We start from the raw sequence: 45000 nt of genomic DNA on the forward strand, positions 1-45000 counted from the left end.
CCCCTGTCCCCTCCCCCTAAGAATGGGGAGGGAGACCCTCACACCAATATCGAGGCTAGCGTCTCCCTCCCCCTGTTTCAGGGGGAGGGGACAGGGGTGGGGGTCAGCCCGCACCGGCGTTTAGGATCGCTTCCGCTCCGTCAGCCCGTCGAGCCGTAGCAGCAGTTCGTCCAGCGCGCGCAGCACGTCGCCCATCAGCAATGGTTTCGGCGGCGGGGGAACCATCCAGGTGGCGCGCAGCCCGTTGAGCCGCTCCTTGCGCCGACGGCGCGCGGCCTTGGCTTCGGCGAGGGTGCGGCGGGTGGCCTGGTTGCCGGGGTCCAGCGTGAACAGCTTTTCGCAATGCGGACACCAGGCGCCGCCGTCCGGTCGTACCAGCTTGGCGTTTTCGAGGAACTGGCCACCGCAATGCGGGCAGGCAACGCTCACCAGGGCATAGGTCGTCATGGTCGAAGTGTGGTTCCGATCGTCGGGCTCCAGCGTTGTCATGAAAGCGTCATGCATTGGTTAATGCGGCGTGACAGAGCGGTGGAGTGGCGGGCCGCAGCTTCACCAAGTCTAGGCTCGGCGCTTGACTCAACCGGGTCGCATCGCCACTTTCCGGCCACTTTGGGGCGCGAGTTGACGCGCCACTTCTCTGCTGGGCCCTCACCGTTTCGTTGAAACGACAGAGTGCACCAGTTCGTTGATCCTTGGTCGCGCTCCCGAACTGTTCCGGAGAGCGCTCAGTTGGCGGGTTTGATGCAGTCCTATCTCGATTTCGAAACGCCGGTGCGTGACCTGGAAGGCAAGATTGCCGAGCTCAAGTCACTGGCAACCTCGGACCAGGCCGTATCGATCGATGACGAGGTGCGGCGCCTGTCGGTGCGCGCCGACGAGGCGCTGATCGATATCTACAAGAAGCTGACGCCCTGGCAGAAGACCCAGGTGGCGCGCCATCCGCAGCGCCCGCATTTCTCCGACTACATCAAGGCGCTGATATCAGAGTGGACGCCGCTGGCCGGTGATCGCAAGTTCGCCGAGGATCCGGCGCTGCAGGCCGGCTTCGGCCGCTTCAACGGGCAGCCGGTGGCGATCCTGGGGCAAGAGAAGGGCTCCAACACCGAGAGCCGCCTGAAGCACAATTTCGGCATGGCGCGGCCCGAGGGTTATCGCAAGGCCGTGCGCATCATGGATATGGCCGACCGCTTCGATATCCCGCTGGTGTCGTTCGTCGATACCGCCGGCGCCTATCCAGGCATCGGCGCCGAGGAGCGCGGCCAGGCCGAGGCGATCGCGCGCTCGACCGAGCGCTGCCTTGAGCTCGGTATTCCCAACCTCGCCATCATCATCGGCGAAGGCGGTTCGGGCGGCGCTATTGCCATCGCCACGGCGAACCGTGTGCTGATGCTCGAGAACGCCATTTACTCGGTGATCTCGCCCGAGCCGGGCGCTGCCATTCTGTTCCGCGACGCGGCGCGCGCTCCCGATATGGCGGCGGCGCAGAAGATCACCGCTCCCGACCTGCTCGGGCTCGGGGTGATCGACGGCATCATTCCGGAGCCGGCCGGCGGCGCGCATCGCCATCACGCAGAGGTGATGGCCTCGACTGCCAAAGCCATCACCCAGTTCCTGACCGATTTCCCGGGCACCAGGGGACGGTTGGAGGTCCGGGAACACAGGCGCGACAAATTCCTCGCCATCGGCACCAATTTGAGTTGAACGTCGCCGACGCACGAGGCATGAAGCCAATAGTAAACGGGCTGTTAACCATGCCGGCTTACCACATGGTAACCGTCCGCTCGTAACCCGATTGTTCGGGCAGACAAGCATTTCGGGTAGCTGACTTGGGCAGAACGCTCCGTTCCATCCTTCTCGTTGGCGCCGCCATCAGCGTGGCCGCGCTGCTGGCTGGCTGCGGCGGGTTGAAGCCGGGCAATGCCAAGGCAATGGCGCCGCTGAAGCAGGAAACCGTCAGCAAGCTGGCCAGCCTCGGCTCATCGCCCGCTGCCGCGATGATGGTCCGGATCTTCAAGGAAAGCTCGGAGCTCGAGGTCTGGAAGCAGACGGCCAACGGCAGCTACAAGCTGTTCAAGAGCTACGAGATCTGCGCCTGGTCGGGGGTGCTCGGTCCCAAGGTCAAGGAGGGCGACCGGCAGTCGCCGGAGGGCTTCTATACCGTCACCCCCGGCCTGATGAACCCGAACTCGAACTACTACCTGGCCTTCAACACCGGCTTTCCCAACAAGTTCGACCGCGCCTATGGCCGCACCGGCTCGGACCTGATGGTGCATGGCGATTGCTCGTCGCGCGGCTGCTACTCGATGACCGACGAGTCGATCGCCGAGATTTACGCGCTGGCGCGCGAAAGCTTTAAGGGCGGCAACGCCTCGTTCCAGCTGCAGATCTATCCGTTCCGCATGTCGGCGCAGAACCTCGCCAAGCATGCCGACAACCCGAACATGAGCTTCTGGAAGGACATCAAGGAAGGCTATGACCGCTTCGAGATCTCGAAGGCACCGGTCTCCTGGGATGTCTGCAACAAGGAATACGTGTTCGACGTGCCCGGCGGCACGGCGCTCGACGCGCTGGGCAGCTGCCCGGTGACGGTGGCGCAGAATGTGCCGGATACGGTGAAGGCCAAGGCCGCCGCCGACGAGGCCGCGATGGCCAAGGAAGTCGCCAACCTCGCCGACAAGGCCGCCAAGGCCGCGGCCGAAGCGCAGAAGCTGGCGGACGAGAAGGCTGCGGCGAAGGCGCGTGGCGAGGCGATCGGCAGCTTCTTCGGCGGCATGTTTGGCGGCGGCGCCGAGACCGGGGTGATCGACCCGAGCAAGGTAGCGCCGATCCCGCTGCCGCGATTGCACCGAGCCTAGACGGTCATCTTGCGGTGCGGGCCCCTCGCTCCCATGTTGGCATGGCCATCGCGATCGGGGTCCTGCTCCTCGCAGGCGTGCTGGTTGGGCGCTTCGTGCTCACCGAACGAACGGGAGATCGCGACATCGCCACCGAGCGCGTCTATGACCGTACGCAGTTCGTTGCCGAACTGACGGCCGCCGGGTTTGCGCTCGGCGACAGGGCGCATGTCCGCATCTTCAAGCGCGAGCACAAGCTGGAGTTGTGGCTGCAGCGGGCCGATGGACGCTATGCGCTGTTCCGCGACTACGACATCTGCAGGTTCTCGGGCGAGCTCGGCCCTAAGCTCAAGGAAGGCGACAGACAGTCGCCCGAGGGATTTTACCGGGTGGCAGAGAGCCAATTGAACCCCAATTCGCGCCATCACCTCAGCTTCAACCTCGGCTTCCCCAATGCCTTCGACCGGCAGCTGGGCCGCACCGGCTCGGCGCTGATGGTGCATGGCGGCTGCTCCTCGGTCGGCTGCTACGCCATCACCGATCCAAACGTCGACGAGGTCTATGCGGTGGTCGAAGCCGCGCTCAAACATGGCCAGGACGCCGTCGACGTGCACGTCTTTCCGTTCCGCATGACGGCAACGGCGCTGGCCGCCGAGGGCGGTAACACCTGGGCGCCGTTCTGGCGTAATCTCAAGGCCGGTTACGACCTGTTCGAGGCGGCCGGCACCCCGCCCAAGGTTGGCGCCTGCCGCGGCGAATACCGCTTCGGCGCAGATGCGGAGGGGCCAAAATGCGCCGTTATCGCCGCCTGGTCCTGATCGACCGGCTGATCCCGTTCCTCGCTGCCATCGTCGGGCTGGTGGCGCTGGCCGGGGCTGTCGCGGTGCAGCTCAATACCGATGCCAAGACCAAGGCGGTGACCGAGGCCGTGGCGGCGCTTCGCACCTCCGTCGATGAGCTCGGCAAGCGGGCCGAAGCTGCAGCTACGCCCATCGACGACGGCACCGCGGCGGGCCTGTTGGCGCTGCAGGACCGGATGGTGAAGCTTGAGGGTGAATGGACCGACCAACAGGCCGCCGCCGCAGCGGCTCCCGCCGCTCTGCCGGGTGCCCCGGATGCAAGCACCGCGACCGCCGAGATCGACCCGAACCTGCCGACCACCGACTGCATCCCGCTCGGCACGCGCTTCATGGTGACGCCCGGCGAGAGCTACCCGATCTGCCAGTCGAAGGCGGTGATAAAGACCGGGCTGATCACCGCCGACACGGTCACCATGGATGGGGTCGGGCAGGTGGTGGAGACCGGTTTCGGCACCATTGCCGGCACCAGCTGCACGGTGATGGTGTTCTCGGCCGACGAAGCCGGCTTTGCCGAGGTGCGGGTGACCTGCACCTGACGGCGGCAGTGGTTTTTGCTGGTGCACACGCTTTGTCGACCGGCTAGAGCTAGCGGCGGGCATTCGCCTCTCTGTGTTCTCCCGAGTTCATCGTGTCCTCACCTGCCGCTACGTCTGTGCATCAGTCCGCCTCGCTCAAGGGCATGGCGCTGGGGGTTTTCGCCTACACGCTGTTCTCGGTGCACGATGCGCTGGTGAAGGCGGTGATCCTTGCGCTGCCGGTGGTGCAGATCCTGTTCGTGCGCAGCCTGGTGATTGTCGTGATCTGCCTCGTCATCGGGCGGAAAAAGCTGGTGCTGGAGCTGATCCGATCGGGCAACAAACCGATGCTGCTGCTGCGCGCCATCCTGACGCTGGCGGCCTGGTGCATGTATTATTCGGCCGGGCGCGAGCTGCAGCTCGCCGAAATGACGACGCTCTACTATTTCGCCCCGGTGCTGACGATTATCCTGGCGGTGATCTTTTTGAAGGAGCAGCTGACGCTGGCGCGGGTCGGCGCCTCGGCCATCGGCTTTTTCGGCGTGCTGATCGCCTGCAATCCGGCCGGACTGACATTCGGCATCCCGGCGCTGATGGTGCTGGGCGCAGCGTTCTTCTGGTCGGTGGCGATGATCCTGATGCGCACCATCTCGAAATCCGAGAGCTCGATGGTGCTGATCTTCTCGCTCAACCTGTTCTACACGCTAGTGATGGGCCTCGCCTCGATCCCGTTCTGGACCGACATGGACCCGCTGCAGATCGCTATCGTGGTCGCCACCGGCATCGTCGGCGGCACGGCGCAATATGTGCTGGTGGAAGCGGCGCGGCTGGTGCCGGCAAGCGTGCTGGGCACCGTGGAGTATTTCGCGCTGATCTGGAGCTTTGTCTTCGGCTTCCTGTTCTGGGGCGAACAGCCGGCCGAACTGGTGTTCCTCGGCGCGGCCCTGGTGATCGCCGCGGGGCTGGTGCTCGCCTGGAGCGAGCGGCGTCCGCGGCGACAGGTGGTGGATGCGCCTTAGGCCTTGGCGGCCTCGGCGTTGCCGACTGCCGCGGTGACCGGACGGGGCCGCAGCCCCATCCAAATCAGAACCACCGCGAGCACCGTCACGCCGACATTAACGGCCAGCGCCAGGTGGATGCCGGCGATAATGCCAGCCTGGGTGGCGGCGATGGCGCCGAAGATCGGGATGCCGATGGTGATACCGACCTGCTGGGTCATCGAGACGAGGCCGGTGGCGAGTCCCTGCTCGCTGTCGGGCACAGCAGAGGTGGCGGTTACCATCGATGCGACGATCGCCGTAACGTGGCCGAAGAAGCCGATGAACAGCGCCGGGACCAGCACCCACAGCCAGATCGGATCCGGGCCGAGCAGCAGCAGCGGGGCGGTGAAGCCGGCCTGCACCAGCATCCCGACGGCAAGCACGTTCCGCACGCCACGGCGGGCAATGATGCGGCCGGCAATGATGCCGGCGACGATCGAGGAAAGGCCCGGGATACCGAAGATCAGGCCGGTGTCGAGCGGCGACAGATGCAGGGCATCCTGCAGGTAGAGCGTGACGAGGAAGATCAGGGCCGGCTCCATCGAGAAGACGACGAGCGTTGCGAGGTTTCCCCACTTTACCGTCGGCCGGGCAAGGATGCCGACGGCCACCAGCGGTACCGTGGTGCGCAATTCGATGATGAAGAACAGCGCCAGCAGCACGAGGGCGGTAGCCAACATGTAGGGATTGGCGCTGGTGACGCCGTAGACGAGCGCCAACAAGGCCAGCGTCACGCTGACGGCGCCCGGCAGGTCGAGCTTGACGCCAACCGGCGCGCTGCTGGCGCGGAGCACGAAGGGGGCAGTTGCCAGGATCAGCAGGGCGACCGGCACGTTGATGAAAAAGGCCCAGCGCCAGCTGAGGGCGCCGACCAGCGCGCCGCCGACCAGGGCACCGACGGTGAAGCCGCCGGAGAGCAAGGCGCCATTGAGGCCAAGCACGCGGGCCCGCTGCCGCTCGTCGCCGAACGAGGTGATGAGCAGCGCCAGCCCCGCGGGCGTGGCGATGGCGGTGGCCAGGCCCTGCAGGGCACGGGCCGTCAGCAGCACATCGGGGCTGGTGGCGAGACCGCCGATCACCGAAGCAATCGCCAACAGGCCGATGCCGATGAAAAACATGCGGCGGCGCCCGAACAGGTCGGCGATGCGGCCGAACAACAGGGTGAACCCAGCCGCCGGCAAAGCGTAAGCAGTGGCGATCCAGGCCAGCTGCGAGAACGGCAGGCCGACGGCTTCGCCGACCTCCGGCATGGCCACGTTGAGGATCGAGAAATCGACCGACAGCATGAAGCCGGTGCCAAGCAGCAGCAGGACAACCAGCCATTGCTGGCCTGTCATGGGGGGAGGAGCGGTGTTGCTCATCTTGTTTCTCCAGGTGTTGGGGGCGCGACGGCACGCTGCCGAAGTCGGCGCTCGCGGCGATTGTTGTGGGGTGAGCGGGGCGGCCTGGCCGGGGCTGATATCAGCGAGAGGCGCGGGCGAGGGGTTGGTCAGTGGCGGTCCACTGGCGCTCGCGCCAGTGGAGTAGTGCTGCAATCAAGTTTGCTGCGCGCCGGCGTGGCGTGCCTCACGCCGCAGGCGCGGCCAGCTCGATCAGTTCGGTCTTGCCGCTCTCGATCAGCTGCCTGAGGCTGCCCTGGATCAGCGAGGTCCAGGCGTCCGAGCAGGTGTCATAGCACTCGACGGCCGGCGCAATGCCCTGGTGGGTGAACACCACTTCGGTCCTGCCGCCCTTCATGCCGATGTCGAACATGATGGTGGTGCCGACCCACTCGGTCTTGTCCTCGACAAAGCTCAGTGTGCCTTCGACCACCTGCCAGGCCACCCGCTTATTGGGCACCAGTTCGGTCACGACTTGCTTGGAATAGTGGAACTCCTGGTAGCGGTAGCTGAACACGTCGCCGAGCTTTTTGGTGCCGCCCTCGAATTCACCGCTCCACCAGGCGCGCGGGTCGATGATGGCGGCAAAGGCGGCCTCGGGGCTCTGATCCACCGTGAACGCGGTGGTGAAGCTGGTATCGCTCATGGCGTGGTCTCCTGCGTCGGGACGTGTGGGTTCGTTGGCGGTGAGCGCGGCGCCGACATTGGGCTGGCCGCTGCCTGAGGTGATGAGGGCTTTGAGGCTGCCGCGGATGTAGGTACCCCACGCATCGTGGCAGACGTCGTAGCACTCGTCGTTGGGCGTGAGGCCGATATGGGTGAAGGTCAGCCGGGTGCCTTCGCCGACCGGCGCGATGTCGAAGGCGATGGTGGTGCCGATCCATTCGGTCTTGTCAGCGATGAAGCTGAAATGGTTGTCGAGCACCCGCCAGGCGACGCGCTGGTTGGGCAGCCACTCGACCACCTTGAGGGTGCACCGGTGCAAGTCCTTGGCGTGGTAGAACCAGACATCGCCGAGCATGGCGGTGTTGCCTTCGACATCCTCAGACCACCAGCCGCGTACATTATTGATGGCGGCAAAGACGGCTTCGGGGCTCTGTTTCACCGTGATGGTGGTGGTGTAGCTCTTGTCTTCCATTGCAGTTCTCCGTGGGTGAAGGGGGGTCAGCTGGCGTTGCGCTGGCGGATTTTGGTCCACAGCCGGCGGGCATCGCCGTCGAGGGCGTCCTCGACATCGGTGCGTTCGAGGCCGATATCGGCGAGCTGAACGGCATCGAGGCTGGCCAGCTTGAGGATGGTCCGACGGCGGGCCTGCCAGGTGGCGAGGCGCACCGTGAGCTGCAGCAGGCCGCCGATGATGTTGCTTTGGCGGGACTTGTCGGCGGCGATTTCATAGAGTTCGAGCGTGGTCATGGCTGATCTCCTGTTGCTTGGAGGGTTGCGTTCTCTGTCGATGAACGGAACCTAGGCGACGGGGAGTTCGGGGTGAGAGTGACAAGTGTGACGGGATTTGAATGGACTCGCTGATCACCGCCGCGGCGCGGGCGCTGGGGGCCGGTGATCCGCTCGGCGCGCTGAAGCGCGTGGCGTTGCGCGACGACGCGCCGGCGCTGGCGTTGCGCGGCATCGCCATGGCGCAGCTGGGCGATCTCGAGCGCGCCAAGGCGCTGCTCAAGGCGGCCGGCAGGGCGTTTCATGTGCGGGAAGCAGTGGCGCGGGCGCGCTGTGTCGTGGCCGAGGCTGAGATCGCGCTGGTGTCACGCGACCTCTCCTGGCAGCCCAAAGCCCTGGAGGCGGCGCAGCGTGTGCTGGAGGCACAGGGCGATCGGGTGAACGCGGCGCATGCCGCCAACCTTGCCGCGCGCCGGCTGTTGCTGATCGGGCAGGTGGATGAGGCGGAGCGGGTTCTCGCGCCACTCGACCTGCAGCAATTGCCAGCGGCGAGTGTTGCCGTGCACCAGCTGGTCAGCGCCGGCATCGCGGTGCGGCGGGTGCAGACCGGGCCGGGGCGGCTGGCGTTCGAACGGGCGCTCGCGGCGGCGCGGCAGGCCGGTATGCATTCGCTGGTCGCCGAGATCGAAGCCGATGCCCGGGTGCTGGAGACGCCGGCGGCGCGGCTGATCGGCGGCGGCAACGAGCGGTCGCTCACTCTGGCCGGCGTCGAGCAGGTGCTGGCATCCGAAGCGCTGGTGGTCGACGCGACGCGCAATGTGGTCCGGCAGGCGGGGAGTGTCGTGCATCTTGCGACGCGCCCGGTGCTCTTTGCGTTGCTGCGCGCGCTGGCCGAAACCTGGCCCAAGGACGTGTCACGGGCCCGGCTGGTTGCCGAGGCATTCCGCGGCAAGGAAGCCGACGAGTCGCATCGCGCCCGGCTGCGGGTGGAAATGGGGCGGCTGCGGTCCGAGCTGGCCGGGATTGCCGAGATCAACGCCACCATGGCCGGCTTTGCGCTGGTGCCCGTCGCGGCACGCGAGGTGGTGGTGCTGGCGCCGCCGGTGGAAGATCAGCATGCCGGGGTGCTGGCGTTGCTGGCCGATGGGGAGGCCTGGGCCAGCTCGGCGCTCGCCATTGCGCTCGGCACCAGCCCGCGCACCGTGCAGCGGGCCTTGGAGCAGCTGGCCGAGGCCGGCAAAGCGCAGTCGTTCGGCCGCGGCCGGGCGCTGCGCTGGATCACCCCGCCGGTGCCGGGTTTCCCGACGGCTTTGTTACTCCCCGGTCCGCTGCCGGGCGATTAGAGGTTCAGGCAGTGCATTTGAGCAAGAGGTCAGTCCGATGAAGCATGCGCATGCCGAGATTGTTCGCGAGTACGGCCCGTTCCCCGGAGTGGACTCGGTGGCCGGGGTCACCTTTGACGGCACCAATGTGTGGTTCGCCTCAGGCGATCGCATCAACGCCTTCGACCCCGAGAGCGGCGAGGCGGTGCGCAGCATCGATGTCGCGGCACATGCCGGCACCACGTTCGATGGTGAGCACCTCTACCAGCTGGCCGAAGACGTGATCCAGAAGATCGATCCGCAAAGCGGCAAGGTGGTCAAGACCATCCCGTCGCCGGGTGGCGGTTCGGGGCTCGCCTGGGCCGAGGGCTCGCTGTGGGTCGGGCAGTATCGCGGCAAGCAGATCCTCGAGGTCGACCCCGAGACCGGCAAGGTCCTCCGCACCATCAATTCCAACCGCTTCGTCACCGGGGTGACCTGGGTCGAGGGCGAACTCTGGCACGCCACCTGGGAAGACGATGCGAGCGAGCTTCGGCGTGTCGATCCGGTTTCGGGGGAGGTACTCGAACAGCTGGACATGCCGTCAGGCGCCAATGTTTCGGGGCTCGAGTCCAATGGTCGCGACCAGTTTTTCTGTGGCGGCGGCAGCACCGGCAAGGTCCGCGCGGTCAGGCGCCCGGTTGCCTGAGCGGCAACCCTGATCACAAATTGCGTCGCAACCCTGCGATCCTGCGGTCGTGATTTCTCAGCGTGGCCGGATTAAGGTAAGCTTCCGACGTTAATTGGAGGGGTGCCAAGCGCAAGCTGATCGCCGCGCCCTCCTTTCTCCTCGCCGTGCCTGTTAGGGGGGCAATGCGATGGAGGTGCCGATGCGTACTTTCCTCGGGAGGACGCTCCTCCCCGCCCTTGCTCGGTCGCGCGGGCGCTCTGCCCAGCGTGGCCTGCTCGCCCTGTTTGTTGGTCTGTTCTGCATCCTGTCGGCCGGTGCCGCCGTGGCCGATCAGTATCCGTGCGGGGAGCACACCTGCGCGGCCATTCGCGAGCAGGCCCTAAGCTCTGGTAGCTACAGGGCATTTGTGCGGATAGAGCTTAACCAACGCAGCCTGGACCTCGACATCGCCAAGGTCCGGTTGCCGGGCCACGGGGAGTTCGTGGTTGATCTGGGGCAAGAATTCTCCTTCGACGTGACGCAGCCGGGCATCTATTCGCTTGAGGCGACGCCGTGTGAAGAGGACATCATCGCCGACGACTGCGAACTTCCCTTCGAGGAGTTCCGCTTCCAGGTGGGCCCGGCCGCGCCCGAAGTTGTCGGGATGGGTCCGCCTGGAGAGATCACCTTTCAAACCGACCTGCTCGGCAACGACTACACTTCGCTGAACGTCCAGACGGTTTTTCAGTGCCGCGACGCCTGCGAAGCAGATGGCCAATGTCGCGCCTGGACCTTCGTCATCGCCGGGATAAAGGACGACGAGCCGGTCTGTTTCCTCAAGAACCCGGTGCCTGCTACCGCATTCGGCAACACGTGCTGCTCGTCAGGTATAGCACTGCCAAAGGTCGCGGCGGCGCCGGCTCCAGTCGAGCCACCACCTCCGGCTGAGGTAGCGCAAGTGGAGCCCACGTTCGACCTTCCCGCCCCCGCTCCGGGCAGGGGGATCGACTTTACCGGCGAGTGGGACACGGCAACCGCCCCGAGTTCAGCCGGGTCAGGCAGCCAGTATCGCCTGGTGCTTACGCAGACCAGGGAAGGCATCGTTACCGGGCGCTACACTCTGTCGGCGGGCGGTGCTCAGGCGGGGATCATCCATGGCGGGGTGGTCATCGGCAACGAGCTCCACGCCATCTGGGTCGAGGACCAGGCCCGCGGCCGGGTGACGTTCAAGATGGCACCGAACTCAAGCACGTTTTCGGGCTGGTACAGCAGCGGCGACCGTGCCGTGGATCCGGCGAGTGCGGACGGGTCGTGGAACGGGCAGCGCCTGGCTGCCGATCTTCCGCAGCAGCCGGTCGAGCAGGTGCCGGAGGTCCAGCAGCCTGAGTTCCCGGACGCGGCCATGGAGCCCGAGTTGGAGCCCGGGCGGGCAACCGAGATGGCCGTCCTCGTTCGCAGCGCCAATGTCCGCGCCGGTCCTTCGACCAAGGACAGGGTTCTCACAACACTGCCGGGCGGTACCGGGGTGGCGCTCCTCAGATGTGTGCGCAAGTGGTGCGAGATCGATCTGCCTCGCTTTGACAGGGCCTACGTCTTCGAGGACCTCATCAGGCGTGGCGGGCGGCCGCAGCGTGCTCGCGTCGAGGCAGCGCCCGCCATGCCCGGGCGCGAAGCAGCCGAGCCGGAGGAAGCCGCCATGCCTGAGGCCGAAGAGCTGGTGCGGAACGCCGGTGGGCGCGGTGTGATCCTCGCCGATGTCGACGTCTACGACAAACCCGGCGGTAAAGGACAGGTCCTTGGCTTCATCAACAAGGACAGCGTTGTCGCGGCATCGCAGGCGGACTGCCAGGGCAACTGGTGCCCGATTTCCGGTCCGGATGTTCCGGGCGGCGCCGGCTGGATCTGGGCCGACGGCTTTCTGGAGTTCCGCTGACGACAAACAGAAACGCCGGCTGGGACCGTTGTTCTGCCCACAGCTATGGTCAGTATGGCCAAGCCCGGATGGGATCTGCGGCAGCTCGATCGGGCCGGTCCTTCGACACGGGCGAAACGAAACCGGCCGGTCCCCAGAAGGAACCGGCCGGTTGGTTATTCCAGTTTTTATGACGTTCTCAGAACGCGCCGTGGCAGTGCTTGAATTTCTTGCCTGAGCCGCAGGGGCAGGGGGCGTTGCGGGAGACGCCGACCAGCAGTTTGGGGTCGATGGGCCTGAGTGCCGGGTCGGCCTCGATCACGCCGGCGCCGGCAGCAGCGCCTGCGGCGGCAAAGGCGGCCAGCGACGGCGCGGGCCCGAGGGCGCGCGGCATGGTGCCGGTGATATCGTCATCGGCGTCGTTCTCGCCGGTGGTCGGGTCGATGTGGATTTCGTCGAGCCCCTCGAGATCGGCGAGCAGCGGCGCCGGCTGGCGCATCTGGATCTCGACGTGGCTGAGCTGGGTGGTCACCAGCTCGCGCAGGCTCGCCAGCAGCTGCTCGAACAGCTCGAAGGCTTCGCGCTTATACTCGTTCAGCGGGTCGCGCTGAGCGAGGCCGCGCCAGCCGACCACCTTGCTGAGGTGATCGAGCGTGACGAGGTGCTCGCGCCACAGCCCGTCGATCGACTGCAGGAGGATCGACTTTTCGACCTGGCGCATGATGTCGGGCGAGTAGCGCGCCACCTTGGACGCGGCGAACTCGTCGGCGATCTTGGTGACGCGCTCGCGCACGGCCTCGACGTCGATGCCTTCCTCGTGCGTCCAGGTTTCGACCGGCAGGTCGACATTGAGGTAGGTCTTGCCGGCTGCAACCAGCTGTTCGACCTGCCATTGCTCGGGGTAGGAGCGCTCCGGAATGGCCTTCGAAATGATATCGTCCACCACCTGGTGGCGCATCTCGCTGACCGTCTCGGCGACGTCCTCGCTGTCCATCAGTTCGAGACGTTCGGTGAAGATCGCCTTGCGCTGATCGTTCATCACGTCGTCGTACTTGAGGATGTTCTTGCGGATGTCGAAGTTGCGGGCTTCGACGCGGGCCTGGGCGCGCTCGATCGCCTTGGTGACCCAGGGGTGGGTGATCGACTCGCCCTGCTCGAGACCGAGCTTACTCAGCATCGAATCCATCGATTCGACCGGGAAGATGCGCATCAGGTCGTCCTGCAGGCTCAGGAAGAACTTGGAGTGGCCCGGGTCGCCCTGGCGACCGGCGCGACCGCGCAGCTGGTTGTCGATACGGCGGCTTTCGTGCCGCTCGGTGCCGATGATGTAGAGACCACCGGCGGCCAGCACCTTGGCCTTGTCCTCGGCGATGGTGCGCTTGATGTCAGCGATCTTGGCGTCGCGCTCGGCACCCTCGAGCTCGTGCGCTTCCTTCTCGATACGCATCTCGAGGTTGCCGCCGAGCTGGATGTCGGTGCCGCGGCCGGCCATGTTGGTGGCGATGGTGACAGCGCCGGAAACGCCGGCGTCGGCGACGATCTGGGCTTCCTGCTCGTGGTGGCGGGCGTTCAGCACCGCGATATCCTTGATGCCCTTGCCGCGGAGGATCTCCGCCAGCATCTCGGATTTCTCGATCGAGGTGGTGCCCACGAGGATTGGCTGGCCGCGACCGCGCGCGTCGACGATCAGGTTGGCGATCTCGTCGAATTTCTCCGCCGCGGTGCGGAAGATGGCGTCGTCTTCGTCCTTGCGCTTCACCGCCACGTTGGTCGGGATCGAGGTGACGGTCAGGCCGTAGATATCGCCGAATTCCTCGGCCTCGGTCGCCGCCGTACCGGTCATGCCGGCCAGCTTCTTGTAGAGGCGGAAGTAGTTCTGGAAAGTGATCGAGGCGAGGGTCTGGTTCTCGGCCTGGATCTTGACGTGTTCCTTGGCTTCCAGCGCCTGGTGCAGGCCTTCCGAATAGCGGCGGCCCGGCATCATGCGGCCGGTGAACTCGTCGATGATCACCACTTCGTCATTGCGGACGATATAATCCTTCTCGCGCGCGAACATCTTATGGGCGCGCAAAGCCGAGTTGAGGTGGTGGACCAGCGCCACGTTCTCGATGTCGTAGAGGTTCTCGCCCTTGAGCTGGCCATTCTCGACCAAAGCCGCTTCGAGCTTTTCAATGCCCTGGTCGGTGAAGGTGGCGGAGCGCTGCTTCTCGTCGATCTCGAAATCGCCTTCGCCGAGCAGCGGGATCAGCGTGTCGGCCATCTCGTAGAGCGAAGAGCGGTCGGCCGAGGGACCGGAAATGATCAGCGGGGTACGCGCCTCGTCGATGAGGATCGAGTCCACTTCGTCGACGATGGCGTATTCGTGGCCACGCTGCACCATCTGGTCGCGGCTGTATTTCATGTTGTCGCGCAGGTAGTCGAAGCCAAACTCGTTATTGGTGCCGTAGGTGATGTCGGCAGCGTAGTTGGCCTTGCGCTCGGCGTCGTCGAGACCGTGGACGATGATGCCGGTGGTCATGCCGAGGAAGCGGTAGATCTGGCCCATCCAGTTCAAGTCGCGACGCACCAGGTAGTCGTTGACGGTGACGAGGTGCACGCCCTTGCCGGGTAGGGCGTTGAGGTAGACGGCGAGCGTTGCCACCAGGGTCTTGCCTTCGCCGGTCTTCATTTCGGCGATAGAGCGGTTGTTGAGCACCATGCCGCCGATCAGCTGCACATCGAAGTGGCGCATGCCGAGCACGCGCTTACTGGCTTCACGGACCGTGGCGAAGGCGGGCTCGAGAATATCGTCGAGGCTCTTGCCGGCCGCGAGCTGATCGCGGAATTCCTGGGTCTTCGCCTTCAACTGCTCGTCGGTGAGCTTTTCGAACTCGGGCTCCAGCGCGTTGATCGCAGCGACCCTCGGGAGGTACTTCTTCACCTGCCGATCGTTCGCCGAACCGAAGATCGCCTTGGCGATTGCAGCCAGTACCATTCGTGTCGTCCTTTGATTGTTCAGGGCCGGGTGGCGCTAAGGCGCTTCATCTCATCCGGCAGGCGGCGGGTCCTCACCCGTCAACACTCTTTGAAGTGGTGCGACATGTAAGAGCGGGTGTTTTGCTTGTCAACGGAACGCAAATGGGCGAAACCTCCGCGGCCGCGGGCCGGGGGCTCTGCGCCATCCGAGGAGAATTCCCAATGAACGTCCATGCCCCGCGGGGTTTCCACAAAGTTCTGAAGACCCTGGCCGGTGCGCTGTTGCTTGGCACGGCGCTTGGCTTCGCCCCCGTCGCCGCCTTCGCGCAGGATGCTGCTGCCCCCGCCGCAGCCGCTCCCATCGCGCCCGAGACAGTGGTCGCGACCATCGGCGACCAGACCATTACCGAGGCAGATCTGGCGTTTGCCGCCGAAGACCTGCAGCAGGAGCTGCAGCAGGTGCCGCCCGAGGAGCGCCGCGCCTTCCTCGTCACCGTGCTGATTGACATGAAAGTGATGGCCAAGGCGGCGAAAGCCGCCGGCATGGCCGATACCGACCTGTTCAAGCGGCGCCTGCAATATCTCGAAGAGCGCTCGCTGCGCCGCGACTACTTCACCCAGAAGGTCGCCACCTCGGTGACCGAGGAGTCGATCAAGGCGGCCTACGACCAGCTGGTCAAGGATTTCAAGCCGGTCGAGGAGGTGCACGCGCGCCATATCCTCGTCGCCACCGAAGAAGAAGCCAAAGCGGTGAAGGCCGAGCTCGATGGCGGCAAGCCGTTCGAAGTGCTGGCCATGGAAAAGACCACCGACCCCTCCGGCAAGCAGAACGGCGGCGACCTCGGCTTCTTTTCGAAGGGCATGATGGTGCCGGAGTTCGAGGCCGTGGCCTTCACGCTCGAGCCGGGCAAGATTTCCGATCCGGTGCAGAGCCAGTTCGGCTGGCACATCATCAAGGTCGAGGAAAAGCGTATGAGCGCGCCGCCGCCGATCGAGCAGGTGCAGCAGCAACTGGGCCAGCAGGTGATGTTCAAGGCGTTCGACGAGGCCGTCGCGGCGCTGAAGAAGGATGCCAAGCTCGATATCCCCGACGAAGCGCTCGCCGCAGCGGTCAAGAAGCAGGCCGAGCCGGCTGCCGAAGGCGCTGCCGGCACCGCGCCGTAAGGATTGCCGTCGGACGCAAACTTTCAGAACCCCGGCCTCGGCCGGGGTTCTGTCATTTGACGAGGCCGCGGACCAGGATCGAGGTAACCTTGTCGATGATATCGGCCTGGTCGGCGAGCCGGTCGGTCAGCAGCAGCTTCCAGGCATAGGCCGACATCAGGTCGGAGGCGGCGAGGCTGTCGGCGTCGGCGCGCATCTCGCCGCGCGCCTTGGCGCGCTCGAACATGCCGGCAGTGTGCTGGGTGCGTTCGATCGAATAGGCCTGCAACGCCTCGGCGGCCTTGTGGTCGGCCTGGGCCTCGGCGATCAGCGACTTATAGACCCCGCCAGTGTTGCCGGACCAGAAGCGCACCAGCTCGGTGAGAAAGCTGCGGATGTCGCCTTCGAGCGTGCCGGTATCCGGGTCGGGCATGCGCGAGCTTTTCAGCCGCGTATAGACGTCGAGCAGCAGATGCGCCTTGGATGGCCACCAGCGATAGATGGTGGGCTTGCCGGCACGGGCCCGCCGGGCCACGGCTTCGATCGAAAAGCCGGCATAACCGGACTCGCAGAAGATTTCCTCGGCCGCGGCGAGGATCGCCGCGTGGCTGTCCGGGTTGCGGGCGGCGCCGATGGATCTGCGGGGTTGGGTGTCGGTGGTGGACATGGTTCTCACTGAAGCCGTGTCAGGGGTGCATGGCTGGGATACACGAAAAAGCTGGGCCCATCCACTTGAACGTTACGTTCCGTTTCGTTATGTAACGAGCCGTACCGTTCATATAGGGTTTTGGAAATGTCCATTCAATCTTCCGCCGCCGCTGTCGCCGCACCCGCCAAGCCGGCCGGCCCGTCGCTGGCGGTGCGCACCCGCATGGCGCTGCTGGTGCTGGTTGCCGTCTACCCAGTCATCACCGGGATCATCTATCTGGTGGCGCCGTTCACCGAGGGCTGGCCGGTGTGGGAACGTAACTTTGTCGTCGCGCCGCTGATGGTGATTGCCATGGTCTACTTCATCATCCCGGGCATTCAGTCGCGTTTCGGCCGTTTCATCGCGACCGGTCGGGTAAGCAAATGAACGACTTGCTTCACAGCAAGGCTTGAGGCAAACGGATGGGCCTATTGTCGCCGCATAGGACGCAACATGGCCCATCCCGTTTCTCCCCTCGCGCCCAAGACTTACCCGGAACTGCCGGATGTCGCGGGAGTTCGGTTTGCGACGGCCGAGGCGGGGATCAAATACAAGAATCGCACTGACGTCCTGCTCGTCTCGATGGATGAGGGAACGGTCATTGCCGGTGTATTGACGCGCTCCAGGTGCCCGTCGGCGGCCGTCGACTGGTGCCGGCAGAACCTCGGTGGCGGCAAGGCCCGCGCCTTGCTGGTCAATTCGGGCAATGCCAACGCCTTTACGGGCCAGAAGGGCAAGGCCTCGGTGGCGCTGTCGGCCGAGATCGTTTCGAAAGCGCTGGGCGTTGCACCGAGCGAGATTTTCCTTGCCTCCACCGGTGTCATCGGCGAGCCGCTCGATGCGCAGAAATTCGCCGGGGTCACCGCCGAGATGGCGACCCGCCTGGCGCCTGGTCCGTGGATGGATGCCGCCAAGGCGATCATGACCACCGACACTTTCGCCAAGGTGGCGACTGCCAGCGTCGAGTTCGACGGCGTGCCGGTGGTGATCTCGGGTATCGCCAAGGGCTCGGGAATGATCGCGCCGGATATGGCGACGATGCTGAGCTTTGTGTTCACCGATGCGCCGATCGCGGCGGGCGTGTTGCAGGGGCTGCTGCAGCCGGCGATCGACACGAGCTTCAACGCCGTCACCGTCGACAGCGACACCTCGACCTCCGACACCTGCCTGGTGTTCGCCACCGGCAAGGCCGGCATCCCCGCCATCAATTCCGCCAGCGACCCGCGCGCCGAAGTGTTCGCCGAAGCGCTCGCCGACGTGCTGCATGAGCTCGCCATCCACGTGGTGCGCGACGGCGAAGGGGCGACCAAGATGGTGAGCGTCACCGTCGAGGGCGCCGAGAGCGACAAGAGCGCCTTCCGCATCGCCCAGTCGATCGCCAACTCACCGCTGGTCAAGACCGCCATCGCCGGCGAGGACGCCAACTGGGGCCGTATCGTCATGGCGGTCGGCAAGGCCGGCGAGCCGGCCGATCGCGACAAGCTGGAGATCAGCTTCGGCGATATCCGCGTCGCGACGCAGGGCGAGCGCGACCCCGCCTATGACGAGGCGGCAACCAGCGCCTACATGAAGAACGAGGAAATCGAGGTGCGTGTCGGGCTGGGCCTCGGCGCCGGCACGGCGACCGTCTATACCTGCGACCTGACGCACGGCTACATCACTATCAACGGCGATTACAGGTCCTGATGGTTCCACTCAGCGTCAGTCAGATCGAGGGCGCCACCCTTACGGCATGGCCGGCACTGCGGCAGGCGCAGGATGGGCTGTGGCTGTGGCGTTACGCGCAGGGCTATACCAAGCGCGCCAACTCGATCCATTGCCTTGATCCGAGCGATGGTGGCTATGCCGAGCTCAGGCTGATCCGGCTGGCCGAATTGTCGAAGCGCCACCACATCCCGCCGGTGTTCCGGGTTACTCCGCTCACCGCGCCAGAGATCGTCGAGGTGCTCGATGGGCTGTTGTGGGAGGAGTTCGAGCCGAGCCTGGTGATGGCGATGGAAATGCCCAACGAGGATTTTCCGCTCGACTTCCAGGCCCGCTATTTCGAGCCGACCGATCCACAATGGATCCGGGCGCAGGCGCAGATGTCGGGCTACGACCAGCCGACCATCGACGTGGCGAGCCAGATTCTCGGGCATATCGCCTGCGAGGCGCGCGGTGTGCTGGTCTACCACAAGGCGGGCCTGCCGGTGGCGGCGGCGGTGGCAAGCGGCATCGGCATCTATCTCAACGTCGTCACCCACCCCAATGCGCGCGGCATGGGCTATGGCCGGGCGGTGATGGGCGCGGCGCTCAACTGGGTGCGCTCGAAGGGTGCCACCCATTCGGCCATCCAGGTGCTGGCCAGCAATACCCCGGCGCTCAACCTCTATGGCTCGCTCGGCTTCGGCGAAGTCTATCCCTATAGCTACCGGCGCGCCCCGGATTGGGGCCGCGGGTGAAGATCCAGCTGGTCGTCGCCTGCGCGCTGATCGATGCCGACCGGCGGGTGCTGATCGCCCAGCGTCCGGAAGGCAAGCAACTGGCGGGACTATGGGAGTTTCCCGGTGGCAAGCTCGAGCCGGGTGAAAGTCCAGAGGCGGCCTTGATCCGGGAGCTCGAAGAAGAGCTCGGTATTTCCACCCAGACGGCGTGCCTTGCTCCATTAAGCTTTGCCTCTCACTCTTACGAAAGCTTTCATCTTCTGATGCCACTTTACGTCTGCCGTAAGTGGCAAGGAGTGCCGCAGGCTCGCGAACACGCCGCCCTGAAATGGGTGCGCCCGCAGCAGCTGCGCGATTACCCTATGCCCCCGGCCGACGAACCGCTGATCGCACCGTTGTGCGATCTGCTCTGAGGGTGGCGATGACGGGTCTTTGTTCTCAGATCAGGTGCTTTGTCGCCGATGAGGGCGGCGCGACGGCGATCGAGTATGGCCTGATTGCCGCGCTGATCGCAGTTGGGGCCATTCTCGCCATGACCCTGACCGGCAGCAGCGTCAGTTCGATGTTCGAGTACGTGTCGAGCCGCTCGGCCGAGAACCTCGATAACATCAACGACCTCTAGAACACTACTTCCCCAGCACGTCCCTGAGCCGCACCGTGGCGCTGCCCGGGCGTAGTGGCTTTTGCTGGTTTTCATGTGGGGCCCAGCCGCTGAGCCAGATGATCTCGAGCGTCGCCCGTACGCGCCCGTCCGGGTCGCCCGCCAGTTCCGCATAGGCGGCGCTCGCTGCGGCGAGCAGCGTCCTGGTCGCCAGGCGGCCGGGGCGGTCGGCCAGCGGGTTCTGCGCCCCCAACCCCTTGAGCTCGCGCATCAACCGCAACAGGTCGGCATAGCGGATCGGATAGGTCTCGAGGTCGGTGACCGGCAGGGCGTAGCCCGAGCGCTGCAGCAGGCCGCCGGCATCGGCCAGCGGGATGAATGGCGCCACCCGAGCGAAGGCGCCACCGGAGGTTTCGGCATCGGCGCGCAGGAACGCCTGGCGCAGCTCGGTCAGGCTGTCGCCGCCGAGCGCCGCGGCGATCATCAGCCCGTCGGGGCTCAGATGCGCGCGGATGCGAGCGAGAAAGCCCGGCACATCGTTGATCACCTGCAGGTCGAACAGCGAGACGATCAGGTCGTAACCGTCGCGCGGCAGCAGCAGCGCTTCGGGGTCGACCAGCGGCGCATCGGGCGAGCCGAGGACGGTCGATACGCGCTCAAAGGCGAAGGCGCCGCTGGCCGAGCGGCCCATCAGCGGCAGGCGCGCGCCATCCGGCGCCATGATCAGCGCCTGCTCGAAATCGCGCGACACGGTAATGAGCCGCGAGGCGAGGTCATCGAGCGCCAGCTGGGTGACGAAATCGTCCGGCTCGGCCGGCCGCCGGCCGAGATGCTCGGCGATCAGCATGCGGTCGAAAACCTTGGGGGGCAGAGCCATAGTCAATCCGCACGGCGTTCGAGTTCGGTTCGTCACGGGATCAGGAAAAGTCTCGCAACTTTCGCGGTTCCCGCTTTAGATGCGGCGTTATGGAATTGGGGCGGGGTAAAGTCAAAGCAGGATCGGCCGCCATGGCGCGGCTGGGCAGCGCTTTGCTCGATCTGGTCTATCCGCCGACCTGCCTCGATTGCGGCGCGCCGACCGCGGCGCACGCGGCGCTGTGCCCCCGCTGCTTTGCCGGCCTCAGGCCGATCACCCAGCCCTGGTGCCCGGTACTGGGTCTGCCGTTCGAGGTGTCGATCGGTCCCGATGCCCGTTCCGCCGAAGCCATAGCCGATCCCCCGCCATTCGATCGGGCGCGGTCCGCCGTGCTCTACAACGAGGTGGCTCGCGCCATCGTCAGCCGGCTCAAATATGGAGACCGGCCGGAGCTGGCCGAATTCTGCGCTCGGCTGATGCACCCTGCTGGAATGGAGTTCTGGGCCGAGCGCCCGGTGCTGGTCCCGGTGCCGCTCCATCGTTGGCGCCAGTTCGAGCGTCGCTACAATCAATCCACTGAACTGGCTCGGGCGCTCGCCCGCCGCACCGGACTTTCGGTCGATACCGGGCTCGTTGCTCGCAGTCGCCGCACCCGGCAGCAGGTCGGGCTTTCGCACGACGCACGCCACCGCAACGTCGCCGGCGCCTTCACGGCGCATCGCGAGGTGCTGCGGCGGCTCAACGGACGTGGCGTGGTGATCGTCGACGACGTCATCACCACTGGCTCGACCGTCAAGGCCATCACCCGAGAGCTGAAGCGGGCCGGGGTGATCAAAATCGACGTGATCTCGTTCGCGCGCGTTGTGACGGGCGCCGAACTCCCCATATAGACCTCAACAAACCCCAGCGTTTTTGTAGGCGAGATGAAAAAGGTAGAAATCTATACGACCCAGTGGTGCCCCTATTGCCACGCAGCCAAGTCGCTGCTGGACGAAAAGGGTGTAAACTACGATGAGGTCGATGCCGACGACCCCGACGTCCGGATGGCGATGGTGCAGCGCGCCAATGGCCGCCGCACCGTGCCGCAGATCTTCGTGGGCGAGACCCATGTCGGCGGCTACGACGATATGGCGGCGCTCGACCGCCGCGGCCAGCTCGATCCGCTGCTCGCCAACTAGGATATTTGGATGCGCGTCGCCGCCCTGCAGATGAACTCCGGCACTCAGCCCGGCCCCAATCTCGACCAGCTCGAGCGCTTGGCCGGCGAGGCGGCGGGGCAGGGCGCGACGTACCTGTTGTCGCCGGAAGTCACGGTGGTGTTCGCCGAGAACCGCGATGGGCTCAAAGCCGTCGCCGGACCCTGGGAGAACAACCCGGATGTTGCACGGGTCGGCGCCATCGCCAGAAAGCTGGGGGTCAGCCTCCATCTCGGCTCGCTCGCCGTGGCGCTGCCCGACGGGCGCTTCGCCAACCGTTCGGTGCTGTTCCGCCCGGATGGTTCGATCGCCGCCACCTACGACAAGATCCACCTGTTCGACGCGACGCTCCCCGGCCTCAGGAATTATCGCGAGAGCGAGACCTATGCCGGTGGCGATGCTGCGGTGGTGAGCGAGGCGCCGGGTTTCCCGCTCGGCATGACCATCTGCTACGATCTGCGCTTTCCGGCGCTGCACCGGGCGCTGGCGGAAGCCGGGGCCAAGGTGATTTCGGTGCCGGCCGCCTTCACCGTTCCGACCGGCGAAGCGCATTGGGAAGTGCTGCTCAGGGCCCGCGCCATCGAGACCGGCTCTTGGGTGATCGCCGCGGCGCAGGCCGGCACGCACGAGAACGGCCGCTCCACCTGGGGCCATTCGATGATCATCGACCCCTGGGGCCGGATCGTCAGCGAGCTCGGTGGCGACGGTCCGGGGATCGCCGTCGCCGATATCGACCTATCAGCGGTGGATGACGCCCGCGGCAAGGTTCCAGCGCTTGCCAACGCACGCCGGTTTTCGCTAACGCTCAGCGCTTCGGGCCCCACGGTATTCGCCCGAGAGGACGTGTCGGCGTGATCAGCTATTCCCTCATCTGTGACAGATCCCACAAGTTCGACGCCTGGTTCAAAAGCGCCGAGGCCTATGACGAGCAGGCGGCGCGCGGCATCGTCACCTGTCCGATCTGCAATTCGGTGAAGGTGGACAAGGCGCTGATGGCGCCGGCAGTGTCGCGGATGAACTCCGACAAGCTGTCGCTGTCGAGCGGCCACCCGCAGCAGGCCGAGATTCGCGAAATGCTGCGCGTGATGCGCAAGAAGGTCACCAGCGAGGCCGACTATGTCGGCGACAAGTTCGCCGAGGAAGCCCGCAAGATCCACTTCAAGGAAGCCGACCCGCGCGGCATCTACGGCGAAGCGACCCGTGACGAAGTGGCCGAACTGATCGACGACGGCGTCGATTTCCTGCCGCTGCCGCATGTGCCGGACGAAGCGAACTAGCGGGCGAGATACTCACGCGCCAGCGTGCGGGCTCGCCGCAACCGCGCCTTGACGGTTTCGCGGGTCGTCTCCAGCCGCGCGGCGATCTCGTCGATCGTCAGTTCCTCCAGATCCCTCAGGACCAGCGCCTCGCGGTAGTGTGCGGGCAGCGACTGGATGGCTGCCGCCAGGTCGAGCCGTAGCTCGTGATCGGGTCGAACGGCGATCTCGGCCTGTTCTCCTAACTCCTCCAGAGGCGCTGCCTGTCCGAAGCCCCGCCGGGCAAGGCGCAGGCATTCGCGCCGTACCACCGCGAACAGCCAGCCCGAGAAAGCCGAAATCGCGCGCAGGCTGCCGATGTGACGATGCAGCAGGCACAGGGCGTCCTGCACCGCATCGTCAACATCGGCCGTACGGCAGGTGGCCCGGGCGTAGCGGCGAATGTCTGGCTGAGCCACCGCGAGCAGCGAGGTGATCGCGGCGGCATCGCCATTCCGGGCCGAAGCAATGAGCTCTGTGGGCGGCATCAGGACCTGTCGACGGGTTTACGGCCAACCATGGCACAGGCCGGGCAATAGCCGAAGATGCCGGTCAGCATGACGTAGAGGCCGAGGGCGACTACCGCGTAGCCCGCCCAGCCGGACAGCAAAAGCAGCCCGGCAAGGATCAGCGCGACGCCGGCGACAAGGCGGACGATCTGCTCCCAGGCAAAGACATTCTTACGATAGAACATGCGCTGCTCCATTGCTTGCACCTCAAGGACAAGAGGTGTCGCGGCGGCAGAACGGTTCGCGACGGAGCGGATATTTTCGAGGGACATGCCGGTCGAATGAGCTGAACGCCAGCTAAACCGGCCGGTTCAGGCACGGTTCAACCCCGGCAACGCAGATTGGCCTCCACAAACGGCGCTTCCGGGCGCCAAGGAGGATAGAATGCACCATTCCACCCTGACCCCTGCGGTCACCGCCACCGGCGGCGCTATCCGCGCCGTGATGAGCGAGGCCGCGTCGGCAGCGCTGAAGGCGCTGAAGCCTTTCGATGTCGCCATCGAAGACGCGCTCGACCGCAGCTACGGCGCCGGCCGCTGGTTCCTCTACTGGGATGAAGACCTCTCGGGCCACCCGATCCGCGGCACCATCACGCTGGCCTTTGGCCGCGATACGCTGGTGATCGGCTGACTGTGCTTCAGGCGGGCTTTGCCGCCAGCACCATGTAGTTGACGCCGAGGTCGCGGCTTTGCCGCCACGCGTCGGCCAGCGGATGGAACACCACGCCGGTCTTGTCGATGATCTTCAGGCCATTGCGGCTGCTGAGCGCCGAGATCTCATCCGGCGTCAGGAATTTTGAGAAATCGTGGGTGCCTCGGGGCAACCAGCCGAGCACATACTCCGCCCCGACGATCGCCAGCGCATAGGCGCGCGGCGTGCGGTTGATGGTGGCGGTGAACATCAGCCCGCCGGGCTTTACCAGGCTCGCACAGCTCTTCATGTAGAGCGGCACATTGTCGACGTGCTCTACCACTTCCATGTTCAGCACCACATCGAACCGCTCGCCCGAGCCATCGAGCGCCTCCGCGGTCACGGCGCGATAGTCGATCTCGAGGCCCGACTGCTGGGCATGCAGTTGGGCAATGCGGATGTTCTTTTCGCCGGCATCGATCCCAACCATCGTCGCCCCGAGCCGGGCCAACGGTTCGCTCAACAGCCCGCCGCCGCAGCCGATATCGAGGATGCGAACGCCCTCGAGCGGGCGGCGCACCGTGCTGTCCTTGCCGAAATGGGCGATCACCTTGTCGCGCACATAGCCCAGCCGCACCGGGTTGAACTTGTGCAGCGGCTTGAACTTGCCCTTGGGGTCCCACCACTCGTCGGCCATGGCGGCAAACTTGGCGATCTCGTCGGGATTGATGGTGGTGTCGGTCATGTCAGATATATCCGCCGCTCCGGCCCCGGCCGCAAGGGGACGCTTCGGCGCAGGCTAGTGCCGCGGCTCTGAGCCATGGAACAGCTCCCAGCGCCAACCGTCGCTTTCGGCGACGAGGACCGCCGAAAGCCGATAGGGCAGGCGGTCCGAGCCGCCGGCTCGCTCCACCACCACATGACCCTCTCCGAAAAGCCAGACGCGTTGGGTGTCGCCGCCGCTATGGAGCAACGGAAGATCCCAGCATACCGTGTAGTCCCTGCTGTGGATGCCCGCGAACAGGGTTGTGATGGCCTCGCGGCCGCTGGCGATTTCGCCCGCCTCGGAACCAACAAGCAGCGCATGCGGCACAAAGAGGTCGGCGACCGCCGTGTCCCTGTCTCGCATGCGCCGATTGATTGCCTCCAGCGCCTGCCGCGCAATTTCGACCGTCATCGGCGCCCCTCCAATACCCCCCCAACCTATAGCCGGCGGCCCGGAGTTGATAACCCCGGCTGTTTGTGGCATGTCCCCGGCCGAATTCTGAGCGTACCGGCGGGTTCAGCCGGGCAACAGTCGGGGTAGGGGCCTTGGGCCGTATCGTAGTCAAGTTCGGCGGCACCTCGGTCGCCTCGGTCGAGCGCATCCGTCAGGCGGCGCTGCATGTGAAGCGTGAGGTCGACGCCGGCAACGAAGTCGCCGTGGTGGTCTCGGCCATGTCGGGCAAGACCAACGAGCTGGTCGGCTGGGTCAATGACGCATCGAAACTGCACGATGCGCGCGAGTATGACGCGGTGGTCGCCTCGGGCGAGCAGGTGACGGCCGGGCTGATGGCGGTGGTGCTGAGCGAGATGGGTATCCCGTCGCGCTCGTTCCAGGGCTGGCAGGTGCCGATCAAGACCGACGACGCGCATGGCGCGGCCCGTATCGTCGAGATCGACCCGACCGAGCTCGAAAAGCGCTTTGCCGATGGCGTGGTGCCGGTCATCACCGGCTTTCAGGGCGTTGCCCCGTCGGGCCGGGTGACGACGCTGGGCCGTGGCGGTTCCGATACCAGCGCGGTGGCAGTGGCTGCTGCAGTGAAGGCCGATCGCTGCGACATCTACACCGATGTCGATGGCGTCTATACCACCGACCCGCGCATCACCCCCAAGGCCAAGCGGCTGAGCAAGATCTCGTTCGAAGAGATGCTGGAAATGGCCTCGCTCGGCGCCAAGGTGCTGATGATCCGCTCGGTCGAGATGGCGATGGCGCATAAGGTGCGCCTCACCGTCCGTTCCACTTTCGACGATCCGAATGCGCCGCAGATCGCGCCGGACGGCACGCCGGGGGTTCCCGGCACAATCGTATGCGATGAGGAAGAGATCATGGAAAAGCAGATCGTTTCGGGCGTTACCCTGGCACGGGCCGAATCCAAGATCACTTTGCGCGACGTCAAGGACCGGCCGGGCGTCGCCGCAGCGATCTTCGGGGCGCTCAGTGACGAATCCATTGTCGTCGACATGATCGTGCAGAACGTTTCCGAGGATGGCTCGACCACCGACATCACCTTCACCGTGCCCGATGCCGAGCACGACAAGGCGGTCAAGGCGCTGAAGGCTGCCGGCGAGGCCGGGCGCTTCGAGTATCGCACGCTGACCAGCGCCAAGGGCGGCGCCAAGGTCTCGGTGGTGGGCGTCGGCATGCGCAACCATGCAGGCGTTGCCGCTTCGATGTTCAAGGCGCTGGCCGACAAGTCGATCAACATCCAGCTGATCACCACTTCGGAAATCAAGACCTCAGTGCTGATCGATGACGAGTATGCCGAACTTGCGGTTCGCGCGCTCCATACGTATTACGGGTTGGACAAGCAGGACGCCTGAGACGCCTAGACCCCGGTCACGGCGCCGCTGGCGATAGGGCGGCGCCGGGCCGCCGGGCGGGAACTATGGCCATAGCGATCAGCGGGCCGCGCGTGCTCCTGAAGCAGTTGCGCGAAACCATGGCGGAGCCGCTGGCTTCGCAGGCTCGGCTCGACAAGATCGTCAGTCTCATCGCCGACAACATGCACGCGGACGTCTGTTCGTTCTACGTGCTGCGCGACGACGGCGCGCTGGAACTGTTCGCCACCCGCGGCCTTGCCGCCACCGCCGTGCACATGACGACGCTCAGGCTCGGCGAGGGCCTCGTCGGCCTGATCGCGGCGCAGGCCGAACCGCTCAGCCTCGACAACGCGCCGGCGCACCCGGCTTTCGCCTACCGCCCGGAAACCGGCGAGGATCCGTTCCAGGCCTTTCTCGGCGTGCCGGTGCTGCGCGCCGGCCAGACGCTGGGCGTGCTGGTGGTGCAGAACCGCGATTCGCACGCCTATGGCGAAGACGAGATCGAGGCGATGCTGACCACGGCGACCTTGCTCGCCGAAATGATGTCGACCTCTGATTTCGACGCCCTGATCAAGCCCGGCCAGGATATCGACCTCAGGCGCCCGCGGCAGTTCGCCGGCAACGGTTTCACCGACGGCGTGGCGCTGGGCAAGGTGGTGCTGCACGACCCGCGCGTCGTCGTCACCAATTTCGTCGCTGAGGATACCGAGGTCGAGCTGAAGCGCCTGTCGGATGCGCTCGACCGGATGCGGGTTTCTATCGACCAGATGCTCAGCCATGGCGACATGCAGTCGTTCTCGGATCACCGCGAGATCCTCGAGAGCTACCGGATGTTCGCCAATGATCGCGGCTGGGTCGACCGGCTGACCGAGGCGATCAATAACGGTCTCACCGCCGAGGCGGCGGTGGAGCGGGTGCAGAACGACACCCGTGCGAGGATGATGCGGTCGACCGATCCCTACATCAAGGATCGGCTGCACGACCTCGATGATCTCGCCAACCGGCTGCTGCGCGTGCTCACCGGCGATGGCGCGACCAAGAAGGACCTGCCCGAGAACGCCATCCTCGTCGCCCGCAATATGGGACCGGCGGACCTGCTCGAATATGACCGGACCCGGCTGAGGGCGGTGGTGCTGGAGGAGGGCGCCGCCATCTCGCATGTGGCGATCGTCGCCAAGTCGCTGGGCCTTGTGGCGGTCGGGCAGGCCGAGAACATCGTCTCGATGTCGGAGACGGGCGACGACATCATCGTCGATGGTCAGCAGGGCACGGTCTACCTGCGGCCGACCCCGGATATGATCCAGGTCTATGTCGATAAGGTGCGGCTCGGGGCCAAGCGCCGGGCACATTATCTCGAGCTCAAGGACAAGCCGGCCATCACCAGGGATGGCCACGAGATTACGCTCTTGCACAACTCGGGCATCGTCGCCGACCTGCCGATGCTGCAGGATACCGGCGCCTCGGGCGTCGGGCTGTTCCGCACCGAACTGCAATTCATGATCGCCTCGCGGCTCCCCCGGTTGAAGGAGCAGGTCGAACTCTACTCCGAGGCGATCCGGCTCACCGAAGGCAAGCCCATCGTCTTCCGCCTGCTCGACATCGGCGGCGACAAGGTGATTCCGTATCTGCGCTACGAGGCCGAAGAGAACCCGGCCATGGGGTTCCGCTCACTGCGCCTGGCGCTCGACCGGCAGGGGCTGTTGCGCATCCAGATCCGCGCGCTGCTGCAGGCCGCCAATGGCGGGCCGATGAAGATCCTCGTCCCCATGGTCACCGACGCCTGGGAGTTCCGGCAGACCCGGCTGGTGGTCAACAAGGAACTCGAGCGCATGAAGCATGCCGGCCAGACGGTGCCGAGCAAGCTCGAGCTCGGCGCGATGATCGAGGTGCCCTCGCTCCTCTGGGAGCTCGACCAGGTACTGCCGGAAGCCGACTTCGTCTCGATCGGTTCGAACGACCTGGTGATGTTCCTCACCGCCGCCGACCGCGGCAACAAGCGCGTCGCCAAGTCGTACGATCCGATCGCCTTGCCGCGGCTACGGGCGCTGAAGCACATCGTCGATATGGCGCGGCGCTACAACGTGCCGCTGACCATGTGCGGCGAGCTTGCCGGCCGCACCGTCGAGGCGCTGGCGCTGCTCTCGATCGGCATGACCAATCTCTCGATGAGCCCGCCTTCCATCGGCCCGATCAAGGAGATGATCCTTGGCACCGAACTCACGCCCATTCGCAATTCCATCTCCGCCGCGCTGCTAGAAGGCGCGCATGGCCCCGGTATTCGCGAGCTGCTGCTCGACTGGGCCGGCCGGCAGGGGCTGGTGATTTAGGTAGAATGCGTTTCACCTGGACGTCCTTCCCCTCACCCGTCTCGGCTTCGCCGAGCCACCCTCTCCCTCAAGGGGAGAGGGAAGATGCGGCACGATTGTGCCCCCGCTGTCCCTCTCCCCTTGAGGGAGAGGGTGCCCTGCGCAGCAGGGCGGGTGAGGGGCAGTTCAAGTTGGACCACTCCTGATGGCGACCCTTCCCCAAGACAAGCTCGACGCTCTGACCAAGCGCTTTGATTCGATCGAGGCGGCTTTGTCGTCCGGCCCGTCGGCCGAGCAGTTCGTCAAACTGAGTAAGGAATACGCCGAGCTCGAGCCGGTAGTGCGGCCGATCCAGGCCTACCAGAAGCTGCTCGCCGATCTCGAATCGGCGGAAGAGCTGGTGAGTTCCGGCGACCGAGAAATGGTGGAGATGGCGGCCGCCGAGATCGGCGAGCTGAAGCCGAGGATCGAGCAGGCGGTGGCCGAGATCCGCATCCTCCTGCTGCCCAAGGATGCCGCCGACGAGAGAAGCGTCATTCTCGAAGTGCGCGGCGGTACAGGCGGCGATGAGGCGGCTTTGTTCGCCGGCGATCTGTTGCGCATGTATCAGCGCTACGCCGACCTGCAGGGCTGGAAGTTCAGCCTCCTCGAAGAAAGCCCGGGCGAAGTCGGCGGCTACAAGGAAGTGGTGGCCAATATCACCGGCAAGGGCGTCTACGCCAAGATGAAGTTCGAATCCGGGGTGCACCGGGTGCAGCGCGTGCCGGCGACAGAAACGCAGGGCCGCATCCACACCTCGGCGGCGACAGTGGCGGTGCTGCCGGAAGTCGAGGAGATCGACATCGACATCAAGGCCGAGGATATCCGCATCGACACCATGCGGTCATCCGGCGCCGGTGGCCAGCACGTCAACACCACCGACTCGGCGGTGCGCATCACCCACCTGCCGTCGGGCATCGTGGTGACTGCCAGCCAGAAGAGCCAGCACCAGAACCGCGCCACTGCCATGAAGGTGTTGCAGGCGCGGCTCTATGAAGAGCAGCGCAACGCCCGCGACACCGCACGGGCGGATGCGCGCAAGGAACAGGTGGGCTCGGGCGATCGTTCGGAACGCATCCGCACCTATAATTTCCCGCAGGGTCGGGTGACCGATCACCGGATCAACCTGACGCTCTATAAGCTCGACAAGGTGATCGCCGGCGATGCGCTCGAAGAGCTGATCTCGGCGCTGATCACCGAAAACCAGGCGGCGCAGCTCGCCGCCATGGAGGGGATTTCCTGACACTGAACGTGGGCGCAGCATGGCGGGGGGTACGCGACCTGTTCCGGAAGGCCGGCATCGACACGGCGGAACTGGATGCCCGGCTGTTCGCCGAAGCGGCCTTCGAGATGGACCGGCTGGAGCTAGTCAATCGCGAGCGCGAGGCCGTGCCGGCAAAGCAGCTGAAGGCGCTCGAGGCTTTCGCTGCCCGCCGGCTCAAGGGTGAGCCGGTGGTGCGCATCCTCGGCGAGAAGGAATTCTGGGGCCTGAGCTTCAAGCTCAATGCCGCGACCCTGGTGCCGCGGCCGGAGACGGAGCTCCTGGTGGAGCGCGGGCTCGAGGTGATCGGGGCGTTGAACAGCCCACATATCCTCGACCTCGGCACCGGCACCGGCTGTATCCCGATTTCGCTGCTGACCGAGTATTCCGATGTCAGCGCGGTAGCGGTGGATCTTTCGGCCGAAGCGCTGGAGATGGCGCGGCTCAACGCCAACCGTCATGGCGTCGGCAACCGCTTCACCACGCTCAAGGGCTCATGGTTCGATCCGCTGGAGCCAGGCGAGCGGTTCGACCTCATCACCTCGAACCCGCCCTATATCGAGAGCGCGGTCATTGCCGGACTGATGCCCGAGGTGCGCGAGCACGATCCGCGGCTGGCGCTGGATGGCGGGCCGGACGGGCTGGCAGCCTATCGGGCGATCGCTGCCGAAGCCGGATTGTTCCTTGCGGCCGACGGCGTGTTGCTGCTCGAGATCGGCTCCGGCCAGGGGCACACGGTCAGCGATATCTTTGTCGGCGCCGGCTTTGCCGAGGTCGACGTGGTGCCTGATCTGGCGGGGCTCGATCGCATGGTTGTGGCCCGTCTCAACTCTGCCCCTTGAGTATCCGTTAGGGCCGCCCATATTTTGTGCTTGGAAAGGCAGGGCGAACCAGATAGGTTCCGGGTGCTGTCAACGGTGCGGTCGAGATCGCGCCAAGGTGACGGCCACCCGCTCATCGGCGAAGCTGCATTTGGCAGTGTTCGATTCTCGGACGAGGAACCGAGACGCCTTGATGAGCAAAAAGTGGTTCAACACGCGATAGCTCAGGCACTGCTGGAACGAGACCGCCCGCGCTGGATATTGCGCCTGCGGCCCCCGGTGCCGATGTCCCCATGTTGCCTTCAGTATTCTTTTCCAAGGCTTGAAAAGAGACGATGAGACCTAACAACCAGCAGAACAACAAGAACCGCTCCCGTGGTCGGAACAACAATGGTGGCCGTAAGCACGGCAACCCGTTGAGCCGCAACTACGAGAGTAACGGCCCCGACGTGAAAGTGCGCGGCAACGCCTCGCATATCGCCGAGAAATACCTGCAGCTCGCTCGCGATGCGCAGTCCTCCGGCGACAGCGTCATGGCCGAGAACTATCTGCAGCACGCAGAGCACTATTTCCGCATCCTGTCGGCGGCTCAGCCGCAGAACCAGCAGCGCGACCAGTTCGGTCAGCAGGCGGATGAGGACGATTACGACGACGATTTCGCCCCGATCAACGATCGGTTCGCGTCGCCCGAGCCACGTCAGTTCAGCCAGCAGCCGCAGCAGCACGACCAGCAGCAGCAACCGCAGCAGCAGTCGATCCCCGGCAGCGAACCGGTGGTGATGGCAGTGGTCGAGACCGCTGTCGCCGCGCCGCCGGCAACGGCCGCCGCCGAAGGCGAGGCGCCGCCGGCCGATGGCGAACCGCGCCGTCGCGATCGCCGGCCGCGTCGCCGGTCGCGCGGGCAGGGTGGTGAAGGTGGGGCCGATCCCGCCGGCGCGCCGCAGCCCGATGTCGGCGAGCTGCCGGCCTTCCTCACCGCCGGAAACACACCGGCTGAGTAAGCCGATACGCCTTGGAAAACCATGAGGCCGGGAGCAATCCCGGCCTTTCTTGTTTCAGGCTGCGGATTTCGAAGCAGTGGGCAAGCTCGCCTCGATGCGGATCGTCTCGAACGGAACGAAAAGCTTACCGGCCTTATCCCGCTCAATGACCTTCTCTTCAAGGAGAAGCTCGGCGTCCTCGTGGACGCGTTTGACGTCGCGTGAAAGAGCCCGCGCCAGACCGCGCAGGCTTGATGGACCGATCTCCTGCAGCTTGAGGATCAACTCCCAGCGCTTCTGAGAGAAGACGCGGAAGAACAGCGGCAAGCTGGTGAAAGAGTGAACCTCGCCTTGGTAGCCCTCCCCGCTGTCAACTGCCCGTGCCGCATGCATCAGTTCGTCACGGAAGTCCTCGTGACTTTGGACGCGAACGGTTAGGGTTCTCTTTGCTTCTTCCATTGCTCTACATCCTTCAGAAAGTCCTGCATGAGAGTAGGTACGTCAGCGAAATCATAGGCTAGCTGCCGCTTGCCGAGGTGTTTGTGGTCCCCCTTGCCGCGCTCGTTGTCATATCCGATCAGCCGCTCACCGCGGCGGCCGAAGAAGAGCCGGTACTTGTAGCCGTGACGACTGCCAGCCACGGGTTCGGGGACGCGCCAGACCACCGCCTCAAGGATCATCCCATCCTCGTCAGTTTCCTTCCGTTCGAGTACGAGGACCGCATTCATGTTGGCATAGATGCCAACAGTTTGTGATGTTGTCAACGATGCCAACATCTGAAGCCCTTTTCTATGGCCGAACGCTCCCCATATCAGCGTCAGGACCAGGGAGCGCCGCTGTGCGGGCCTCGGGTCTTGATCTGGTTTGATCGATCCTCCAACGGTTTCGTTTGAGCCAAATCAACGCTTCAGGCGTTGGATGCGTGCCTCATCGAGGGCGATCCGACGTGCCAGACGAGGAGAGTTGAATGAATATCGAGAAATACACCGAGCGCGCGCGCGGCTTCATCCAGAATGCGCAGCAGCTGGCGCTCGGCCAAGGTCACCAGCAATTTGCGCCGATCCACCTGCTGAAGGTGCTGCTCGACGACGACGAGGGGATGGCCGCGGGGCTGATCAGCAAGGCCGCTGGCGACGCGCGGATCGCGCGGGCTGAAACCGAGGCTGCCCTCAAGAAGATTCCAAAAGTGTCCGGCGATGCCGGCCAGCTGTACCTGAGCCGTGAGTTGGCGCGGGTCTTCGACACCGCCGAGAGCGCGGCGCAGAAGGCCGGCGATTCCTTCGTCACGGTGGAGCGGCTGCTGCTCGCCCTGACCGTCGAGAAGGATACCGATGCGGGCAAGATCCTCGCTTCGGCCGGCGTCACGCCGCAGGGGCTGAACGAGGCAATCAACGAGATCCGCAAGGGTCGCACCGCCGATTCCGCCTCGGCCGAGAACAGCTACGATGCGCTGAAGAAATATGCCCGCGACCTCACCGAGGCGGCGCGCGAAGGCAAGATCGATCCGGTGATCGGCCGCGACGAAGAGATCAGGCGCACCGTGCAGGTGCTGAGCCGCCGTACCAAGAACAACCCGGTGCTGATCGGTGAGCCCGGCGTCGGCAAGACCGCCATCGTCGAAGGCCTCGCCATCCGCATCGTCAATGGCGACGTGCCGGAATCGCTGAAGAACAAGGCGCTGCTGTCGCTCGACATGGGGGCGCTGATCGCCGGCGCGAAGTATCGCGGCGAGTTCGAGGAGCGGCTGAAGGCCGTGCTCAACGAGATCTCGTCGGCCGATGGGCAGATCATCCTGTTCATCGACGAGATGCATACGCTGGTCGGCGCCGGCAAGACCGACGGGGCGATGGATGCGTCGAACCTGTTGAAGCCGGCGCTCGCTCGCGGTGAACTCCACTGCGTCGGCGCAACGACGCTCGATGAATATCGCAAGCATGTCGAAAAGGACGCGGCTCTGGCGCGTCGCTTCCAGCCGGTATTCGTCGATGAGCCGACGGTCGAGGATACGATCTCGATCCTGCGTGGCCTCAAGGAAAAGTACGAGCTGCACCACGGCATCCGGATCTCGGATTCGGCCATCGTTGCCGCCTCGACCCTGTCGAAGCGCTACATTGCCGACCGGTTCCTGCCCGACAAGGCGATCGACCTGATCGACGAGGCGGCGGCGCGGCTGCGCATGGCGGCCGAGTCGAAGCCCGAAGAGCTCGATGAACTTGATCGCCGCATCATGCAGCTGAAGATCGAGCGCGAGGCGCTGAAGAAGGAGACCGACGAGGGTTCGAAGACCCGGCTCGGGCGCCTCGAGCAGGAGCTCGCCGATCTCGAGGAGCAGGCCAATACGCTCTCGGCGCGCTGGCAGGCCGAGAAAGAGCGCATGCAGGGCAGCCAGAAGCTCAAGGAAGAGCTCGACAAGGCGCGCACCGATCTCGAACTGGCGCAGCGCACCGGCAACCTCGCGAAAGCGGGGGAGCTCGCCTATGGCGTCATTCCCGATCTCGAAAAGCGCATCAAGTCGGCAGACGATCCCAATGGTGACGGCAAGCCCGACAACCCGATGGTCGAGGAAGTGGTGATGCCGAGCCATATCGCCGGCGTGGTCAGCCGCTGGACGGGCATTCCGGTCGATCGGATGCTGGAAGGCGAGCGCGAAAAGCTGCTCGGCATGGAAGCCCAACTCGGCAAGCGCGTCATCGGCCAGGCCGAGGCCGTGGAAGCCGTGGCGAAGGCCGTGCGGCGCGCTCGGGCGGGCCTGCAGGATCCGAACCGGCCGATCGGCTCGTTCATGTTCCTTGGGCCAACCGGCGTCGGCAAGACCGAGCTCACCAAGAGCCTCGCGCAGTTCCTGTTCGATGACGAACATGCGCTGGTGCGGCTCGACATGAGCGAGTTCATGGAAAAGCACTCGGTCGCCCGGCTGATCGGCGCCCCTCCGGGCTATGTCGGTTACGACGAGGGTGGGGTACTGACCGAGGCGGTGCGTCGCCGGCCTTACCAGGTGGTGCTGTTCGACGAGATCGAGAAGGCGCATCCGGATGTGTTCAACATCCTGCTGCAGGTGCTCGACGATGGGCGACTGACCGACGGGCAGGGGCGGACGGTGGATTTCCGCAACACGCTGATCATCATGACCTCCAACCTGGGGTCGGAGTATCTGGTCAACCTGCAGGACGGCGAATCGGTCGAACTGGTGCGCGGCAAGGTGCTCGATGTGGTGAAGGCCTCGTTCCGGCCGGAATTCCTCAACCGGATCGACGACATCATCGTCTTCCACCGGCTGCAGCGCGACCATATGGGGGCGATCGTCGACATCCAGCTCGGCCGCCTGCGTGGGCTGCTCAAGGAGCGCGACATCTCGCTCGAGCTCACCGATGCGGCACGCGAGTGGCTGGCCAATGAGGGGTATGACCCCGCCTATGGCGCGCGCCCGCTGAAGCGGGTGATCCAGCGCGAAGTGCAGGATCGGCTGGCCGAGGAAATCCTCGCCGGCCGGGTCAGCGACGGGCAGAGCGTGGTGATCGATGCCGGCGAGCGCGGATTGCGGCTCGGCAGCGGCGTGCCCGAAGCGCCGGGCATCGACGCCGCCGCGTAAACCAGAAGGGCCGGTCGATCGACCGGCCCTTTCTCATTGGGCGCCCTCGGGGATCGTCGGCGTCACCCCGTTCATCATGTCGACCATCACCTGGTAGACGAAATCCGGATCGCCGGTCGGCTGGTGCGGGTCGATCAGGTCGTGCCCCAGTTCCAGCGCCAGCGGTAGGCGAACCACGTTCACCTTGGCGCCGTGGCTCTGCCAATGCAGCACCAGCTCTTCGATCTTGGCGCCGCTCACCGCATCGTCGGCTTCGTTGATCAGCATGCCCAGCTTCGGCGCCAGCGGGGCATTCGCGGCGGCCGCGTCCATCAGCGCGACGCCGAGGCGCAGCGCCTGGGCGAGGCCGTGGGTGGCGTAGCGCGGATAGGCGTAGGTCATGCCCGGTGGGTTATCGCGGGTCGCCGGGTCCCACCACACCATGGCGTTGGGGGCGTTGAGCAATAGCGCCGTCGCCGCGCGGTTGGCCCAGCCCGGCACCAGGTTGGGGCTGAGAAACGGCGCGATGGCGATCGACTGGTCGGCATCGGCGCGGTGCTGGCCGATCCAGCCGGCGATGCTGCCGCCGGCCGAGAGCCCAGTAATCACCACTTCATCGCCCAGTCCCTGGGCGATATCGGTCGCCTGGTTGCCGACGGCGATCAGCTGTTCGGCGGTGAGATCGGCGAGCGCCAGGCTCATCTGGTCGGCATCGCCGTGCTGCGGGATGCGCGGCAGATAGACGTTGTAACCGAGCGCGAAGAGTTTGGCGCCGAGCTTTTCAGCCTGTGCCGGGCAGTTGGTCAGGCCGTGAAAGAACACCACGACGCGGTCGACCTTGCGGCCATGCGTCAGAAGCGTCGACAGGCAGCGCGGGTTCAGCGGCAGCGTCGCCTCCTCGGCCCGCAACGCTTCGATCTTCGCCGTCGCCTCCTCGTAGCTGGCGGCCGGCGTGCTTGCCGCGGCGTTGGCCCTGAGGCTCTCGGTATCGAGCGGCAGCAGCGTCAGGACCGCAAAGGTGCCGACCAGCGCGAGCACCAGGAACAGTGCCAGGCCTGCTCCAAGCTTGGGCACGGTGCGCCAGAAACCACGCCGGTCGCGCTGGCGCATCGTCTCTGGATGCCGGCGGTGCAGCACCAGCACCAGCCCGAGGCCGACCAGGGCAAACGCCAGGGTGGAGGCGAAGCCGGTGGTCAGCTGGGAGATCACCGTGCGCAGCAGCAGGTTGCTGCCGCGGCTGGCGTAAGTTTCGGGATCGAGGCTACCCCGGCGCAGCAGGTCGGACAGCGTCAGCACCACCGGATAGGAGAAGAACGCCACCAGCACCCCGGCGACGGCGCCGCGCAACAGGGTGTAGCGGCGCGGCCGGATCAGCAGCAGCCACCAGAACAGCGCACCGGTCAGACCCACGCCGACCAACAGGGTCAGCCAGCTGACGCTGCCTTGCGGGCTGGCGACCAGCTCGTTGATGGCGATGCCGGACAGCAGCACTGACAGCAGCGCGACGACCGCGAAGGCGAGGCCGGCGAGGGCGGCCCAGCCGCCGTGGCGGGGCAGGGGCGTGCGGCGGTGTTGCTCGCTCATTGCTTGGGGCGACCCCTCGTTGGCTGGCCGAACGACAAGAGCACAGTATCGGTGGGCGCGTCTAAACTTGGCTCATGCCGATTGGCGACGATTTTAGTCGACTGCGGCAGCTCGGCTGTCGACTTTCTATGTTCGATCATTCCATTGTCTCAGAGAGGTTGCGAGCAAAGGGGAGGCGCATGGAGGGATCGACGGTCGCGTTGCTGCTGCTGGCGCTCGAAATCGGCCTGCAACTGTTCTTCGTCGGCCGCGCCTTGCTCCGGCCCTATCGCGAACCGGTGTCGCGCCTCGCCTGGGTGATGATCATCGTCATCGCGCCGCTGGTTGGGATGATCGCCTATGTGCTGGTGGGCGAGACCAATATCGGGCGCACCCGCACGGCGCGTCTGCGCAAGGCGTTCGAGACGCTGCCGCCACCGTTCGGCACCCCGGGTGTCGAGGCGCAGTTGCCGGAGGGGACACTGCCATTGTTCCGTGCCGGCACTTCGGTCAGCGGCTATCCGCCGGTCGCCGGCAACCGGGCGCAACTGCTCGAGAGTTCGGACGCCGCGATCGAGGCGATGGTCGCCGATATCGACACCGCCACCGACCATGTGCACCTGCTGTTCTATATCTGGCTGCCTGACAATAACGGGCAGAAGATCGTCGCGGCACTGCAGCGGGCGGCGCTGCGCGGCGTCAGTTGCCGGGCGATGGCCGACGATGTCGGCTCGCGCAGCATGATCCGCTCCGAGCACTGGCGCGCCATGCGCGGCGCCGGGGTGCAGCTTGCCCGCGCCATGCCGATCGGCAATCCGCTGATCGGCGCGATCTGGGGGCGGCTCGATATGCGCAACCATCGGAAGATCGTGGTGATCGACAATGCCGTCACCTATTGCGGCAGCCAGAACTGCGCCGACGCTGCCTTTGCGCCCAAGGCGAAGTTCGCGCCGTGGGTCGATATCATGGTGCGGCTCGAAGGGCCGATCGCGCGACAGAACCAGCATTTGTTTGCGTCCGACTGGATGGGGCATGGCGAGGACGACCTGACCGAACTGCTGCAGCGCCCGCTGCCGGCTCAGCAGCCTGGCATCGTTGCCCAGGTGATCGGCACCGGGGCGACCGTCCGCCCCTCGGCAATGCCGGAAATCTTCGTTTCGGTGATGAACGCGGCGCGGCGCGAGCTGGTGATCACCACGCCCTACTACGTGCCTGACGAAACCATCCAGGCGGCGCTCTGCGCCAGCGCTTATCGCGGCGTCGAGACCACCTTCATCGTGCCCGAGCGCAACGATTCCTGGGTCGTGGCCGCTGCCAGCCACAGCTATTATGCCGAGCTGCTGGAAGCCGGGGTGATGATCCGCGAATACCAGGGCGGGCTGCTCCATTCCAAGACCATGACGGTCGATGGCGAGCTGGCGCTGATCGGTTCGGCCAATATGGACCGGCGCAGTTTCGAGCTGAACTTCGAGAACAACATGCTGATCGCCGATATCTCGCTCACTCAAGCGCTGCGGCAGCGCCAGCAGAGCTATATCGAAGCGTCGGTGCTGGTGCATGCCGCCGAGGTCGAGGCCTGGGGCGGCACGCGGCGGATCTGGAACAATACGGTAGCGATGCTCGGACCGGTGCTCTGAGCCATCACCGGCAATCGTGCTAAATTGCCGACCCGATATTGATCGGTTGGCGGCAGCGCCGCGGCCAGTCTAGCGCGGCAGAGAGTCAAGACGACCGAGCGGCTGGAGGAGCAACGTGCAAGTACCGGCATGGCTGAAGCGGCTCCTCGATCGTTTCTCCGAGATGGGGCTGGTGGTCGGCTCGATCCTGTTTTCGCTTGCCCTGACCCCGTCGCTGTTGCCGCGCGAGGCGCTGATCCAGGGGGTGCTGTCGGGTTGTGCCTTCGGCGCCGGCTACGGTATCGGCGTCGCGCTCGAGTGGCTGTGGAGCTATATGGGCCTCAGGCTGCCGGTGTCGAAATACACGCACTGGCTGAAGATCGCCGTGACGCTCTGCTGCCTGGTGCTGATGGCGGCCTGCCTCTACCAGACCACCGGCTGGCAGAACTCGGTACGTGAGATCATGGGGATGCAGCCGGTCGAGGCGGGTCTGCCGATCTCAGTCCTGTTGATCGCGCTGCTGCCGGCCGCCATCCTGATCTACACCGGCAAGCTCCTCGCCTATGGGGTCGGCTTCTTCTCGCGCTGGCTGGTGCGCTATGTGCCGCGACGCGTCGCACTGGTGGGCAGCCTCGTGGTGGTCGGCATCATTGCGACGACGCTGTTCAACGGCGTCCTGATGCGCGGGGCGCTGCGCGCTGCCGACGCGTTTTTCCTCCAGCTCGACGGCGTCGCCGGCCAGTTCGGCACGCCGCCGAACGATCCGCTCAGGTCGGGCAGCGCCCAGTCGCTGATCGACTGGAGCACGATTGGGCGCGACGGGCGTATCTATGCCGATTCCGGCCCGAGCAAGGCCGAGATCGAAGCGGTGATCGGCCGTCCGGCGCTGGAGCCGCTGCGGGTTTCGGTCGGGCTCCGCTCAGCCGCAACCACCGAGGCGCGGGCGCAGCTGGCGCTCGACGAGATGCTGCGCATCGGCGCCTTCGATCGCTCGGTGCTGCTGATCGTGACGCCGGTCGGCACCGGCTGGGTCGATCCGGCCGGCATGGATACGCTCGAGTACCTGATGGCCGGCGATGTCGCTTCGGTGTCGCTGCAATACTCGTACCTGCTGAGCCCGCTGTCGCTGGTGGTCGAGCCCGAGTACGGCACCGAGGCCGCGCAGGCGCTGTTCAACGTGGTCTATGGCCACTGGACCAGGCTGCCGCATGACAAACGCCCAAAACTCTATCTCAACGGCCTCAGCCTCGGCGCCCATGCCTCGCAGGCCTCGACGCAGTTCTTCGACGTGCTGCAGGATCCATTCCAGGGGGCACTGTGGGTCGGGCCGCCCTTTACCAGCGGCATCTGGCGTTGGGCCACCAACAACCGGCAGGCGGGGACGCCCGAATGGCTGCCTAAATTCGGCAACCAGACCACCATCCGTTTCACCAACCAGGGTGGCGGTCTCGATGTCGCCGGCGTGCCGTGGGGGCCGATGCGCATCGCCTTCCTGCAGCATGCCAGCGATCCGATCGTGTTCTTCAGCTATGCGTCGCTGCATCGCGAGCCCGACTGGCTGAAGGGCGGACGCGGGCCCGACGTTTCGCCGATCCTCAACTGGTATCCGGTCGTCACTTTCCTGCAGCTGGGCATGGACATGGCGCTGGCGCTCGAGCCGCCGCCGGGACACGGGCACGACTATGCGCCGGCCGACTACATCGATGCCTGGCGGGCGCTGATCGAGCCGCCGGGCTGGGACGATCAGGGGATCGCCAGCCTCAAGGCGGCTATGGTCGAGCGCCTCGCCCGCATCGCCGACCAATCGGCAGTGAGCAAATGAGCCGGGCCGGCGACTGGTGGTGGACGCCGGTTGCTGGCGCCATCTTCGGCGTCGGCGCGATCGCAGCCGCTCCGGTGACCGGGCTTGGCGTCGCCGGCCCCGCCGGCCTGCTGCAGGCCGATACCGGTTGGGTGGCGCCGTTCTTCGGCACTTTCGTTGTGGCCACAATCGTCTGGTGGCTGCTCATCGGCTGGCCGCGCCGGCTGTCGCTGGCGCGCGGCGCCTTTGCCGGGGCGCTGGTTGGGCTCTGCGCCTATCCGGTGGTGCTGGCGATCGCGGATTTCGTGCAGGGCGTCGATGTCGCAACGCTCGGTGCGCGCAGCTTCGGGATCATCGAGCTTGCCGCGTTGACCGTCGTCACCACCGGCTTCGTTGCGATGCTGATCATGGCCGGGATCGGGGTGATCGCAGCACTGCTGCTGGGCCAAGCCTATCCGCCGGCGCCGGCGTGGCAGCCGGTGCCGTGGCTGCTGAAGGCGGGAGCAGCCGTGCTGACCGTCATCGTGCTGCTGCTCGGCGCCGCCTTCGCCTGGCTGTCGCAACTGCCACTCGATGCCGAGGTGCTCACCGAAAATCGCCCAGTGAACCAGCCGGCGGCGGACTACCAGGCCGCGGCAGCGGCGTTTGCGGCAATCGCGGTGGAGGAAGCCAAGCTGCCGCTGCATCCGGAATGCGGTTCGCGCCTCTTCACCCATGGCGCCCGCGTGGCGAAGGCGGTGGTGTACCTGCATGGTCTCACCAACTGTCCGCTGCAGGGGGATGAGTTGGCGCGGCAGCTGTTCGAGCTGGGTTACAATGTCTATGTGCCGCGCTGGCCCGGGCATGGCGAGGCCGACCAGATGACGCTGGCGCTCACCGCGCTCAGTGCCGAGCAGATGGTCGAGAGGACCGATGCGGCGATCGACCTGACGCGCGGGCTGGGCGACGAGGTCACTGTGGTCGGCATGTCGGCGGGTGGCGCGATGACCGCGTGGGCGGCGCAATACCGGGCCGATGTGGCGCACACCGTTGCCGTCTCGCCCTTCCTCGGGCCGCATTTCGTGCCGCCCTGGGCCAACCGCGCCGCCGCCAACCTGCTGCTCAGGATGCCCAACATGATGATGCCGTGGAATCCGCTGGAGCCGCAGGGCGCGCCGGGGATGGAGCACTCCTATCCGCGCATCCCGACCCACGCCCTGGCGCAGTTCATGCGGCTGGGCGAGGTGCTCGAGTCTGCCGCACAGCAAGCGCCGCCACGCGCCGCGGGGCTCGGCATGCTGCTGAACGACGCCGATTTTGCCGTCAACAATGCGCTGGCGCGCCAGTTGGTGGCAGCTTGGCGCGCCAAGGGCCGGGCGGTGGATCTCGAGGTCTTGCCGCGCTCCGAGCTGCTACCGCACGACCTGGTCGATCCGCGGATGCCCGGCGCCCGCACCGAGCTGGTCTATCCGCTGCTGCTCGAAATGATCGCGCGGCGGCCCCAGTAAGTTCTGATTCCGAATAATTGCCCGGGAGTGGCAAATGCGATAGGAACAAAAAGAGAACGATAGGAGCTATGAAGATGAAGCAGCGCTACCAGATCGACTACCTCGAATTTCCCTCCAGCAGCACGCTGCAGAGCCACCGTTTCTTCGCTGACGCTTTCGGCTGGAGCTTTACCGGCTACGGCCCGTCCTACGAGGCGATCAATGACGCGGGCATCGATGCCGGCATCGACTCGGGCGAGGGGCGGACCGAGAAGCCTTTGGCGGTGATCCGTACCGAGGACCTGGAGCTGGCCGAACGCGAAGTGCTTGCTGCCGGCGGGGTGATCACCAAACCGGCGTTCGACTTCCCTGGCGGGCGGCGATTCCACTTCCGCGAGCCCGGCGGCAACGAACTCGCCGTGTGGATCGAGAAGGCGTAGGCTCTGGTCATTGATTTGGTCGCGCTTTCGAACCGGAAAGGTCGGCACTTTGCCTGAAAGCGCTCCGCAGCAAGCGAGAGCCGGGGATGAACGACGTCAAATCGAGTGCCGTGCCGGCAACCTTCTGCCCGGCCGAGAACCGCATCTATGTGCTGGTTGCGGCGATCCTTGCGTCCTCGATGGGCTTTATCGATGGCTCGGTGCTGTCGATCGCCACCCCGGCGATCCGCGCCGATCTCGGCGCCAGCCTCGCCGACGCGCAGTGGATCTCCAACGCCTACATGCTGTTCCTCGCCTCGCTGCTGCTGATCGGCGGCGCGGCGGGGGATCGGTTCGGGCTCAGGAATGTCTTTGCCATCGGCATCGTGCTGTTCGTGGTGGCGTCCCTGGTCTGCGCCGTGGCGCCCGACCCAACCTTCCTGATCATCGCCCGCGCCGTGCAGGGACTGGGTGCGGCGCTGATGGTGCCGGGCAGTCTCGCCATTATCGCCAAGGCCTATCCGCGCGAGGAGCGCGGCAAGGCGATCGGGCTGTGGTCGGCATTTTCGTCGCTCACCACCATTCTCGGGCCGGTGATCGGCGGGTTCGTCCTCACCACCATGGGCGATTGGAGCTGGCGGCTGGTGTTCGCCATCAACCTGCCGCTCGGCGGCATCGCGCTGGCGCTGCTGTTCCTCAAGGTGCCGGCGGACCAGCCTGAAGCGGGCCGGCGGCTCGATCTGGTCGGCGGCGCGCTGATCACCGTGGCGCTGCTGCTCATTGCGTTGGGCCTCACCGGCACTGGCGGCAATGCGCCGGTCATCAGCCACGTGCTGGTCTATTGCGGCATCGGCCTTGCTGCGCTCGTCGCCTTTCTCTGGTGGGAGGCGCGCAGCAAGACGCCGATGCTGCCGCTCTACCACTTCAAGAACGTCGCCTTTTCCGGCGCGCAGGGCCTGACCTTCGCGCTCTATTTCGCGCTCTCGGCGGTGACCTTCTTCCTGCCGATGACGCTGATCGGCGGCTGGGGTGTCACCGCCGCGGAAGTGTCGATCGCCTTCCTGCCATTCGGCATCGCGCTCACCGTGCTGTCGCCCTATGCCGGGCGGCTCTCCGACAAGGTCGGACCCGGGCCGATGATCACGCTGGGCGCGGTGATCGTCGCCATCGCCTTTGCGCTATTGGGACTGCTGGCGCCGCTGCAGAATGTCTGGCTTGGGGTGCTGCCGCTCACCATCCTGATGGGGTTGGGGATGAGCGCGGTGGTGTCGCCGCTCTCGACCGCGGTGATGACGTCGGTGGAAGATCGCGACACCGGGCTCGCCTCGGGAGTGAACAACGCGGTAGCGCGCGTTGCGGGCCTCCTCGCTGTGGCGCTGATGGGCGGTGTCGCCGCTTTCGTGTTCGAGCGCTCGCTCGGGGGCTTTGCCGAGTTGTCGCTGTTCTTCGGCATGCAACCCGATGCGCCGCTCGCCGCCGATGCCGAGATCGCGCGACAGGCCGCCAACAATGCCGCCTTTGCCGCCATTTCCTACAGCAATGCGGGTCTTGCGCTGCTGTCGGCAGTGATTGCCTGGTTCACCCAGGAGAACAAACTGCGGAAGCGGTAGGCTGCTCCAAAACAGACATTCCCGCTTTCGCGGGAATGACGTCTTGCATGTGGAAGGGGATGGGCGCTGCTAGTTCAGCGCCGCAACCGTCATCGGGGCGGCGTCGCGGTTCATCAGGTCGCGGATCTGCGCGATGGTCTGCTCGAAATTGCCCTCGTATTGCGCCGAGAGCGACTTGTCGCGCGGCAGCTTCACGCTCAGGGGGTCGACGAAGCGGCCGTTGACCTTGATCTCGAAGTGCAGGTGCGGGCCGGTAGAGTTACCGGTCGAGCCGACATAGCCGATGATCTGGCCCTGGCGTACCCGGACGCCCGGCTTGATGCCGTCAGCGATGCGGCTCTGGTGGCCATAGCCGGTCTCGAAGCCGTTGACGTGCTTGATCTCGACATACTTGCCGTAGCCCGAGACCCACTGGGCCTTCTCGATCACGCCGTCGCCCGAAGCATAGATCGGCGTGCCGGTCTTGGATGCGAGGTCGACGCCGGTATGCATGCGGCGCGACTTGAAGATCGGGTGGACACGGTTGCCGAAGCGGCTGGCAAGACGACCGCCGCCCTGCAGCGGCCGGCGAGTGAGGAAGCGCTTGCCGGTCTCGCCGTCCGGATCATAGAAATCCACGGTGCCGTCGTCGGTGCGGAAGCGGAACAGCTCGCGCGTCGTGGTGCCGAGTTTCAGCGCCACATAGAGCAGATCCTGGTGGCCGGTGGCGTCCTTCTCGGTCTCGAGAATTTCGATCGAGTCGCCGGCGCTGATGCGCTTGGTCAGGTC

General features: G+C 65.6%; 45 protein-coding genes (1 of these 45 only partly in view). 30 read left to right on the plus strand and 15 right to left on the minus strand.

Annotation, left to right across the window (positions count from 1 at the left end; translation table 11 throughout):
- Positions 1-120: 120 nt before the first annotated feature.
- Complete coding sequence (locus tag VW23_RS14145; RefSeq protein WP_069910207.1) at positions 121-489, minus strand: hypothetical protein; 369 nt, start codon at positions 487-489, stop codon at positions 121-123.
- Positions 490-741: 252 nt separating this feature from the next.
- Between VW23_RS14145 and VW23_RS14150 the strand changes: the two genes are divergently transcribed.
- From VW23_RS14150 to VW23_RS14170, 5 genes are all read left to right on the plus strand, one after another.
- Positions 742-1701 carry an acetyl-CoA carboxylase carboxyltransferase subunit alpha gene (locus VW23_RS14150; protein WP_069910208.1) on the plus strand — a complete coding sequence of 320 codons (960 nt, stop codon included), beginning with the start codon at positions 742-744 and terminating at the stop codon, positions 1699-1701.
- Between the two features lie 125 nt (positions 1702-1826).
- Entirely contained in the window at positions 1827-2855 is a 1029-nt protein-coding gene (locus VW23_RS14155) for a L,D-transpeptidase family protein (RefSeq protein WP_069910209.1), read from the plus strand.
- A gap of 41 nt (positions 2856-2896) precedes the next feature.
- A complete protein-coding gene (locus VW23_RS14160) occupies positions 2897-3652 on the plus strand; it encodes a L,D-transpeptidase family protein (RefSeq protein ID WP_069910210.1) in 756 nt (251 codons plus the stop codon).
- Positions 3625-4230: a hypothetical protein gene (locus VW23_RS29000; protein ID WP_069910211.1), complete on the plus strand. Its 606-nt coding sequence runs from the start codon at positions 3625-3627 to the stop codon at positions 4228-4230. Before VW23_RS14160 ends, VW23_RS29000 begins: the two co-directional genes overlap by 28 nt.
- A 116-nt stretch (positions 4231-4346) precedes the next feature.
- Positions 4347-5228 carry a DMT family transporter gene (locus VW23_RS14170; RefSeq protein WP_084646118.1) on the plus strand — a complete coding sequence of 294 codons (882 nt, stop codon included), beginning with the start codon at positions 4347-4349 and terminating at the stop codon, positions 5226-5228.
- Here the strand turns inward: VW23_RS14170 and VW23_RS14175 are convergent.
- The 3 genes from VW23_RS14175 to VW23_RS14185 form a co-directional block, all read right to left on the minus strand.
- Positions 5225-6610, minus strand: a complete 1386-nt coding sequence (locus tag VW23_RS14175; RefSeq protein ID WP_069910212.1) for an MFS transporter — start codon at positions 6608-6610, stop codon at positions 5225-5227. The genes VW23_RS14170 and VW23_RS14175 overlap by 4 nt on opposite strands.
- Before the next feature lie 205 nt (positions 6611-6815).
- Positions 6816-7766 carry an SRPBCC family protein gene (locus VW23_RS29295; protein WP_201788051.1) on the minus strand — a complete coding sequence of 317 codons (951 nt, stop codon included), beginning with the start codon at positions 7764-7766 and terminating at the stop codon, positions 6816-6818.
- Between the two features lie 26 nt (positions 7767-7792).
- Complete coding sequence (locus VW23_RS14185) at positions 7793-8041, minus strand: DUF1127 domain-containing protein (RefSeq protein ID WP_069910213.1); 249 nt, start codon at positions 8039-8041, stop codon at positions 7793-7795.
- A 101-nt stretch (positions 8042-8142) separates the two neighbouring features.
- Here VW23_RS14185 and VW23_RS14190 point away from each other — a divergent pair, with 101 nt between their 5' ends.
- The 3 genes from VW23_RS14190 (at position 8143) to VW23_RS14200 (ending at position 11924) form a co-directional block, all read left to right on the plus strand.
- Positions 8143-9363, plus strand: coding sequence for a DNA-binding protein (locus VW23_RS14190; protein WP_069910214.1), 1221 nt, complete (start codon positions 8143-8145; stop codon positions 9361-9363).
- Positions 9364-9400: 37 nt separating this feature from the next.
- Positions 9401-10030: a Vgb family protein gene (locus VW23_RS14195; RefSeq protein WP_069910215.1), complete on the plus strand. Its 630-nt coding sequence runs from the start codon at positions 9401-9403 to the stop codon at positions 10028-10030.
- Positions 10031-10211: 181 nt separating this feature from the next.
- Positions 10212-11924, plus strand: a complete 1713-nt coding sequence (locus VW23_RS14200) for a PAN domain-containing protein (RefSeq protein ID WP_069910216.1) — start codon at positions 10212-10214, stop codon at positions 11922-11924.
- A gap of 178 nt (positions 11925-12102) precedes the next feature.
- On the opposite strand, the gene secA is transcribed toward VW23_RS14200, so the two are convergent.
- Positions 12103-14877 (minus strand): preprotein translocase subunit SecA, encoded by a 2775-nt coding sequence (gene secA / locus VW23_RS14205; RefSeq protein ID WP_069910217.1) that lies wholly within the window; start codon positions 14875-14877, stop codon positions 12103-12105.
- 203 nt (positions 14878-15080) lie between these two features.
- Between secA and VW23_RS14210 the strand changes: the two genes are divergently transcribed.
- A complete protein-coding gene (locus VW23_RS14210; protein ID WP_069910218.1) occupies positions 15081-16022 on the plus strand; it encodes a peptidylprolyl isomerase in 942 nt (313 codons plus the stop codon).
- A 52-nt stretch (positions 16023-16074) separates the two neighbouring features.
- On the opposite strand, the gene VW23_RS14215 is transcribed toward VW23_RS14210, so the two are convergent.
- On the minus strand, positions 16075-16668 hold the full coding sequence (locus VW23_RS14215) for a TetR/AcrR family transcriptional regulator (protein ID WP_069910219.1): 594 nt from the start codon (positions 16666-16668) through the stop codon (positions 16075-16077).
- Between the two features lie 126 nt (positions 16669-16794).
- Between VW23_RS14215 and VW23_RS14220 the strand changes: the two genes are divergently transcribed.
- The 5 genes from VW23_RS14220 (at position 16795) to VW23_RS14240 (ending at position 19734) form a co-directional block, all read left to right on the plus strand.
- Positions 16795-17076, plus strand: a complete 282-nt coding sequence (locus tag VW23_RS14220; protein ID WP_069910220.1) for a putative antibiotic biosynthesis monooxygenase — start codon at positions 16795-16797, stop codon at positions 17074-17076.
- 66 nt (positions 17077-17142) lie between these two features.
- Positions 17143-18375: a bifunctional glutamate N-acetyltransferase/amino-acid acetyltransferase ArgJ gene (gene argJ, locus VW23_RS14225; protein ID WP_069910221.1), complete on the plus strand. Its 1233-nt coding sequence runs from the start codon at positions 17143-17145 to the stop codon at positions 18373-18375.
- The gene (locus VW23_RS14230) at positions 18375-19130 is read left to right on the plus strand and encodes a GNAT family N-acetyltransferase (RefSeq protein ID WP_069910222.1); all 756 of its coding nucleotides are present in this window, start codon (positions 18375-18377) and stop codon (positions 19128-19130) included. The genes argJ and VW23_RS14230 overlap by 1 nt, the downstream gene beginning before the upstream one ends.
- Entirely contained in the window at positions 19127-19525 is a 399-nt protein-coding gene (locus VW23_RS14235; protein ID WP_084646130.1) for a (deoxy)nucleoside triphosphate pyrophosphohydrolase, read from the plus strand. The genes VW23_RS14230 and VW23_RS14235 overlap by 4 nt, the downstream gene beginning before the upstream one ends.
- A gap of 8 nt (positions 19526-19533) precedes the next feature.
- On the plus strand, positions 19534-19734 hold the full coding sequence (locus tag VW23_RS14240; protein ID WP_069910224.1) for a Flp family type IVb pilin: 201 nt from the start codon (positions 19534-19536) through the stop codon (positions 19732-19734).
- A 4-nt stretch (positions 19735-19738) separates the two neighbouring features.
- Here VW23_RS14240 and VW23_RS14245 read toward each other — a convergent pair whose 3' ends face one another.
- Complete coding sequence (locus VW23_RS14245; protein ID WP_069910225.1) at positions 19739-20590, minus strand: malonyl-ACP O-methyltransferase BioC; 852 nt, start codon at positions 20588-20590, stop codon at positions 19739-19741.
- A 131-nt stretch (positions 20591-20721) separates the two neighbouring features.
- Between VW23_RS14245 and VW23_RS14250 the strand changes: the two genes are divergently transcribed.
- The 4 genes from VW23_RS14250 to VW23_RS14265 are packed head-to-tail and all read left to right on the plus strand — an operon-like array spanning position 20722 to position 23042.
- Entirely contained in the window at positions 20722-21459 is a 738-nt protein-coding gene (locus VW23_RS14250) for a ComF family protein (RefSeq protein ID WP_141728341.1), read from the plus strand.
- 33 nt (positions 21460-21492) lie between these two features.
- The gene (gene grxC / locus VW23_RS14255) at positions 21493-21747 is read left to right on the plus strand and encodes a glutaredoxin 3 (protein WP_069910227.1); all 255 of its coding nucleotides are present in this window, start codon (positions 21493-21495) and stop codon (positions 21745-21747) included.
- A gap of 9 nt (positions 21748-21756) precedes the next feature.
- Positions 21757-22620, plus strand: a complete 864-nt coding sequence (locus VW23_RS14260) for a carbon-nitrogen hydrolase family protein (protein WP_069910228.1) — start codon at positions 21757-21759, stop codon at positions 22618-22620.
- Positions 22617-23042: a DUF1178 family protein gene (locus VW23_RS14265; protein WP_055886305.1), complete on the plus strand. Its 426-nt coding sequence runs from the start codon at positions 22617-22619 to the stop codon at positions 23040-23042. The genes VW23_RS14260 and VW23_RS14265 overlap by 4 nt, the downstream gene beginning before the upstream one ends.
- Here VW23_RS14265 and VW23_RS14270 read toward each other — a convergent pair.
- Both VW23_RS14270 and VW23_RS14275 read right to left on the minus strand, forming a co-directional pair.
- Positions 23039-23548 carry an RNA polymerase sigma factor gene (locus VW23_RS14270; RefSeq protein ID WP_069910229.1) on the minus strand — a complete coding sequence of 170 codons (510 nt, stop codon included), beginning with the start codon at positions 23546-23548 and terminating at the stop codon, positions 23039-23041. The two genes, VW23_RS14265 and VW23_RS14270, sit on opposite strands and share 4 nt — an antisense overlap.
- The gene (locus tag VW23_RS14275) at positions 23548-23754 is read right to left on the minus strand and encodes a YgaP family membrane protein (RefSeq protein WP_069910248.1); all 207 of its coding nucleotides are present in this window, start codon (positions 23752-23754) and stop codon (positions 23548-23550) included. The genes VW23_RS14270 and VW23_RS14275 overlap by 1 nt, the downstream gene beginning before the upstream one ends.
- Positions 23755-23953: 199 nt before the next feature.
- Between VW23_RS14275 and VW23_RS14280 the strand changes: the two genes are divergently transcribed.
- Positions 23954-24199 (plus strand): hypothetical protein, encoded by a 246-nt coding sequence (locus VW23_RS14280; RefSeq protein ID WP_055886298.1) that lies wholly within the window; start codon positions 23954-23956, stop codon positions 24197-24199.
- 7 nt (positions 24200-24206) lie between these two features.
- Here VW23_RS14280 and ubiG read toward each other — a convergent pair whose 3' ends face one another.
- Both ubiG and VW23_RS14290 read right to left on the minus strand, forming a co-directional pair.
- Entirely contained in the window at positions 24207-24953 is a 747-nt protein-coding gene (gene ubiG, locus VW23_RS14285) for a bifunctional 2-polyprenyl-6-hydroxyphenol methylase/3-demethylubiquinol 3-O-methyltransferase UbiG (protein ID WP_069910230.1), read from the minus strand.
- Positions 24954-24998: 45 nt separating this feature from the next.
- A complete protein-coding gene (locus tag VW23_RS14290; protein WP_069910231.1) occupies positions 24999-25376 on the minus strand; it encodes a nuclear transport factor 2 family protein in 378 nt (125 codons plus the stop codon).
- Positions 25377-25510: 134 nt separating this feature from the next.
- Here VW23_RS14290 and VW23_RS14295 point away from each other — a divergent pair, with 134 nt between their 5' ends.
- The 5 genes from VW23_RS14295 to VW23_RS14315 all read left to right on the plus strand — a co-directional run bounded on the left by VW23_RS14295 (position 25511) and on the right by VW23_RS14315 (position 32210).
- A complete protein-coding gene (locus tag VW23_RS14295; RefSeq protein WP_069910232.1) occupies positions 25511-26782 on the plus strand; it encodes an aspartate kinase in 1272 nt (423 codons plus the stop codon).
- A 65-nt stretch (positions 26783-26847) separates the two neighbouring features.
- A complete protein-coding gene (gene ptsP, locus VW23_RS14300) occupies positions 26848-29109 on the plus strand; it encodes a phosphoenolpyruvate--protein phosphotransferase (protein WP_069910233.1) in 2262 nt (753 codons plus the stop codon).
- 184 nt (positions 29110-29293) lie between these two features.
- A complete protein-coding gene (gene prfA / locus VW23_RS14305) occupies positions 29294-30370 on the plus strand; it encodes a peptide chain release factor 1 (RefSeq protein ID WP_069910234.1) in 1077 nt (358 codons plus the stop codon).
- Between the two features lie 8 nt (positions 30371-30378).
- Entirely contained in the window at positions 30379-31230 is an 852-nt protein-coding gene (gene prmC, locus VW23_RS14310) for a peptide chain release factor N(5)-glutamine methyltransferase (protein WP_176730401.1), read from the plus strand.
- Positions 31231-31544: 314 nt separating this feature from the next.
- The gene (locus VW23_RS14315; protein WP_069910236.1) at positions 31545-32210 is read left to right on the plus strand and encodes a DUF4167 domain-containing protein; all 666 of its coding nucleotides are present in this window, start codon (positions 31545-31547) and stop codon (positions 32208-32210) included.
- Between the two features lie 54 nt (positions 32211-32264).
- On the opposite strand, the gene VW23_RS14320 is transcribed toward VW23_RS14315, so the two are convergent.
- Together VW23_RS14320 and VW23_RS14325 are read right to left on the minus strand one after the other, a co-directional pair.
- The gene (locus tag VW23_RS14320; RefSeq protein ID WP_069910237.1) at positions 32265-32648 is read right to left on the minus strand and encodes an HVO_A0114 family putative DNA-binding protein; all 384 of its coding nucleotides are present in this window, start codon (positions 32646-32648) and stop codon (positions 32265-32267) included.
- On the minus strand, positions 32624-32965 hold the full coding sequence (locus VW23_RS14325) for a toxin-antitoxin system TumE family protein (protein WP_244513592.1): 342 nt from the start codon (positions 32963-32965) through the stop codon (positions 32624-32626). The genes VW23_RS14320 and VW23_RS14325 overlap by 25 nt, the downstream gene beginning before the upstream one ends.
- A 191-nt stretch (positions 32966-33156) precedes the next feature.
- Here VW23_RS14325 and clpB point away from each other — a divergent pair, with 191 nt between their 5' ends.
- The gene (clpB, locus tag VW23_RS14330) at positions 33157-35778 is read left to right on the plus strand and encodes an ATP-dependent chaperone ClpB (RefSeq protein WP_069910238.1); all 2622 of its coding nucleotides are present in this window, start codon (positions 33157-33159) and stop codon (positions 35776-35778) included.
- A 33-nt stretch (positions 35779-35811) separates the two neighbouring features.
- Here the strand turns inward: clpB and VW23_RS14335 are convergent, their stop codons facing one another.
- Entirely contained in the window at positions 35812-37341 is a 1530-nt protein-coding gene (locus VW23_RS14335) for an alpha/beta hydrolase (protein WP_069910239.1), read from the minus strand.
- Positions 37342-37520: 179 nt separating this feature from the next.
- Here VW23_RS14335 and cls point away from each other — a divergent pair, with 179 nt between their 5' ends.
- The 5 genes from cls (at position 37521) to VW23_RS14360 (ending at position 44232) form a co-directional block, all read left to right on the plus strand.
- Entirely contained in the window at positions 37521-38957 is a 1437-nt protein-coding gene (gene cls / locus VW23_RS14340) for a cardiolipin synthase (RefSeq protein WP_069910240.1), read from the plus strand.
- Between the two features lie 163 nt (positions 38958-39120).
- Positions 39121-40758, plus strand: a complete 1638-nt coding sequence (locus tag VW23_RS14345) for an alpha/beta hydrolase (RefSeq protein ID WP_084646132.1) — start codon at positions 39121-39123, stop codon at positions 40756-40758.
- A complete protein-coding gene (locus tag VW23_RS14350; RefSeq protein WP_069910242.1) occupies positions 40755-42224 on the plus strand; it encodes an alpha/beta hydrolase in 1470 nt (489 codons plus the stop codon). The genes VW23_RS14345 and VW23_RS14350 overlap by 4 nt, the downstream gene beginning before the upstream one ends.
- A gap of 74 nt (positions 42225-42298) precedes the next feature.
- Positions 42299-42643: a VOC family protein gene (locus tag VW23_RS14355; protein WP_069910250.1), complete on the plus strand. Its 345-nt coding sequence runs from the start codon at positions 42299-42301 to the stop codon at positions 42641-42643.
- Positions 42644-42729: 86 nt separating this feature from the next.
- Entirely contained in the window at positions 42730-44232 is a 1503-nt protein-coding gene (locus tag VW23_RS14360; RefSeq protein ID WP_069910243.1) for an MFS transporter, read from the plus strand.
- Between the two features lie 69 nt (positions 44233-44301).
- On the opposite strand, the gene VW23_RS14365 is transcribed toward VW23_RS14360, so the two are convergent.
- Positions 44302-45000, minus strand: partial view of a M23 family metallopeptidase gene (locus tag VW23_RS14365; RefSeq protein ID WP_069910244.1) — the 3' portion only. It continues 1266 nt past the right edge of the window; the window shows 699 of its 1965 coding nt (coding positions 1267-1965); its start codon lies off the right edge, out of view; the stop codon is at positions 44302-44304.

Source organism: Devosia insulae DS-56 (assembly GCF_000970465.2).
Lineage (GTDB): Bacteria > Pseudomonadota > Alphaproteobacteria > Rhizobiales > Devosiaceae > Devosia_A > Devosia_A insulae.

What these genes read in the sequence shown, in the direction of transcription:
- VW23_RS14145 (WP_069910207.1), bottom strand. Translation starts at nt 489, where the DNA reads ATGACAACGCTGGAGCCCGACGATCGGAACCACACTTCGACCATGACG.
- VW23_RS14150 (WP_069910208.1), top strand. Translation starts at nt 742, where the DNA reads ATGCAGTCCTATCTCGATTTCGAAACGCCGGTGCGTGACCTGGAAGGC.
- VW23_RS14160 (WP_069910210.1), top strand. Translation starts at nt 2,897, where the DNA reads ATGGCCATCGCGATCGGGGTCCTGCTCCTCGCAGGCGTGCTGGTTGGG.
- VW23_RS29000 (WP_069910211.1), top strand. Translation starts at nt 3,625, where the DNA reads ATGCGCCGTTATCGCCGCCTGGTCCTGATCGACCGGCTGATCCCGTTC.
- VW23_RS14175 (WP_069910212.1), bottom strand. Translation starts at nt 6,610, where the DNA reads ATGAGCAACACCGCTCCTCCCCCCATGACAGGCCAGCAATGGCTGGTT.
- VW23_RS29295 (WP_201788051.1), bottom strand. Translation starts at nt 7,766, where the DNA reads ATGGAAGACAAGAGCTACACCACCACCATCACGGTGAAACAGAGCCCC.
- VW23_RS14185 (WP_069910213.1), bottom strand. Translation starts at nt 8,041, where the DNA reads ATGACCACGCTCGAACTCTATGAAATCGCCGCCGACAAGTCCCGCCAA.
- VW23_RS14190 (WP_069910214.1), top strand. Translation starts at nt 8,143, where the DNA reads ATGGACTCGCTGATCACCGCCGCGGCGCGGGCGCTGGGGGCCGGTGAT.
- VW23_RS14195 (WP_069910215.1), top strand. Translation starts at nt 9,401, where the DNA reads ATGAAGCATGCGCATGCCGAGATTGTTCGCGAGTACGGCCCGTTCCCC.
- VW23_RS14200 (WP_069910216.1), top strand. Translation starts at nt 10,212, where the DNA reads ATGCGTACTTTCCTCGGGAGGACGCTCCTCCCCGCCCTTGCTCGGTCG.
- secA (WP_069910217.1), bottom strand. Translation starts at nt 14,877, where the DNA reads ATGGTACTGGCTGCAATCGCCAAGGCGATCTTCGGTTCGGCGAACGAT.
- VW23_RS14210 (WP_069910218.1), top strand. Translation starts at nt 15,081, where the DNA reads ATGAACGTCCATGCCCCGCGGGGTTTCCACAAAGTTCTGAAGACCCTG.
- VW23_RS14215 (WP_069910219.1), bottom strand. Translation starts at nt 16,668, where the DNA reads ATGTCCACCACCGACACCCAACCCCGCAGATCCATCGGCGCCGCCCGC.
- VW23_RS14220 (WP_069910220.1), top strand. Translation starts at nt 16,795, where the DNA reads ATGTCCATTCAATCTTCCGCCGCCGCTGTCGCCGCACCCGCCAAGCCG.
- argJ (WP_069910221.1), top strand. Translation starts at nt 17,143, where the DNA reads ATGGCCCATCCCGTTTCTCCCCTCGCGCCCAAGACTTACCCGGAACTG.
- VW23_RS14230 (WP_069910222.1), top strand. Translation starts at nt 18,375, where the DNA reads ATGGTTCCACTCAGCGTCAGTCAGATCGAGGGCGCCACCCTTACGGCA.
- VW23_RS14240 (WP_069910224.1), top strand. Translation starts at nt 19,534, where the DNA reads ATGACGGGTCTTTGTTCTCAGATCAGGTGCTTTGTCGCCGATGAGGGC.
- VW23_RS14245 (WP_069910225.1), bottom strand. Translation starts at nt 20,590, where the DNA reads ATGGCTCTGCCCCCCAAGGTTTTCGACCGCATGCTGATCGCCGAGCAT.
- VW23_RS14250 (WP_141728341.1), top strand. Translation starts at nt 20,722, where the DNA reads ATGGCGCGGCTGGGCAGCGCTTTGCTCGATCTGGTCTATCCGCCGACC.
- grxC (WP_069910227.1), top strand. Translation starts at nt 21,493, where the DNA reads ATGAAAAAGGTAGAAATCTATACGACCCAGTGGTGCCCCTATTGCCAC.
- VW23_RS14260 (WP_069910228.1), top strand. Translation starts at nt 21,757, where the DNA reads ATGCGCGTCGCCGCCCTGCAGATGAACTCCGGCACTCAGCCCGGCCCC.
- VW23_RS14270 (WP_069910229.1), bottom strand. Translation starts at nt 23,548, where the DNA reads ATGCCGCCCACAGAGCTCATTGCTTCGGCCCGGAATGGCGATGCCGCC.
- VW23_RS14275 (WP_069910248.1), bottom strand. Translation starts at nt 23,754, where the DNA reads ATGTTCTATCGTAAGAATGTCTTTGCCTGGGAGCAGATCGTCCGCCTT.
- VW23_RS14280 (WP_055886298.1), top strand. Translation starts at nt 23,954, where the DNA reads ATGCACCATTCCACCCTGACCCCTGCGGTCACCGCCACCGGCGGCGCT.
- VW23_RS14290 (WP_069910231.1), bottom strand. Translation starts at nt 25,376, where the DNA reads ATGACGGTCGAAATTGCGCGGCAGGCGCTGGAGGCAATCAATCGGCGC.
- ptsP (WP_069910233.1), top strand. Translation starts at nt 26,848, where the DNA reads ATGGCCATAGCGATCAGCGGGCCGCGCGTGCTCCTGAAGCAGTTGCGC.
- prfA (WP_069910234.1), top strand. Translation starts at nt 29,294, where the DNA reads ATGGCGACCCTTCCCCAAGACAAGCTCGACGCTCTGACCAAGCGCTTT.
- VW23_RS14315 (WP_069910236.1), top strand. Translation starts at nt 31,545, where the DNA reads ATGAGACCTAACAACCAGCAGAACAACAAGAACCGCTCCCGTGGTCGG.
- VW23_RS14320 (WP_069910237.1), bottom strand. Translation starts at nt 32,648, where the DNA reads ATGGAAGAAGCAAAGAGAACCCTAACCGTTCGCGTCCAAAGTCACGAG.
- VW23_RS14325 (WP_244513592.1), bottom strand. Translation starts at nt 32,965, where the DNA reads ATGTTGGCATCGTTGACAACATCACAAACTGTTGGCATCTATGCCAAC.
- clpB (WP_069910238.1), top strand. Translation starts at nt 33,157, where the DNA reads ATGAATATCGAGAAATACACCGAGCGCGCGCGCGGCTTCATCCAGAAT.
- VW23_RS14335 (WP_069910239.1), bottom strand. Translation starts at nt 37,341, where the DNA reads ATGAGCGAGCAACACCGCCGCACGCCCCTGCCCCGCCACGGCGGCTGG.
- cls (WP_069910240.1), top strand. Translation starts at nt 37,521, where the DNA reads ATGGAGGGATCGACGGTCGCGTTGCTGCTGCTGGCGCTCGAAATCGGC.
- VW23_RS14345 (WP_084646132.1), top strand. Translation starts at nt 39,121, where the DNA reads ATGGGGCTGGTGGTCGGCTCGATCCTGTTTTCGCTTGCCCTGACCCCG.
- VW23_RS14350 (WP_069910242.1), top strand. Translation starts at nt 40,755, where the DNA reads ATGAGCCGGGCCGGCGACTGGTGGTGGACGCCGGTTGCTGGCGCCATC.
- VW23_RS14355 (WP_069910250.1), top strand. Translation starts at nt 42,299, where the DNA reads ATGAAGCAGCGCTACCAGATCGACTACCTCGAATTTCCCTCCAGCAGC.
- VW23_RS14360 (WP_069910243.1), top strand. Translation starts at nt 42,730, where the DNA reads ATGAACGACGTCAAATCGAGTGCCGTGCCGGCAACCTTCTGCCCGGCC.